The 45,450-nt window shown below is 74.4% G+C and carries 47 protein-coding genes and 1 riboswitch; of the genes, 30 read left to right on the top strand and 17 right to left on the bottom strand.

From position 1 onward, the window contains the following. Positions 1-116: 116 nt before the first annotated feature. Entirely contained in the window at positions 117-833 is a 717-nt protein-coding gene (locus VM95_RS27050; protein ID WP_045701350.1) for a response regulator transcription factor, read from the bottom strand. 217 nt (positions 834-1,050) lie between these two features. Here VM95_RS27050 and VM95_RS27045 point away from each other — a divergent pair, with 217 nt between their 5' ends. From VM95_RS27045 to VM95_RS27035, 3 genes are read left to right on the top strand one after another with little or no spacing between them, the layout of a single operon-like run. Further along, the gene (locus VM95_RS27045) at positions 1,051-2,415 is read left to right on the top strand and encodes a ferredoxin reductase family protein (protein ID WP_052707611.1); all 1,365 of its coding nucleotides are present in this window, start codon (positions 1,051-1,053) and stop codon (positions 2,413-2,415) included. Between the two features lie 45 nt (positions 2,416-2,460). Continuing rightward, positions 2,461-2,961 carry an FMN-binding protein gene (locus tag VM95_RS27040; protein ID WP_045701347.1) on the top strand — a complete coding sequence of 167 codons (501 nt, stop codon included), beginning with the start codon at positions 2,461-2,463 and terminating at the stop codon, positions 2,959-2,961. Positions 2,962-2,996: 35 nt separating this feature from the next. Beyond that, positions 2,997-3,707, top strand: coding sequence for an FAD:protein FMN transferase (locus VM95_RS27035; RefSeq protein WP_045701366.1), 711 nt, complete (start codon positions 2,997-2,999; stop codon positions 3,705-3,707). Positions 3,708-3,768: 61 nt separating this feature from the next. Here VM95_RS27035 and VM95_RS39170 read toward each other — a convergent pair whose 3' ends face one another. The 4 genes from VM95_RS39170 to VM95_RS27015 form a co-directional block, all read right to left on the bottom strand. Beyond that, positions 3,769-4,512 (bottom strand): hypothetical protein, encoded by a 744-nt coding sequence (locus VM95_RS39170; RefSeq protein WP_052707609.1) that lies wholly within the window; start codon positions 4,510-4,512, stop codon positions 3,769-3,771. A gap of 131 nt (positions 4,513-4,643) precedes the next feature. After that, entirely contained in the window at positions 4,644-5,693 is a 1,050-nt protein-coding gene (locus VM95_RS27025) for an LLM class flavin-dependent oxidoreductase (protein ID WP_045701345.1), read from the bottom strand. Positions 5,694-5,861: 168 nt separating this feature from the next. Beyond that, positions 5,862-6,251 carry an SCO5389 family protein gene (locus tag VM95_RS27020; RefSeq protein ID WP_045701343.1) on the bottom strand — a complete coding sequence of 130 codons (390 nt, stop codon included), beginning with the start codon at positions 6,249-6,251 and terminating at the stop codon, positions 5,862-5,864. 156 nt (positions 6,252-6,407) lie between these two features. Beyond that, positions 6,408-7,937, bottom strand: coding sequence for an MFS transporter (locus VM95_RS27015; protein ID WP_045701341.1), 1,530 nt, complete (start codon positions 7,935-7,937; stop codon positions 6,408-6,410). A gap of 231 nt (positions 7,938-8,168) precedes the next feature. Here VM95_RS27015 and VM95_RS27010 point away from each other — a divergent pair, with 231 nt between their 5' ends. Both VM95_RS27010 and VM95_RS39165 read left to right on the top strand, forming a co-directional pair. After that, positions 8,169-8,555, top strand: a complete 387-nt coding sequence (locus tag VM95_RS27010) for a nuclear transport factor 2 family protein (protein WP_045701339.1) — start codon at positions 8,169-8,171, stop codon at positions 8,553-8,555. Positions 8,556-8,632: 77 nt separating this feature from the next. Further along, entirely contained in the window at positions 8,633-9,214 is a 582-nt protein-coding gene (locus tag VM95_RS39165; RefSeq protein WP_244178961.1) for a hypothetical protein, read from the top strand. Between the two features lie 61 nt (positions 9,215-9,275). On the opposite strand, the gene VM95_RS27000 is transcribed toward VM95_RS39165, so the two are convergent. Beyond that, positions 9,276-9,500 (bottom strand): hypothetical protein, encoded by a 225-nt coding sequence (locus VM95_RS27000; protein ID WP_045701337.1) that lies wholly within the window; start codon positions 9,498-9,500, stop codon positions 9,276-9,278. Between the two features lie 258 nt (positions 9,501-9,758). On the opposite strand from VM95_RS27000, the gene VM95_RS26995 reads away from it, so the two are divergent. Next, entirely contained in the window at positions 9,759-10,376 is a 618-nt protein-coding gene (locus tag VM95_RS26995) for a TetR-like C-terminal domain-containing protein (protein ID WP_045701334.1), read from the top strand. Positions 10,377-10,459: 83 nt separating this feature from the next. Here the strand turns inward: VM95_RS26995 and VM95_RS26990 are convergent, their stop codons facing one another. Together VM95_RS26990 and VM95_RS26985 are read right to left on the bottom strand one after the other, a co-directional pair. Continuing rightward, on the bottom strand, positions 10,460-11,824 hold the full coding sequence (locus VM95_RS26990; protein WP_045701332.1) for an FAD-dependent oxidoreductase: 1,365 nt from the start codon (positions 11,822-11,824) through the stop codon (positions 10,460-10,462). 135 nt (positions 11,825-11,959) lie between these two features. Then, entirely contained in the window at positions 11,960-12,778 is an 819-nt protein-coding gene (locus VM95_RS26985) for a slipin family protein (RefSeq protein ID WP_078860589.1), read from the bottom strand. Between the two features lie 447 nt (positions 12,779-13,225). On the opposite strand from VM95_RS26985, the gene VM95_RS26980 reads away from it, so the two are divergent. After that, positions 13,226-14,128: a helix-turn-helix transcriptional regulator gene (locus VM95_RS26980; RefSeq protein ID WP_045701330.1), complete on the top strand. Its 903-nt coding sequence runs from the start codon at positions 13,226-13,228 to the stop codon at positions 14,126-14,128. Positions 14,129-14,182: 54 nt separating this feature from the next. On the opposite strand, the gene VM95_RS26975 is transcribed toward VM95_RS26980, so the two are convergent. Next, positions 14,183-15,043 carry an NmrA family NAD(P)-binding protein gene (locus VM95_RS26975; RefSeq protein WP_045701328.1) on the bottom strand — a complete coding sequence of 287 codons (861 nt, stop codon included), beginning with the start codon at positions 15,041-15,043 and terminating at the stop codon, positions 14,183-14,185. A gap of 319 nt (positions 15,044-15,362) precedes the next feature. Between VM95_RS26975 and VM95_RS26970 the strand changes: the two genes are divergently transcribed. The 4 genes from VM95_RS26970 to VM95_RS26955 all read left to right on the top strand — a co-directional run bounded on the left by VM95_RS26970 (position 15,363) and on the right by VM95_RS26955 (position 18,721). Continuing rightward, positions 15,363-16,013, top strand: coding sequence for a helix-turn-helix domain-containing protein (locus VM95_RS26970; protein ID WP_045701326.1), 651 nt, complete (start codon positions 15,363-15,365; stop codon positions 16,011-16,013). 37 nt (positions 16,014-16,050) lie between these two features. Further along, positions 16,051-16,578 carry a GNAT family N-acetyltransferase gene (locus VM95_RS26965; protein WP_078860585.1) on the top strand — a complete coding sequence of 176 codons (528 nt, stop codon included), beginning with the start codon at positions 16,051-16,053 and terminating at the stop codon, positions 16,576-16,578. Between the two features lie 173 nt (positions 16,579-16,751). After that, positions 16,752-17,996 (top strand): styrene monooxygenase/indole monooxygenase family protein, encoded by a 1,245-nt coding sequence (locus VM95_RS26960; RefSeq protein ID WP_045701322.1) that lies wholly within the window; start codon positions 16,752-16,754, stop codon positions 17,994-17,996. Between the two features lie 176 nt (positions 17,997-18,172). Then, positions 18,173-18,721, top strand: coding sequence for a hypothetical protein (locus tag VM95_RS26955; protein WP_045701320.1), 549 nt, complete (start codon positions 18,173-18,175; stop codon positions 18,719-18,721). A 34-nt stretch (positions 18,722-18,755) separates the two neighbouring features. On the opposite strand, the gene VM95_RS26950 is transcribed toward VM95_RS26955, so the two are convergent. The 5 genes from VM95_RS26950 to VM95_RS26930 form a co-directional block, all read right to left on the bottom strand. Continuing rightward, positions 18,756-19,499, bottom strand: a complete 744-nt coding sequence (locus VM95_RS26950; protein WP_045701317.1) for an SOS response-associated peptidase — start codon at positions 19,497-19,499, stop codon at positions 18,756-18,758. A gap of 90 nt (positions 19,500-19,589) precedes the next feature. Next, on the bottom strand, positions 19,590-20,291 hold the full coding sequence (locus tag VM95_RS26945) for an Lsr2 family DNA-binding protein (protein WP_045701315.1): 702 nt from the start codon (positions 20,289-20,291) through the stop codon (positions 19,590-19,592). A 111-nt stretch (positions 20,292-20,402) separates the two neighbouring features. Beyond that, positions 20,403-20,981 carry a hypothetical protein gene (locus tag VM95_RS44685; RefSeq protein WP_045701312.1) on the bottom strand — a complete coding sequence of 193 codons (579 nt, stop codon included), beginning with the start codon at positions 20,979-20,981 and terminating at the stop codon, positions 20,403-20,405. A 127-nt stretch (positions 20,982-21,108) separates the two neighbouring features. Beyond that, a complete protein-coding gene (locus VM95_RS26935) occupies positions 21,109-21,687 on the bottom strand; it encodes a rhodanese-like domain-containing protein (protein ID WP_045701310.1) in 579 nt (192 codons plus the stop codon). Between the two features lie 26 nt (positions 21,688-21,713). After that, positions 21,714-22,463, bottom strand: coding sequence for a sulfite exporter TauE/SafE family protein (locus VM95_RS26930; protein WP_045701308.1), 750 nt, complete (start codon positions 22,461-22,463; stop codon positions 21,714-21,716). Between the two features lie 425 nt (positions 22,464-22,888). Here VM95_RS26930 and VM95_RS26925 point away from each other — a divergent pair, with 425 nt between their 5' ends. Beyond that, positions 22,889-24,274: an MBL fold metallo-hydrolase gene (locus VM95_RS26925; protein WP_045701306.1), complete on the top strand. Its 1,386-nt coding sequence runs from the start codon at positions 22,889-22,891 to the stop codon at positions 24,272-24,274. A gap of 199 nt (positions 24,275-24,473) precedes the next feature. On the opposite strand, the gene VM95_RS26920 is transcribed toward VM95_RS26925, so the two are convergent. Together VM95_RS26920 and VM95_RS42815 are read right to left on the bottom strand one after the other, a co-directional pair. Further along, positions 24,474-24,752 carry a dsRBD fold-containing protein gene (locus tag VM95_RS26920; RefSeq protein ID WP_045701304.1) on the bottom strand — a complete coding sequence of 93 codons (279 nt, stop codon included), beginning with the start codon at positions 24,750-24,752 and terminating at the stop codon, positions 24,474-24,476. Between the two features lie 49 nt (positions 24,753-24,801). Beyond that, the gene (locus tag VM95_RS42815) at positions 24,802-24,942 is read right to left on the bottom strand and encodes a hypothetical protein (RefSeq protein WP_157882229.1); all 141 of its coding nucleotides are present in this window, start codon (positions 24,940-24,942) and stop codon (positions 24,802-24,804) included. Positions 24,943-25,233: 291 nt separating this feature from the next. Between VM95_RS42815 and VM95_RS26915 the strand changes: the two genes are divergently transcribed. The 7 genes from VM95_RS26915 to VM95_RS26895 all read left to right on the top strand — a co-directional run bounded on the left by VM95_RS26915 (position 25,234) and on the right by VM95_RS26895 (position 29,852). Continuing rightward, positions 25,234-26,220: an Acg family FMN-binding oxidoreductase gene (locus VM95_RS26915; protein ID WP_045701302.1), complete on the top strand. Its 987-nt coding sequence runs from the start codon at positions 25,234-25,236 to the stop codon at positions 26,218-26,220. Continuing rightward, positions 26,165-26,707, top strand: coding sequence for an acetate--CoA ligase family protein (locus VM95_RS45695; RefSeq protein ID WP_078860581.1), 543 nt, complete (start codon positions 26,165-26,167; stop codon positions 26,705-26,707). The genes VM95_RS26915 and VM95_RS45695 overlap by 56 nt, the downstream gene beginning before the upstream one ends. 116 nt (positions 26,708-26,823) lie before the next feature. Further along, a complete protein-coding gene (locus VM95_RS41870; RefSeq protein WP_045701300.1) occupies positions 26,824-27,030 on the top strand; it encodes a CBS domain-containing protein in 207 nt (68 codons plus the stop codon). A 9-nt stretch (positions 27,031-27,039) separates the two neighbouring features. Beyond that, positions 27,040-27,642, top strand: a complete 603-nt coding sequence (locus VM95_RS26905) for a CBS domain-containing protein (protein WP_052707606.1) — start codon at positions 27,040-27,042, stop codon at positions 27,640-27,642. Between the two features lie 277 nt (positions 27,643-27,919). After that, complete coding sequence (locus VM95_RS26900) at positions 27,920-28,597, top strand: response regulator (protein ID WP_045701297.1); 678 nt, start codon at positions 27,920-27,922, stop codon at positions 28,595-28,597. 153 nt (positions 28,598-28,750) lie between these two features. Continuing rightward, complete coding sequence (locus VM95_RS41865) at positions 28,751-28,843, top strand: SHOCT domain-containing protein (RefSeq protein WP_107073112.1); 93 nt, start codon at positions 28,751-28,753, stop codon at positions 28,841-28,843. Between the two features lie 25 nt (positions 28,844-28,868). Continuing rightward, positions 28,869-29,852, top strand: coding sequence for an Acg family FMN-binding oxidoreductase (locus tag VM95_RS26895; RefSeq protein WP_045701295.1), 984 nt, complete (start codon positions 28,869-28,871; stop codon positions 29,850-29,852). On the opposite strand, the gene VM95_RS26890 is transcribed toward VM95_RS26895, so the two are convergent. Beyond that, complete coding sequence (locus tag VM95_RS26890; protein WP_244178960.1) at positions 29,849-30,976, bottom strand: GAF domain-containing sensor histidine kinase; 1,128 nt, start codon at positions 30,974-30,976, stop codon at positions 29,849-29,851. The genes VM95_RS26895 and VM95_RS26890 overlap by 4 nt on opposite strands. A gap of 64 nt (positions 30,977-31,040) precedes the next feature. On the opposite strand from VM95_RS26890, the gene VM95_RS26885 reads away from it, so the two are divergent. The 11 genes from VM95_RS26885 to VM95_RS26835 form a co-directional block, all read left to right on the top strand. Further along, positions 31,041-32,087, top strand: coding sequence for a zinc-dependent alcohol dehydrogenase family protein (locus tag VM95_RS26885; RefSeq protein ID WP_045701293.1), 1,047 nt, complete (start codon positions 31,041-31,043; stop codon positions 32,085-32,087). A 33-nt stretch (positions 32,088-32,120) separates the two neighbouring features. Further along, complete coding sequence (locus VM95_RS39160) at positions 32,121-32,816, top strand: helix-turn-helix domain-containing protein (RefSeq protein ID WP_052707604.1); 696 nt, start codon at positions 32,121-32,123, stop codon at positions 32,814-32,816. A 203-nt stretch (positions 32,817-33,019) separates the two neighbouring features. Further along, the gene (locus VM95_RS26875) at positions 33,020-33,727 is read left to right on the top strand and encodes an alpha/beta fold hydrolase (RefSeq protein ID WP_045701290.1); all 708 of its coding nucleotides are present in this window, start codon (positions 33,020-33,022) and stop codon (positions 33,725-33,727) included. Between the two features lie 286 nt (positions 33,728-34,013). Continuing rightward, positions 34,014-36,398 (top strand): sensor histidine kinase, encoded by a 2,385-nt coding sequence (locus tag VM95_RS26870; protein ID WP_045701287.1) that lies wholly within the window; start codon positions 34,014-34,016, stop codon positions 36,396-36,398. A gap of 555 nt (positions 36,399-36,953) precedes the next feature. Next, positions 36,954-37,775, top strand: coding sequence for an SDR family NAD(P)-dependent oxidoreductase (locus VM95_RS26865; RefSeq protein ID WP_045701285.1), 822 nt, complete (start codon positions 36,954-36,956; stop codon positions 37,773-37,775). Positions 37,776-38,291: 516 nt separating this feature from the next. Continuing rightward, positions 38,292-39,821: a hypothetical protein gene (locus VM95_RS26860; protein ID WP_157882228.1), complete on the top strand. Its 1,530-nt coding sequence runs from the start codon at positions 38,292-38,294 to the stop codon at positions 39,819-39,821. Positions 39,822-39,999: 178 nt separating this feature from the next. Beyond that, positions 40,000-40,170, top strand: a riboswitch (cobalamin riboswitch). A 212-nt stretch (positions 40,171-40,382) separates the two neighbouring features. After that, positions 40,383-41,882 (top strand): CoA-acylating methylmalonate-semialdehyde dehydrogenase, encoded by a 1,500-nt coding sequence (locus VM95_RS26855; protein WP_045701281.1) that lies wholly within the window; start codon positions 40,383-40,385, stop codon positions 41,880-41,882. A 7-nt stretch (positions 41,883-41,889) separates the two neighbouring features. Beyond that, a complete protein-coding gene (locus VM95_RS26850; RefSeq protein WP_045701278.1) occupies positions 41,890-43,029 on the top strand; it encodes an acyl-CoA dehydrogenase family protein in 1,140 nt (379 codons plus the stop codon). Continuing rightward, positions 43,029-44,102, top strand: a complete 1,074-nt coding sequence (locus VM95_RS26845; RefSeq protein ID WP_045701276.1) for an enoyl-CoA hydratase/isomerase family protein — start codon at positions 43,029-43,031, stop codon at positions 44,100-44,102. The genes VM95_RS26850 and VM95_RS26845 overlap by 1 nt, the downstream gene beginning before the upstream one ends. Next, the gene (gene mmsB / locus VM95_RS26840) at positions 44,099-44,983 is read left to right on the top strand and encodes a 3-hydroxyisobutyrate dehydrogenase (protein WP_045701274.1); all 885 of its coding nucleotides are present in this window, start codon (positions 44,099-44,101) and stop codon (positions 44,981-44,983) included. Before VM95_RS26845 ends, mmsB begins: the two co-directional genes overlap by 4 nt. Next, the coding region (locus tag VM95_RS26835; RefSeq protein WP_045701272.1) for an enoyl-CoA hydratase-related protein at positions 44,980-45,450 on the top strand (471 nt) is incomplete at its 3' end. The genes mmsB and VM95_RS26835, both read left to right, overlap by 4 nt.

The raw sequence follows: 45,450 nt of genomic DNA, 5'->3' as shown, positions 1-45,450 counted from the left end.
CCGGGGGGGGGGGGGCCCCCAAAGCGGGGGGGCGGGTCGGGGGGGTTGGGGCCAGCAGCGCCGGCCCCTACCCCAAGTGGGGGGCCGGCTTTCCCACCCGGGCCGCCCGGGCCCCCTCACGGCGCGGCCTTGATCAGGTACCCGGCGCCGCGCACGGTGTGGATCATCGGCGCCCGCCCGGCGTCGAGCTTTCGCCGCAGGTAGCTGATGTACAGCTCCACCACGTGCGCCCGGCCGCCGAAGTCGTACGACCAGACCGCGTCCAGGATCTGCGCCTTGCTGAGCACCTGCCGCGGGTGCCGCAGCAGGTAGTGCAGCAGCGCGTACTCGGTCGGGCTCAGCTCGACCACCTCGCCGCCCCGGGTGACCTCGCGGGCCCGCTCGTCGAGCATGAGGTCGCCGAGCACCAGCGCGCCCGGCGGGGGGCCGACCGGGGCGGCGGCGGGGGTGCGGCGCAGCAGGCTGCGCAGCCGGACCGCCACCTCGGCCAGGCTGAACGGCTTGGTGACGTAGTCGTCGCCCCCGGCGGCGAGGCCGGCGATCCGGTCCTCGACGGCGTCCCGCGCGGTGAGGAACAGCACCCGGACCTCCGGCCGGTCGAGGTGGATGCGGCGCAGCACCTCCATGCCGTCGATGTCCGGCAGCATCATGTCGAGGACCACCGCGTGCGGCCGCCACTCGGCGGCGGCCGCGACGGCGGCGAGCCCGGCGGTGGCGGCGCGGGCCTGCCAGCCCTCGTAGCGCAGGGTGCTGCAGAGCACGTCGACGAGGTCCGGCTCGTCGTCGACGACGAGGATGCGCCAGGGTTCCTGCCGGTCGGTGCTGCGGTCCATACGGCTCCGGAGGCGGTGAGAGCGGTCGTTCCGCTGCCGATTCTGGCAGGTCGCGATGAGAAAGCCGTGAGATCCGCAGCCACCGCCCGGTCCGCCGCACCCGCCCTGACCTGGGCGGACGTCCGTGCGGACGGTGAGGGCGGGCTCCGACTCAGAGGGAACTCAGAGCTTCCGGTGCCAAGGTGATCGCACACCGTTCGAACGAGGGGAGCCGCCCGTGACGACCACCGTCAGCGAGGACCGCCGCGCCGGCCGGCCCACCCGGGGCGCGGCCGGGCGCGGGCTGCCGGTGCGCCCGGTGCCCGCCGCCGTGCTCGCGCTGATCGTCCTCGGTGCGCTCGGGGTGCTGCTGCCGTGGTGGCGTGACACCGCCGGGGTGGCCGGCGCGGCCGGCTGGCTCACCGGGGCGGGCCGGATCACCGGCCTGCTGGCCGGGTACGCGGCGCCCGTGCTGCTGCTCCTGATGGCCCGGATCCCGCTGCTGGAGCGCGAGGTCGGCGCGGACCGGCTGGCCCGCTGGCACGCGTTCGGCGGCCGCTGGCTGGTCGGCCTGGTGACGGCGCACGTGCTGACGATCGTCTGGGGCTACGCGCTGACCGACGGGCGCGGGGTGGTCGGCGAGGGCGTGGAGATCGTCCTCCACTACCCGGACATGCTCAAGGCGACGGCCGGCACCCTGCTGCTGCTCGGCACCGGCGCGGTCTCCGCCCGGGCCGCCCGCCGCCGGCTGAGCTACGAGACCTGGTACTACGCCCACCTGGCCACCTACCTGGCCGTCGCGCTCGCCTTCGGCCACCAGCTGAGCACCGGGGCCGACCTCGGCGACGGCCCCGGCCTCGCGCTCTGGTACCTGCTGTACGGCGGCACGGCCCTGCTGATCGGCTGGTACCGGCTGGCGGTGCCCGCCCTGCGCGACCGGCGGCACCGGCTGCGGGTCGCCGAGGTGCGGGAGGAGGCGCCGGGCGTGGTCTCGGTGTACCTCACCGGCGAGCGGCTGGACGAACTGGGCGCGCGGGCCGGGCAGTTCTTCCGCCTCCAGTTCCAGGCGCCCGGCCTGCGCTGGGCCGCCCACCCGTACTCGCTGTCCGCGCCGCCGCACCCGCGGTTCCTCCGGTTCACCGTCAAGGCCGTGGGCGGGCACAGCGCCGCCGTCGCCCGGCTGCGGCCCGGCACCCGGGTGCGCGCCGAGGGCCCGTACGGGGCGTTCACCGGGCGGCTGCAGCGCAAGCGGAAGGTGCTGCTGCTGGCCGGCGGCGTCGGGATCACCCCGCTGCGGGCGCTGTTCGAGACGCTGCCCGGCGAGCTGACCCTGGTCCAGCGCGTCCGGCGGTCCGAGGACCTGCTGTTCGAGCGGGAGCTGGCGGCCGTGGCGGCCGGGCGGGGCGCCCGGGTGCACCGGCTGGTCGGCTCCCGGGCGCAGGTGGGCGACCTGGGGGAGGCCCTGGCCCGGCTGGTGCCGGACCTCGCGCGGCACGAGGTCTACCTGTGCGGGTCGGAGGCGATGACCGCCGAGGCCGTCCGGGCACTGCGGGCGGCAGGGGTGCCGCGCTCCCGGATCCACCACGAGTCCTTCGTGTTCTGAACCCCGCCGTCCGTCATCCCCTTCATCCGCGTCGAGGAGTACGAAGTGCGCAGAGCCGTCGTCACCGCAGCGGCCACCACGGCCGGGGTCGTGCTGTTGCTGTCGCTGAAGCCCCACACGGGCCAGGGCGGCGCCGCCACCCGGCCGATCAGTTCCGACCCGGGCGCGGCCGCCGCCGAACCTCCGTCCACGGCGAGCACCGCCGGCCCGAGCGCCGCAGCCGGCCCGAGCAGCGGAGCCGCCCCGAGCAGCGCCGCCCCGGCCACCGCCACCCGCAGCATCACCGGCGACGCGGCCGACACCCGGTACGGCCCGGTGCAGGTCAAGGTCACCCTGGCCGGCGCCCGGATCACCCGGATCGACGTGCTGCGCTACCCCAACGACAGCGGCCGGGACCGTTCGATCAGCGGCTACGCCCTCCCGCAGCTCAACCAGGAGGCGATCGCCGCCCAGAGCGCCGACATCGACGTCGTCTCCGGCGCCAGCTACACCAGCGACGGCTACACCCGCTCGCTGCAGAGCGCCCTCGACAAGGCGCACGCGTGAGCGCCGCGCAGCCGCTGCGGCACACCGAGCACGTGATGGGCACGGTGTTCTCCTTCGCCGTGCGCGACCCGGGCCCCGGCACGGCCGCCGCGCTGGAGCGGATCACCGCCCGGCTGCACCGCATCGACGCGGTCTTCTCCCCCTACCGGCCCGACAGCCAGGTCAGCCGGCTCGGCCGCGGCGAGCTCGCGCTCGACGCCTGCGACCTGGAGGTCGCCGAGGTGCTGCGCCAGTGCCGCCGGGTGGCCGAGGAGACCGGCGGCCACTTCACCGACCACCCCGCCGGCCGGCTCGACCCGAGCGGCTGGGTGAAGGGCTGGGCCGTGGAGGAGGCTTCCCGGGAGCTGCGGGCGGCGGGCTCGGTCCAGCACTGCGTCAGCGGCGGCGGGGACGTGCAGACCGTCGGCGGCCCCTGGCGGGTCGGCGTCGCGGACCCGCTGCGCCCGGGCGCCCTGGCCACCGTCCTCACCGGCCACGACCTCGCGGTCGCCACCTCCGGCACCGCCGAGCGCGGCGCCCACATCCACGACCCGCGCACCGGCCGCCCGGCCACCGGCCTGGCCTCGCTCACCCTGGTCGGCTCCCGGATCGCCGACACCGACGCCTACGCGACGGCCGCGTTCGCGATGGGTCCCGACCGCGCGCTCGCCTGGATCGCCGCCCGCCCCGGCCTGGAAGCCCTCGCCATCCTCCCCACCGGCGAGCGCCGCACCACCCCGGGCTTCCCCGGCCCGGCCGCCGCCTGAGACCGCGGGCGCGCCGACCCCGCTCGGCGGGACCGGCGCACCCGGGCGACTCCCGTACGAGTCAGGCCAGGTAGCGGTCCGCCAGGTCCCCGTACCCGCCGGCCGTCCAGACCGCCCTGCGGAACTCCGCCAGGTCGAGCGCGCCCGCGCCCTGCCCGGCCGTGGGCGGGAAGTACGCGCAGCCGCAGCGGTCGCAGTACCAGGCCTGCCGCCACAGCCGCTCGGCCGCCGGCTGCCCGGCCAGCCGCCGCCGGCGGGCCACGTGCAGCGCGACGGCGGCTGCGAGCAGCGCCACCGCGGCGACCACGAGCAGCACGGACACCCACACCGGCACGAGCCCGTCGTGCGCCTCGGCGAGGTGGACGGCCTGCGGGGCCGGGGCATCGTCGGGGCGGATCAGCTCCCCGTTCGGCCCGAACACGACGTGGCCGGTCGGGAGCCCGTTCCCGTGGGTGGCCCAGGCCGGCGGCGAGAAGTCCGTCTTCGCGACGTCGGACGAGTCGCGCTCCACCGAGCGCTCGATGAAGGTGAACGCGGCCCCCATCCCGGTCAGCACGCCCAGGACGCCGAAGGTCCGGCCGAGGACGCTGCCGCGCGGCGGCGCGGGCGCGAGCGCCCGGCCGAGGGCGGAGACGAGCTCGCGGGTCTCGGTGTGGCCGTGCTCGCCCCTGGTCCGGACGGTCACCTGCTGCCGCTCGGCGAGGTGGACGGCCGGGACGCCGCGGGCCCGGTCCGTGAGCCCGCAGCTCGGGCAGGCCTGGAGCGCGGGCCGCGGTGGTACGGGCGCCGCATCGTGGATCGCCATGTCGGTGTTGTCCCCCCGTGTGGACGGCCGGTCGGCCGTTCGTATCCGGGTGGACGCGGCCGCGTGTCGTTCGGTTGCGGCTCAACGAGGAGAGATCGTCACGGAGTCGACCCGACGTCGCAACGGACGGATCACCCCTGGCCGGCCCCGGCCGCACCGGATGCCGGCCGCCAGCCGAGCGCGGGGCCGAGCCGGGTCGCCAGGTCGGTGAGGATCTGCACGTAGTCCCGGTGCTCGAAGGTGAACGGCAGCGCGATGGCCACCTCGTCCACCTCCCGGAAGCCCGCGTGCGCCCGCAGTCGCTCCGCCAGCTCCTCCGAGCCGCCGACCAGGTCCGGTGCGAACAGCAGCCGGTTCGGGCCCTGCGGGGCGAGCGTGCGCGGGGTGCGGGAGAGCGCGTAGGCCTCGTAGCGGGCGCGCTGTTCGGGCGTGGCGCTGTCGGTGGGGATGACGACCAGGCCCTGCGAGACCCGGGCCCGCTCGCCGGCCGGGTGGTGGCGGCGGAAGGTGCGGATCAGCTCGGCCTGGAGCTCGGCGAAGTCCAGCGGCTCGCCCTCCACCGCCTTGACCACGCTGCTGGTGAGCAGGTTCAGCCCCTGCTCGCCGGCCCAGGTCGCGGAGCTCCGGCTGCCGGCGCCGTACCAGAGCCGGTCGGCGAGCCCGGGGGAGTGCGGCTGGACGCGGCGCGAGTACACCTCGATGCCCTCGGTGCCCTCGAACGACGAGGCGTCCTCGCCGCGCACCAGCGCCAGGAAGCGCTCGGCCCGGGCCCGGCCGAAGTCCTCCTGCTCGGCGCTGTCCGGGTAGAGCGCGCCGCGCACCTGCTCCCAGTGCACGGGCGGGCCGACGCTGAAGCCGGGCTCCAACCGGCCGCCGGAGAGCACGTCGACGGTGCCGAGGTCCTCGGCCAGCCGCAGCGGGTTCTCCCAGCCGAGCGGGGTGACGGCGGTGCCGAGCCGGATGCGGCTGGTGCGCTGGGAGGCGGCGGCCAGCACGGCGACCGGGGACGAGATGCCGTGCTGCAGGTGGCGGTGGCGCAGCCAGGTGCTGTCGAAGCCGAGCTGCTCGCCGAGCGTGATGAGGTCGAGGGTGGCTTCGTGGCCCCGGCGCGGGTCGGCCGCGTCGAAGGTCCCGATGGTGAGGAAGCCCAGCTGGCGCAGCGGGCGGGGGGAAGGCGGCATGGTCGGCGGCTCCGCAGGGGTGTGGCCCGGGCCCGGACGGCCCGGGCCAGGGGGTGCCCGTCGAACGTACGAGCCGTACGGCGCCGCCACAAGATCGGCGCGCGATCCGGACACCCCCGCGCAACGCGGTGCAATTCGGCGTCACGAAACCGCCGCACCGGGCCCGTTTCAGCAGCTGCGCAGCTCCGGGCTCTGGTTGCGGATCTGGTTGTGCAGCGAGGTGAACTCGCGGTACGCCGCCCCGCCCTCGGAGCCCGGCCGGAACGCGCCGACCCGGTGGCAGTTGACGAACGCGAGCTTCACGTCGAAGTGCTCCTCCAGGCTGCCCCGGATCGCGTTGCTCGCCAGCGCCCGCAGCAGCTGGCCGCGCTGCTCGTCGTCGGGCGTGGTGTTGTCGGTGGCGAACTCGGCGTCCCCGGCGTCCAGTTCGGCCTTGAGCCCGGCGACCACGCGGTAGGCGTACGGCAGCGAGGCCCGGACGGTGCCGACGAAGTCGGCGTGGTCGACCTGCCCCTCGGCGGCCTGGGCGAGGAGGGCGGGGGAGACGTCGAGCGACATGGGAGTCCTCTTTCGGGGGTGCGGGAGCGCGGTCGAGCCCCGGGGCGCACGCGGCGCCGTCCGGTTATCGAAGATGAAAACCATTGCAAGAAGGACTCTCGCGAAACCCCTGACCCCTTGTCAAGCTCCGCCCCCGAACGGGCCGCCGGGCCGGTGTCAGTCCGCCTGCTCCGGAACGCCGGCGACCTTCCTCACCTTGATCACGAAGACGGCGATCACCACCGCCAGGGCCGCGAACACCAGGCCCAGCTGGAACGCGTCGGCGATGCCGTGCACCAGGACCTGGGAGGAGTACGGGGCCGGGAGCCTGCCGCTCGCCCTGAAGTCGGCGGCCTGCTGGGGGGTGGCCTGGCGCAGGAACGCGCCGACCTGCCGGCGGGCCTCGTCGCGGCTGGCCGTGCCGTAGACCGTGACCAGGATCGACAGGCCGAGCGAACCGCCCACCTGCTGGGTGGTGTTGAGCATGCCGGTGGCCGCGCCGGTCTCGTGCGGGGCGACGTGGGAGACGGCGGTGAGCATCACCGGGACGAAGATCGAGCCCATGCCGAAGCCGAACAACAGCGTCGGGCCCAGGATGCCCCCGACGTAGCTGGTGCCGAGGTCGATCCGCGTCGCCCAGAACACCCCGCCGGCCACCAGCAGCGAACCGGCGACCAGGAACGGCTTGGCGCCCCATCGCAGTTGGTTGCGGGCGGCGAACTGGGCCGAGGCGATGATCGCGACGCTGATCGGCAGGAAGGCGAAGCCGGCCCGCAGCGGGCTGAAGCCGAGGATCTCCTGCACGAACAGGGTGATGAAGAAGAAGATGCTGAACATCGCCGCCGCCACGCACAGCATCAGCGCGTACGCGCCGGAGCGGTTGCGGTCGCGGAACAGGTGCAGCGGCGTGATCGGCTGTGCCACCCGCCGCTCGTTGGCCAGGAACGCGGCCAGCAGGACCGCCGCCAGGCTGAAGGCGAGCAGGGTGACGGAGTCCGTCCAGCCGTGCTCGGAGGCCCGGATGAAGCCGTAGACCAGCGAGACCATGCCCGCCGTCGCGGTGAACGCGCCGGTGAGGTCGAACCGGCCGGGGTGCCGCTCGGACTCGTTGATGTACAGCGGCGCCAGCAGCGCGATCGCGATGCCGATCGGTACGTTGACGAAGAACACCCACCGCCAGGACAGCCAGGACGTGAGCATGCCGCCGAGCAGCAGCCCGATGGCGCCGCCCGCGCCGGCGACGGCCGAGAACACGCCGAAGGCCCGGTTGCGCTCCGGGCCCTCCTTGAAGTTCGTCGCGATCAGCGCCAGCGCGGTCGGCGAGGCGATCGCCCCGCCCAGGCCCTGGAGGGCGCGGGCGGCCAGCAGCCAGGCCGAGGACTGCGCGACGCCGCCGAGCAGCGAGGCGAGGCTGAAGACCAGCACGCCGACGACGAACACCCGCCGCCGGCCCAGGATGTCGCCCGCCCGCCCGCCGAGCAGCAACAGCCCGCCGAAGGTCAGGGTGTAGGCGTTGATGACCCAGGACAGGTCGGTGGTGTTGAACTTCAGCGCCTGCTGGATGTGCGGCAGGGCGATGTTCACGATCGTGATGTCCAGGACGACCATCAACTGGGTGGCCGCGATCACGGTGAGGGCTATCCCCGGGTGCTGGCCGCGTCGGGCCTGCGCGGGCGGAGTCTGGGCCAGGGTTCGGGAGGTGACCATGGCGGGTTCCCCAAGGGCGTGGGAGGGAACGGAAACGTTCACTAAGAGAGACGGTAGTCCTCCGGGCATACCGAGCACAACCGGTCATCACGGACATTCGGCGACTTCCGGAAAACCGGCCGCGTCCCGCAACTCCCGCAGCCGATCGTCACGGTGGGGAGTACTCTCGTCGGCGCAGCGTCATGGCCGCGCGTCGCTCGTCCGCTCAGTCACCGAGAGGAAGCACCCACCATGTCCGACTCCCCGCAGATCGACACCGTCCGTCGCTTCTACGACGCCAAGGGCGATCTGGACGTGATCCGCTCCGTGGTCGCCCAGGAGGCCCGGTGGGACGTGGCGGAGGGCTTCCCCCGGGGCGGGGTGTACGAAGGCCTGGACCGGATCATCGCCGACTTCTTCCCGTTCCTCGCGGACTTCCGCGAGTTCCGGTGCCTCGGCGACGCGTACTTCGAGACCGGTGACGAGGTGATCGTGCTCGGCCGCTACGTCGGCGTCACGACCGGCGGCGAGCCGGTGGAGTCCCGCTTCGCGCACTTCTTCACCCTGCGCGACGGCAGGATCGTCCGGCTGCGCCAGACCTCCGACACCCTGCCGATCGCCCGCGCCCTCGGCCGCTGACGGCCGGACCGGCGGTTCCGGGCGTCTGAGTACGGATACTCATGACGCCCGGCGCGGAGCCGGGCCATGATCACGGGATGAGGACGAACCATCCCGGGCGGGGGCGCCTGACGATTCCTGCGGCGGCCCTCCTGGCCCTGCTGGCGGCGGGCTGCGGCAGCACCACGGCGGCGCCCGGCGCCCTGAAGCCGCCGAGCCGGGCCGCGACCGCGGCCGTACCGACCGTCCCGGCGGACTTCCCGTGCCCCGGTGAGACCCCCGGGCCGACCCCGAACATCACGCTCAAGGTCGAGGTCTCGGCCTCGGCAGCGCCCGGCGACCACTACGCCGAGAACCACGGCTTCAAGGTCCCGATCCCGCTGCACGGCCAGAGCCGCTGCGACGGCCTGGCGGCCGCCCAGCGGGTGAAGGGCGCGCTCGAACCGCTGCGCGCCCGCCACGACTTCACCAAGGAAGGCACCCGCGGCCTGCTCACCGGCCTCGGCTACCCGGCGGGCCGGGTGGACGTCCAGGAACTCGGCGCGGCCGGCGTCGCCTTCACCGCCGGCGACGGCCGGCTCTGCCTGAGCGGCACGGTGGGCAGCGGCGCCACCACCGTGGAGTCCTTCGCCGGCTACCCGGACGGCACCGGCTGCGAGCCGCCGCGCGGCGGCCACTGACCGGCCACTGACCGGCCACTGACCGGCCGGGGCCGGCCGGGTCGCCGGGCCGACCCGGCCGTCACTGCCCGGTGGCCGCCAGCGCCTCGCGGACGGTCAGCAGGCAGGGATCGCAGTAGCGGTCCGGCGCCGCCGGGGCCTCGCCGTCCATCGCGGGCACCACCCGCTGCGACGGCTCGAGGAGCCGCCCGCACAGCGACGCGCTCGCGTCGTCCTTCGCCATCACGTGCCACACCACGGCCGGCGGGGACACCGCCGGGTCGTGCTCGGCCCACATCTCGTACACGGCTCGACCTCCGGATCGCAGGGGCGCGGTCACCCCATGCAAACCCGTGCCGCCCCGACCGGCCACCGGACCGGGCCCGGTCGAATGGCCGCGCGCCGGCGTGCGCCCCGGCCGCCGGGCGAGTCCGCCCCGGTCCGGGCCGGACGGGCCGCGTGACTGGGGCACGACGGGTTCGTTCACTAACATCGGGAGTGCTCCGGTGCAACCGGGGCAGATGGGGGAGTGTCGAACAGGCGGGACCCGAGGAGGCGCGCAGTGATGACCGCAGAGACCGGCACCGTGCGCGGACCGGCGAGCGCCACTCCGCTGCGGCGGCGCGGCGAGGCGCTGGAGAGCGCCATCTTCGAGGCGGTCGTCCGGCAGCTCACCACCGACGGCTACGCCCGGCTGACCATGGAGGGCGTCGCCGCCGCCGCGCAGACCGGCAAGGCCGCCCTCTACCGCCGCTGGTCGAGCAAGGAGGCGCTGGTGCAGGACGCGCTGCGCGCCAGCCTGCCGCAGTCCGGCCCGGCGCCCGACACCGGCAGCCTGCGCGGCGACCTGCTGGAGGTGGTCGCCCGGCTGCGCACCGCGATGGTCAGCGAGGTGGGCGCCGCCGTGCGGGCGATCATGTCCGAACTGGACCACCAGCGGGCGCACGTCTTCCTGGCGATCGTGCTGGAGCGGGTCGTCGAGCCCACCACCGCCCTGGTCGGCGAGGTGCTGGCGCGCGGCGCCGCCCGGGGCGAGGTGCGGCCCGGCTCGGTGACCCCGCTGGTGACGGACGTCGTGCCGGCGCTGATGCTGTACCGGATCAAGATGTGCGGCGGCGACGCCGAGCGGATCGACCCGGCCGCCATCGTCGACGAGGTGCTGCTGCCCGTCGTCCGCCCCTGACCGCCGTCCCCGCGTCGGCGGCGACAGGCCGAGGGCCCGGCCCGTCCCCGGAAGGACGGGCCGGGCCCTCGGTGCGCCCCGGATCAGGCCCCGCTGTGGCGGAGCATGTCCTCGCGCTCGACGACCTTGACCCGCTCGCGCTGCTCGGCCGCGCCGAGCGCCCGCTCGTGCGCGTCGAGCTGCTTCCAGCCGTCCCAGGTGGTGTAGCGGACGCCCTGGGCGCGCAGGTGCTCCTCGACGGCGGCCGGGTCGGGCTCGACGGCGCCGGGCAGCCGGCCCGCGCCGTGGTCCTCCAGCAGGCAGGCGACGGTCTCGTTGGCGTCGCCCTTGGTGTGGCCGATCAGGCCGACCGGGCCGCGCTTGATCCAACCGGTGACGTACGTGGCGGTGCGGTGCGAGCCGTCGCCGTCCAGGACGCGGCCGGCCTCGTGCGGGACGGTGCCGGAGACCGGGTCGAAGGGCAGCTTGGGCAGCTCGTCCGAGTAGTAGCCGACCGCGCGGTACACCGACTGGACGTCCCAGTCGGTGAACCGGCCGGTGCCGCGCACGTTGCCGGTGCCGTCCAGCTCGGTGCGCTCGGTGCGCAGGCCGACGACCCGGCCGTCCTCGCCCAGGACCTCGGTCGGGGACTCGAAGAAGTGCAGGTAGACCCGGTGCGGGCGGTCGCCGACGTCGCGGATCGCCCAGTTCTCGATGGTCGAGGCGACCAGGTCGACGTGCTTGACGGCGCGGCGCTCGGCTATCGAGCCCTCGTCGTAGTCGATGTCCTCCGGGTTGACGATGACCTCGATGTTCGGCGAGTGGTCCAGCTCGCGCAGCTCCATCGGGCTGAACTTGGCCTGCGCCGGGCCCCGGCGGCCGAACACGTGCACCTCGACGGCGCGGTTCGCCTTGAGGCCGTCGTACACGTTCGGCGGGATCTCGGTGGGCAGCAGCTCGTCGGCGGTCTTGGCGAGGATGCGGGCGACGTCCAGGGCGACGTTGCCGACGCCGAGGACGGCGACCTTCTCGGCCTCCAGCGGCCAGGTGCGCGGCACGTCCGGGTGGCCGTCGTACCAGGAGACGAAGTCGGCGGCGCCGTACGAGCCGTCGAGCTCGATGCCGGGGATGCCGAGCGCGCGGTCGGCCATCGCGCCGGTGGAGAAGACCACGGCGTCGTAGAACCGGTGCAGGTCGTCCAGCGCGAGGTCGTTCGGGTAGTCGACGTTGCCGAACAGGCGGACCTGCGGCTTGTCCATCACCTGGTGCAGGGCCGTCACGATGCCCTTGATCCGCGGGTGGTCGGGCGCGACGCCGTATCTGATCAGGCCGAAGGGCGCGGGCATCCGCTCGAACAGGTCGATCGAGACCCCGGGGGTCTGGGCGGCGTCGGACTTCAGCAGGGCGTCGGCGGCGTAGACGCCGGCAGGGCCGGCTCCGACGATCGCGACCCTGATCGGGCGGTGCATGGTGGAAGGTCCTCCGGGCAGGCGCAACGGTTTCTGGACTATACCTGTGCAGCCAATCCGGCCCGCTGGCGGGGGTGTAGTCGGCGCCGGTCTATGGGGCCATAGAGCAGAGCTATGGCCCCACCGGGAATACCGTCAGGCGGTCCCGGCCGGCGGCCGGTCCTGCGTCCGGTCCTCGGCCCGGACCGGCACGACCGGCGCCGCGGCGCGGTCGGCCGCGGCCTCGAAGAAGCGCAGCAGCTCCACCGGGAACGGCAGCACCAGCGTCGAGTTCTTCTCCGCCGCCACCTCCACCACCGTCTGCAGCAGCCGCAGTTGCATCGCCGCCGGGGTCTGCTCCATCGTGGTCGCCGCCTCGGCCAGCTTGGCGGCGGCCTGGAACTCGCCGTCCGCGGTGATGATCCGGGCCCGGCGCTCCCGGTCGGCCTCCGCCTGACGGGCCATCGAGCGCTTCATCGAGTCGGGCAGGCTGACGTCCTTGATCTCGACCCGGTCGATGTGCACGCCCCAGCCGGTGGCCGGGCTCTCCAGCATCACCTCCAGGCCCTGGTGCAGGTTCTCCCGCCCGGAGAGCAGGTCGTCCAGCTCGCTCTTGCCGATGATCGAGCGCAACGAGGTCTGGGCGACCTGCAGCATCGCGAAGTGGTAGTTCTGGACGTCGACGGTGGCCCGGATCGGGTCCGCGACCCGGAAGTAGAGCACCGCGTCGACGCTCACCGAGACGTTGTCCCGGGTGATGCCCTCCTGGGCGGGCACCGGCATGGTGACGACCTGGACGTTCACCTTGCGCATCCGGTCCACGACCGGCACCAACAGGGTCACCCCCGGCTCGCGGACCTGCCCGCGCACCCGCCCGAGCCGGAACACCACGCCCCGCTCGTACTGCTGCACCACCCGGACACCGGTGGCCAGCAGGAACAGCACCAGCACGACGACGATCACGAGCGCTGCCATGGTCGTTCGGCCCCCCGTACGCGGCGCAGCCCGGCCGGGACCGGAGTGGCCCCTGTCGCGAGGGGTGCGAGCCGCGCTGGCCAGTATGCGCGCGGGTGGCCGGGACGGACAGGGCCGTGCAGCCGGTTCCTCGCCGCGGTGACCGCGCGTCAGGGCGCCCGGCCGGCCGGGGCGTACGACGGCGGCCCGCACTGCTCGGTCCGGGCCGCCGTCGTTCCCCCGTCTTCCCCCGCTGCTCTCCCCCGTCCCGTTTCCCCCGTCCCGGCGCGGCCCGCATCTCCCGTAGGGCCCCGCCGGGCGGTGCCGCCCCCTCTGGGGTGGGGGCGGTAGGACGAGGATGCCCGGGGGCGGCGCCGCGAGGGAGGTCAGACCGTGCCCTGGCAGCGCGGGCCGGATCATGGGCAGGGGCTCTGGACGACCCTCGTCCGTACGGAGACAATCGCCGCCATGGATCTCCCCGAGGCTCTCCGTGACTTCCTGGTATCCCGGCGTGCGCGGCTGCGCCCCGAGGACGTGGGGCTGCCGGTCCACGGCGTGCGAAGAGTGCGGGGCCTGCGCCGGGAGGAGGTGGCGGGGCTGGCGGCGATGAGCGTGGAGCACTACACCAGGCTGGAACGCGGCCAGGCCTCGCGGGTCTCGGACACCGTCCTGGACGCGGTCGCCGACGCCCTGCGGCTCAGCCCGGGGGAGCGGCGCTACCTGCGCAGCCTCGCCCGGCCGGCGGCCGTCGCCGACCCGCCCCTGCCCCCGCCCGAGCAGGTGGAGATCGGCCTGCAGCCGGTGCTGGATTCGATGGCCCTGACGCCCGCGTACCTGGTCGGCCCGCGCGGCGCGATCCTCGCCTGGAACCGGCTCGCCGCGGCGGTGTTCGTCGACTTCTCCCGGGTGCGCCCCGACGAGCGCACCGTCGGCCGGCTGGTCTTCGCCGACCCGGGCGCGCGGCGGCTCTACGTCGACTGGGAGGCGAAGGCGCGGGAGGCGGTGGGCCTGCTGCGCACGGAGGTCGCCAAGCGGCCCCGGGACGCCGTGCTCGCCCGGGAGATCAGCGAACTGCGCGAGCACAGCCCGGAGTTCCGCCGGCTCTGGGGCGAGCAGGTGGTGCTGGAGAAGGGCCACACGACCACGCTGCTCGACTGCCCGGGGATCGGCCGGCTGCGGCTGTCCGGTGCGGCGCTGCAGGTCGCCGACCGTCCGGACCTGGTGATCGCGGTGTACACGGCCGTGCCCGGGTCCGCGGACGAGCGGACGCTGCTCCGGCTGGCCCGAGCCGTCGCGCCCGTCGCGCCCGTCGTACCCGCAGCGCCCGTCGTGCCTGTCGCACCCGTCGCGCCGGAGCCCGCCGCCGGGTGAACGGCGGCGGGCTCCGGTGTTCGGGGGCGGAACCGGCCCTGAGCCGGCGGTGCGTCAGCCCCGGAAGGCGGCCGCGTGCTCGGCGGCGAACTCGGCGAAGGAACGCGGCGGCCGGCCGGTCAGCCCGGCCACGTCCGGGCTGACCGCCGAGGCGTGGCCGGCCGCGTACAGCCCGTAGAGCTCGACCATGCCCTCGGCCCGCCACGGCTGCCAGCCCGCCGCGAGCATCCCGGCCAGCGCCTGCTCGGGCGGCACGGCGGTGTACGTCACCGGGCGGTCCACGACGGCGGCGAGGCGCTCGGCCAACTCGCCGTGGGTGAGCGCCTCCGGGCCGGTCAGGGTGTAGACCGCGCCCTCGTGCCCGGCGCCGGCCAGCACCTCGACGGCGGCCGCCGCGACGTCCCGGGCGTCCACGTACGACACCGCGCCGGCGCCGCCCGGCACGGCCAGGGCGCCGGCCCGCACGGCCTCGGCCATCCCGAGGAAGTTCTGGTGGAAGCCGTTCGGCGCGACGACCGTCCAGGGCAGGCCGGAGGCCCGCAGGTGGTCCAGCCCGGCGACGTGCGCGCCGACGAAGCGGACGCCCTCGGGCCGCTGCTCGACGCCGGCCGCCGCGTGCAGCACGATCCGCGGGCGGCGGCCGGTGCGGACGGCGGCGTCGATCACGTTCCGCTCGTGCGCGGCCATCTCCGGGTGGACGGCGACCAGCAGGTAGACGGTGTCGGCCCCGGCGAGCGCGGCGTCCAGCGCGGCCGGGTCGGCGAAGTCGGCCTCGGCCCGTTCGACGTCGTCGCCCCACTCGGCGAGCCCCTTCGAGCCGGGCCGCACCACGGCCCGGACGGCCTCGCCGCGCTCGCGCAGCCCCTCGACGACCCTGGCGCCGACCGTACCGGTGGCTCCCGTCACGACGATCACGATTCGTTCCCTTCCCCGTGCCCGACGCGTAGTTGATGACGCGTCAGTCAGATCATCTCGTCGGTTCGGATGATCGCAGCCCGGCCGGAGTCGATCAAGAGCGGTCACGGACGGCCGGGCGGTCGGCGGGTCGGTTCGTGCCCGACCTCGACACGCCACGGCGCCCGCCCGTTGCTCGACTTGTCGCGGGCCGGGCGCTTGGATGGGGGCGGCCCGGTCACCGTCCGTACGCGACCGCGCGGGCGATCCCGCCGCGGTGTCCGTGCGAGCCCCGCGACGCGACCCGGGGCACCCCCGGCCAGCCGAGGAGCCGACACCCGTGAACGACACCACCGACCCCGCCGCCGTGGCCCGCCGCATCGCCGACCGGCGCCGCCAACTCGACCTCAGCGAGGACTCCTTGGCGCACCGGGCCGCGATGGCCCCGCGTTACCTCGCCCACCTGCTCGAAGCCGGGCCCACCTTCGACCCCGGTGGCTTCGTCCGGATCGCCGCCGTGCTCGGCCTCAGCCGTGACGAACTGCTCACCGGCCGCCAGGACGCCCCGCCCGGGCAGTCCGGCCCCGGCCCGCGCCCCCGGCTGCTCGACCTCACCGAAGCCGAGTGCTGGGACCTCGTCGGCACCCACGGCGTCGGCCGGATCGCCCTGCCGGTGCGGCCCGCGCCGGTCGTCTACCCCGTCAACTACGTGGTGGACCAAGGCAGTTTCGCCTACCGCACCGGCGAGGGCGCCGGCACCGCCCCGGCCGAGGGCGCCGCGCTGTCCTTCCAGGTCGACCACATCGACGAATACCTCGGGCGCGGCTGGAGCGTCCTCGCACTCGGCTCCGCGCACTACGTCGACGACCCGGAGGATCTGAGCCGCCTCTCCGGCCTGCCCGGCGCCGCCCCCTGGGCGGGCGGCGACCGGCCCCGCTGGGTCCGGGTCCGGCCGGACGAGATCACCGGCCGCCGGCTGGTCACCGGCTAAGGCCGCGGGCTCCCGGGGCCCGTCTAGGCTTCGCCGGGTGATCCCCGCACCGATACCCCTCGCAGCCCCCGCCCACCCGCTGACGGACGGCGTGGTGACCCTGCGCCCCCAGTGCGCCGCCGACGCGGAGGCCGTCGCGGCGGGCCGCGATCCGGAGCGACACCGGTGGCGAGAGGGCATGCCGGCCGCGTACCTACGGGAGTGGGAGGCCCGACAGGCCGGCCGCCGCGTCCCCCTGGTGGTCGCCGACGCGGCGACCGACGAACCGGTCGGACTCGTCGAACTGGCCCGGAAGCTCCACGCCTGCACCCTCCTCACCTGCCGGATCTTCCCCGAACGGCGCCGCCAGGGCCTGGCCACCCGGGCCGTCCGACTGCTGAGCGACTGGGGCCGGGGCGACGCCGACCTGCCCTGCCTCCAGCTGGAGGCGGCGGAGGCGGACACCGCGTGGCTCGGAGTCGCGGAGAAGAACGGCTTCGAGCGGCTGCACACCCGCAGGGGCCTGGTCCGCAGCAGGCCGCAGGTCCTCCTCGTCCTCGGCTGGAACGCCGAGCGCCACCGGTAGCGGGCCCCCGGCGCGGAATCCCGACCGCGCGCCGGAAGACGCGCCGCACCCGTGGACGTGGCGGGCACGGACTGGTATCCAGGCCACGGGCGGCCGGGCGGACCGCACATCCGGACCGCACATCCGGACCGCGCCGACCGCCGGAACGCACGGACAACCAGGAAGCGGGGACGATGCGCAGAGTTCTGATCGTCGGCGCCGGGCAGGCCGGCCTGCAACTGGCCCTCGGGCTCCAGGCCCACGGCTACGACGTCACGGTGATGACCGACCGCGACCCCGAAGCCGTCCGCACCGGGCGGGTGCTCTCCACCCAGTGCATGTTCGACACCGCGCTGCGCACCGAACGGGCCCTCGGCCTGGACCTCTGGGCCGAGGAGGCGCCCCGGATCGAGGGCGTCGGCGTGGCGCTGGGCGGTCCGGAGGCGGGCACCCGGGCGCTCGACTGGACCGGGCGGCTGGATGCCTTCGCGCAGTCCGTCGACCAGCGGCTGAAGATGCCGGCCTGGCTGGAGGCCTTCGCCGAGCGCGGCGGCCGGGTCGTGGTCGGGCCGGTCGGCGCCGGGGACGTGGCGCACCTGGCCGGCGCGTACGACCTGGTGCTGGTCGCCGCGGGCCGGGGCGGCCCGGGCTCGCTGTTCGAGCGCGACGAGGAGCGCTGCCCGTACGACCGGCCGCAGCGCGCGCTGGCGGTCAGCTACGTGCACGGTCTCGCGCCGCACCCGGGGCGGGACTTCCTGGCGGTGTCCTGCAGTCTGCTGCCCGGTGTCGGGGAGCTGTTCGTGATGCCGGCGCTGACCGCGGCCGGGCCGTGCGACATCCTGTTCTGGGAGGCCCTGCCCGGCGGCCCGGCGGATGCCTTCGACGGGCTCCGCGACCCGGCCGAACACCTGCGGGTCACCCTGGAACTGATGCGGACCCACACCCCCTGGGAGTACGACCGCACCCGGGGCGGTGTCGAGCTCGTCGACGCGGGCGCCACCCTGGCCGGCCGCTTCACCCCGACCGTGCGCCGTCCGGTCGGCGAACTTCCCGGCGGGGGAGCGGTGTTGGGCGTCGCCGACGCCGTGGTCGCGAACGACCCGATCACCGGGCAGGGCGCGAACAGCGCCGCCAAGTGCGCGGACGGATACCTGGAGGCGATCCTCGCCCACGGCGACAAGCCCTTCGACCGCGACTTCATGCAGGCCGCGTTCGACCGCTTCTGGGAGACCACCGCCGGGCCCGCCACCGCGTGGAGCAACGCGATGCTCGCCCCGCCGCCCCCGCACGTCCTGGACGTGCTCGGCGCGGCCGCCCGACGCCCCGCCGTGGCGGACCGGTTCGCCAACGCCTTCGACCGGCCGGCCGACCTGGCCGAGTGGTTCCTGGACCCGGCGGGGACGGCGGCCTACCTGGCCTCCCTCGATCGGGACGAATAGGGAGAATTCCCGCGATGTCCCACGGGGCCGGCCCCGGCACCGGACGATTTCTTGTCAATGCCGGGGCCAGATGGGAGCATTCGGCCGCTGAAAGCACGACAGCACGCAACGACAGAACGCAACGACAGAACGCGCGGCAAACGCGCGGCAGTACGCACGACGACCGGGGGAGCACGATGGCGGCCAGCGCCGACGGCAACATGTCACAGACCGTGATAGACACGGCGGTCAAGGAGCGCGAACGGCTGCACACCGGCCGCAGCCGGACCAGCACGATGGTGGTGCTGGGGCTGCTCGCCGCGGCCGGCCTGTTCGCGGCGCTGGTGCTCGGGAAGGCGGACCCGAACACCCCGCCGGACTGCGACGGCCACACCATGACGCACACCAGCCTGTGCCAGATCATCTCCAACCGCGGCGGCGGCGGGACGTTCTCCTACTCGGAGATGATCGACCGCCGCGAGTCCTCGAAGGAGATCTGGCGGTACGTCGGGTTCGGCACCACCGGCGTGATGCTCGTCTCGATGGTGTTCGCCTTCACCAAGCTGGACCCGAACCGCCCGTGGGGCACGGCCGTCCCGGCCGCCTGCCCGCGCTGCTACCAGCCGACCCTGCGGGAGAAGCTGACCGTGCACAGCGTCACCCGGGGGCGGACCACCTACCGGTACAGCGGCATCGTCACGCTCTGCACCCCGGTCTGCGGGTTCCGGACCATCCGCCAGCGCTGACGGGCCCTCGACGGCCGGCCCGGCCGGCCGTCCGTCAGTCGGCGAGGCCCAGCGGGTCCGGTGCGTCGTCGAGGAGTTCCGGCCCGTTGTTGCGGACGCTGTTGACGGCGGTCGACACAGCCCGCACCCGCAGGTCGCCGTCCGCCGGGCGGCGCAGCAGGTGGTGCAGCTCGGCGGAGTCGGTGTGGGCCGCGGAGAGCCAGACGTCCAGGTCGTCCGGGGCGATGGTGAGCGGCATCCGGTCGTGCACCCGGCCGGCGCTGTCGGTGGCGTCCGTGGTGATGATCGTGGTGGTGGCGAGCCAGGCCAGCGGGTCGTCCTCGGGCCGGCCCGGGTCGCGCCAGAACTCGTACAGGCCGGCCATCAGCAGCACGCCGCCGGTGCTCAGGAAGTACGGCTGCTTGTACTTCCGGCGGCCGGCCTCGGCCGGCACCTCCCGCCACTCGAAGTAGCCGTCCGCGGGCAGCACGCAGCGGCGGGCGGCGAAGGCCTTGCGGAAGGCCGGCTTGGTGTCGACGGTCTCCGAGCGGGCGTTGATCATCCGGGCCGCCCCGGACGGGTCCTTCGACCAGGACGGGACGAGGCCCCAGCGCAGCGGCCGCAGCCCGCGCACCAGCTCGCCGGTCTCCCGGTCGACCCGCTCCAGCACGACCGGCACCGGGTCGGTCGGTGCCACGTTCCAGCTCGGGGCCAGGGCCTCGGCCGGGTCCCAGCGCAGCTCGCCGAGCAGCGAGACGAGGTCCTGGGGCGTGGTGGTGGAGACGAAGCGGCCGCACATGCCCCCCAGCCTGCCACCACCCGCCGACAACCGGCGCGGTCGACCCGCTGGCAGGCTCACCGGCCGACCCACTGGCCGACCTGGCGGGCGTCACCCCCGTGCGGCCTCGTAGGCCGCGCGGATGCTGGAGGGCACGCGCCCGCGGTCGTTCACGACCAGGCCGTGGGTGCGGGCCCAGTCGCGTATCAGCTCGTCCCCCGGCCGGGATTCGTCGCGGGCGAGGGGCCGCGCGGGCGCGCCGGGGCCGCGCCGGTCCCCGGTGCCGGCGCCTTCCAGCTGGTCCGCCGCGTGCTGGAGGAAGGCGGCCAACGAGGCGTGCACGCCCTCCTCGGGCAGGCTCGCGTCGGCCCACGTTCCGACCGTCCCGGTGACCGCGTCCAGGAACGTCCCGTACAGGCCGTCGCGGTCCGCGGCGATGGGCACCCACTCCGGGCGCCAGAGCGGGGCGTCGGGGTCCTCGGAGGGCTCCGACCGCTCCATGGCGAGCTGGTGGAGGTAGACCCGCTGGATGTCCCCCAGGCCGAGCAGGAGACTGCCACCGGGAAGCGGCACCGCGCACCCCCGTTCCACCAGGGACCCCGGGGCGTCCGGCCGCACGTCGGTGTCCCCGTCGTTCGCCCGGAGCCACTGGCGCAGCTCCGGCGGCAGCTCCAGGCCCATCCGCGCCTCGGCCCGGGCGATGGCGTCCGGGCTCGCCGGACCGCCGAGGGCGGCGAATGCCCCGGGGTCGTTCCGTCGGAGCCACGCGGCGACCCGGGCCCACGCCTCCCCCACGTTCCCTGCCTGCTTCATCGGAGCTCCCCCCGGTCGCGACGACGGTCGATCACGCACGGGACGACCGTAGCCGAGACGACTGACGACGGCGCCCGGTCCGCGACGGCCCCCGGACGCTCCGCTCATGCCTCAGCCGGTGCGGACCCAGGCGGCGAAGTCGGCGGCGAGTCCGGGCGGGTTGGCCGCCTCGGTCCGACGGGCGATTCCCTCGTAGTACTCCAGTTCGTGGAGGACCACGGGCACCGGCCTGCCGAGGGTGCTCTCGATGGTGCCGTCGTCGTGGAGGTCGAGCGCGAGCCGGACGCAGGCCTGGTTGAAGGTGGCCTCGATCAGTGCGGCGGTCGGCCCGACGACGGTCACCCAGTCCTCGGGGTCGGGGGGCTCGTCGTACCAGAGTCCGAGTTCGGAGATCCAGCGGTGACGCGCCGCGGCGCCGTCCGGGTCGCGGGTGAGGTCGCCGATGACGGTGAGCTCGTTCTGGAGCCAGAAGGCGTAGTTCCAGCGGGCTTCCGCCTCGTCGGAGGCGTTCGCGACGCTGCGTCGGAACTGGGCTTCGGTGTTGTAGCCGATGGTCAGGGTGGGCTGTCGCGGGTCGTCCCTCTCGTCGTCGATGAAGAACGAGATGACGTAGACGTCCGCCGCCTCGGCGGCCGTGATCGAGCTGATCGCTCGCGTGGCGAGCGTGCGGAGGTGGTCCTGGAAGGCCAAGGGCCGGGGCCTTTCGTGTGCGGTCGCTGACGTCGGGGCGCGGGTCCGTCCCCAGCTCCTCGACCACGACGGCGGGCGCCGTGATCGAGGAGCTTACGTCGGTGCCGACGGGCCCGGGCCGCGGGGGTCAGCGCGCCGGTGGGGTGGCCAGGGCGGTGAGGGCGTCGTCGAGGGTCGGGGTGCCGGGGCGGGGGCGGTTGAAGGGGAGCCTGCCGAGGGCCCGGCCCATCGCGCAGGTGTCGGTGACGGCCGAGAGGACCAGCCCGGCGCCGATCGCGGCGGCGAACCAGCGGGCGCCGGGCAGGGCGAGGCCGGCGAACAGGCCGACCAGGACCAGGGAGCCCGCCGCGAAGCGGACCTGGCGGTCCATCGCCCACACCGCGCGGGCGCCCGCCGGGCGGTTCAGCGGGTGCCCGTCCGCCGCCCAGGCGTTGGTGCCGCCGGTCAGGACGAGGGCGGCGATCCCGGCGTCCGCGAGCTGCCGGCAGGCGGTGGCGGCGCGCTGTCCGGAGGCGCAGACGACGGCGAGGTCGCCCCGGTCGGCGGCCCGGCGCAGGGCGGGCAGGGCGCGGTCGAGCTGGTCGAGCGGGACGTTCAGCGCGCCGGGGATGTGGCCGGCGGCGTACTCGCCGGGGGAGCGGACGTCCACGAGGGCGAGCTGCCCGAGCCGGGGGCGGAGCTGTTCGACGGTCAGCGGCGTGGTCATGGGGAAGAGCCTTTCGGTACGGGTGTTCAGACGAGTGCGGTGACGAGCATCAGCGCGGCGACGGCGAGCAGCGCGAGCGCGAAGGCCCGTTGCAGGGTGCGTCCGCTGAGCCGGTCGGCGAGCCGTTTGCCGTCCCAGGCGCCGAGGACGGCGGCGCCGGCGAAGGGGGCGGCGACGGCCCAGTCGACGGCCCCGGCGGAGCCGAGGCGGGGGAGCAGGGCGGCGAGCGAGTTGGCGGTGATCACCAGCAGGCTGGTGCCGACCGCCTCGGCCATGGTGAAGGCGAGGACGGAGACGAGCGCGGGGACGGCGAGGAAGCCGCCGCCGACGCCGAGCAGCCCGGTGACGGCGCCGAGCCCGGTGCCCGCCGCCGCGGCCGGGCCGGTCCCGGCGGCGGAACGTTCCGGCGGCTGCGCGCTCGGTGGCCGCAGCATCCGCCACGCCGCCAGCGCCGCCAGGACGGCGAACGCGCCGGTCAGCAGCGCGCCCGGCAGGTGGACGGACAGCGCCCCGGTGGCCGCGGCGGCGGGCAGCCCGGCGGCGGCGAACAGCGCGCCGGTGCGCCAGCGGACCCGGCCGGCCCGGGCGTGCGCGAGCAGGGCGGTGAGCGAGGTCGCCGCGACGATCAGCAGGCTCGCGGTGGTGGCCAGTGCGGGGCTGAAGCCGAGCAGGTAGACCAGGGCCGGGACGGCCAGCATGCTGCCGCCGCCGCCGAGCCCGCCGAGCGCGAGGCCGACCACGGCCCCGGCGGCCAGTGCCAGCAGCAGCGCGGTCATCCCACGCCCCCGGCGGTGTCGGCGAGGAGCAGGCGGTGGGCGTGGCCGGGGGTGGTCTGCCCGGGGGCAGGCGGGAGCTGGGGCATGGCTTCTCCGGTGGTGCGGGGTGGCGGGGTGGGCCGGGCGGCGATGGCGCGTCGGGGTCGGCGCGTGGCGGCTCGGTGGAGCGGCGGCCTGCTGGCTCGGCGGCTCGGCGGCGCACGCGGGTGTCTGTTCGGCTCCGCCCGTACCCGTTTCGGTCGGCGGCCGCCGGTTCCCCCCTCGACGGCCACCATAGTACCCCCGGGGGTATTATCGGAATCGCTCGAGATACCCCGCCCCGTATTCGACCTCGGTGCCCTATGCTGGCGAACATACCGGGGGGGGTATCGGTTCGAGTCTCAGGACAGCATCGCGGCGCCCGGCGCCGACCAGGAGGATTCCCCGTGTACTTCGCCCAGTTCTACCTCGACTGCCTCTCCCAGGCCTCCTACCTGATCGCCGACGAGCGCACCGGCCGGGCCGTCGTGGTCGACCCCCGCCGGGACGTCGACGAGTACGTGGCCGACGCCGCGGCGCGCGGTCTGACCGTCGTCGGCGTCATCAACACCCACTTCCACGCCGACTTCCTGGCCGGTCACCTCGAACTGGCCGACCGCACCGGCGCCTGGATCGGCTACGGCCGCCGCGCGGAGACCGAGTACCCGATCCGCAAGCTCGCCGACGGCGAGCGGATCGAACTCGGCGACGTCACCCTGCAGATCATGGAGACCCCCGGGCACACCCCCGAGTCCATCAGCGTCCTGGTCTTCGAACAGCCCGACGACACCGTCCCCTACGGCGTCCTCACCGGCGACGCCCTGTTCATCGGCGACGTCGGCCGCCCCGACCTGCTCGCCTCCACCGGCGTCACCGCCGACGAACTCGGCGCCATGCTCTACGACAGCGTCCACCACAAGCTGATGGCCCTGCCCGACGAGACCCTCGTTTTCCCCGCCCACGGCGCCGGCTCCGCCTGCGGCAAGAACCTCTCCACCGAGAAGCGCTCCACCATCGGCGCCCAGCGCCGCACCAACTACGCCTGCCGGCCCATGGACCAGGACACCTTCGTCCGCATCGTCACCGCCGGCCAGTCCACCGCCCCCGCCTACTTCGGCCACGACGCCGCCCTCAACCGCCAGGACCATCCCCTGCTCGACCCCACGAACGCCGCCTCCCCCCTGTGCCCCGAAGGCTTCAAGGAGGCCCGCGCCGTGGGCGCCGTCGTCCTCGACACCCGCAGCCCCCAGGACTTCGGCGCCGGACACCTGCGCGGCGCCGTCAACGTCCCCCTCGACGGCCGCTTCGCCGAACAGGCCGGCACCGTCCTCACCCCCCACCGCACCATCGCCGTCATCGCCCCGCAGGACCGCGAGAACGAGGTCATCACCCGCCTCGCCCGCATCGGCTTCGACCACATCGCCGGCTACCTGCGCAACCCCGCCACCGCCCTCCCCGCCCTCGCCGACCACCTCACCCCCCCCACCCGCCTCACCCCCGACCAGCTCCGCACCGCCCTCACCGACGAGCAGCCCGCCACCGTCCTGGACGTGCGCACCTGCGGCGAACGCGAAACCGGCGCCATCGACGGCTCCCTGCACATCCCCCTCGCCGAACTCCCCACCCGCCTCGACGAGATCCCCACCGACCGCCCTCTGGTCGTCCACTGCGCCAGCGGCCACCGCTCCTCCATCGCCGCCAGCCTGCTGCGCCACCACGGCCACCCCGACGTCTCCGACCTCCTCGGCGGCTACACCGCCTGGCACACCCTCACCCACCCCACCCGGCCCTGAACCCAGTCGTGGCGGTGAGCCGAGGCGGCCAGGACCCGGTGACCGCAGGGGCCCTCCCGTGGCTGCGATCGGTCCTGAGCGTTCTTCTCCGTGCGGTGGTTGACCGGAGGCCGGAGGCCGGCATCAGCGCGTCGGACGGTTCTGCCCCCGTCGCCCTACGGGGGCAGAACCCGAAGACATCGGCGTCGACAAGGCGTTCTCAGCCGTCGACGAAGTGGTCGTTCTCAGCCGAGTCCGAGAGGCCGGCCCGCAGGAGCTGGTGGCCGAGGTCGATCAGGGCGCGGGCGGCTGCGTACTCGTCACCGATCTCGGGCACCGGTGGGTCGTGGGGGTTGCGATGGGCGGTGGTGCGTGCCTCCAGGGTGTTGTCGCCGGTGTCGAGGACGGCGTGGACCTTGGTGGTGTCGCCCTCCTCGAAGAGGTCGAGGCGCAGGGTCCACTGCTTGGTGCGTCTTGGTGCCGTTGTGCTCGCATTCATCTCCGGTCCTTTCGGGGCCGGGCGGGCGAGGGGTGCCCGGCCGGTCGGGTCAATCGCCCCGGGTGATCTCGATCGTGCGTGCGGGCTTCCTGGTCTCGCCGATCGGTGCGCGGACGGTCAGGGCGATCGTCCGCCCGCCGGCGATGCGCATCAGCTGCTGGGTGGTCCTGCGGGAGTCGTCGGTCGGCACGGCCGCGCCTCCGGTGTTCAGGGCCCCGCACGGTGAACCGGGCCTCTGACCTCCAGCAGGCCGCCGCCGGGCGCGCGGCGGCAGGGCCGTTCGGCCCGCCAGTGGGCCCCCATGGCAGGGCCGGTCGGGGTGTGCCCGGAGCTGCCGGCCCCGCCCACTCGGTGAGGAGCACGCCCGCAGCATTCGGTGCTGCCTGCCCCGCGGCTCAGGGCCGTTGGACCCTCGCCCGGCACCGCTGATTCGGCGGATCCTGGAATCACCGGCGCCCCCGCCTGCAGGGAGTGAACCACCATGACCACCGGAACCGCCCTCACCACCGCCGACCTGCACCTGCTGGCCGAAGCCGGCGGCGCGGCGCCCTCGCTGCACAACAGCCAGCCCTGGCGCTTCCGCCCCACCCCCGACCTGCTCGGCCTGGAGGTCCACGCGGACCTCGACCGGGCCGTCCCCGTCGCCGACCCCGATGGCAGGGCCCTGCACATCTCGATCGGCGCCGCGGTGTTCAACCTGCGGGTGGCCGCCGCCCACCTCGGCCGCGAGGCCGCCGTCCGACTGCTGCCGGCCGGCGCCGACGCGCAGCCGCGAGCCGTCCTCGACCTCTCCGCCCCGGCCCGTTCGGCGCAGCCCTTCGGCGCGGACCTCTACCCCGCCATCGCGGGACGCCACTCCAGTCGGCAGCCGTTCACCAACCGGGACGTCCCCGAGGCACTGGTCGCCGACCTCATCACGGCTGCCCGGGACGAGGGCGTCATGCTCACCCTCCTGGAAGAACACGGCGTACGCCGCGTGCTCACCCTCACCTCCGAGGCCGAGGCCCGCATCGCCGCCGACGTCAGCCGTGAGGCTGAGACCCGCCGCTGGCTGCGCCTGGAACCCTCCTACGACGGCATCCCACTCGCTGCCCTCGGCTCGCACGACCGCGACGCCCACGTCCCGATGCGAGGCTTCGCCGGCCACCCACCGCGCCACACCACCCCAGCCGAACGCTTCGAGGCTCTGCCCCAACTCGCCACCCTCACCACCCACCTCGACACCCCGGCCGACTGGCTGCACACCGGACAGGCGATGGAGCGCGTGTGGCTGCTCGCCACCGCTCGTGGCCTGCGTGCCTCCGTGCTGCACCAGGCCGTCGAGATCCCCGACACCCGCTGGCGCCTGCGCGACCCCGCCGAGGGGCCCGGGCACGTCCAGCTCGTGCTGCGTCTCGGCTACGGCCCGCCCGGTGCCGTCAGCCCGCGGCGCACGGTGGAGGACATCCTCGACGAGGCGAACGGATGACCGGTACGGGCGGAGCAACCGCGGACCCGCCGGTCGGTCGGGCCACCGGTCGGTCCGGCTCGCCCCGCTGAGCGAGCGCGACCTGACCGCCATGGTCATCGAACTCCGCAGCGCACCAATGCTGTTGGGCACAGGCGGGGCGCCGCCCGTGGACCTCGCGACGGTCCGCTCCGTCCTCGCTCGGCTGTCCCGGCTCGCCGAGGACTTCCCGGAGTTCGTCGAGGCCGACCTCAACCCGGTGATCGTCCGCCCGGACGGCGCGCTGTGCGTGGACGCCCGCGTCCGGCTCGAACGCCGACCGGACGCACCCGAACCCGCAGCGACGCCGCGGCGCTCTGCCTCCAGATCGCTCGCATCGAGGGGCTGTCCGGCCTCGCCGACCACCTCGTCTGGGATCTCGACGACAGCGGGCAGCCGGCCGGCCGCTGATCTCACCCCGACTCACGGCCGCAGTCGATCATCGGGCGGGCGTGGCCGGTCTCGATGAGGAACTTGCTGCCGGTGACGGTGCCCACGCCGCCGAGGAGGGACCGTCCGGCCCTGTCCACCGGCTTCGGACGGACTGACAGTGGAGGCGTGACCACCCGAGGAGGAGTGAGGACGATGCAGCACCGCAGCGTCAACGACGTGATGACCCGAGAGGTCGTCACCGCCCGGCCCGACACACCGTTCAAGGAGGTCGCGGGGCTGTTCCACCGCAACGACATCACCGCGATCCCGGTGGTCGCCGTCCACCACACCCTCGACTGGATCGAGGACGACACCGAGCAGCACCTGGAACACCCCCGCGCCTACCGTGCGGCCACCTAGGAGGCCACCGTGACCAGCACACCGAGCACCGTCGCCGACGTGATGACCCATGCCGTGGTCGCGGTCGGCCGCGACGCGGACTTCCGAGAGGTCGCCGAGACCCTGCAACGCTGGCAGGTCAGCGCGGTCCCCGTGCTGGCCGGCGACGGCCGGGTGATCGGAGTGGTCTCGGAGGCTGACCTGCTCATCGCCCGGGAAGGCGACGGCGAGCGCGCCGACGCCCTGACGGCCGGCCGGATGATGTCCGTCCCGGCGGTCACCGTGCACCCCGACAGCCCCCTCAACGAGGCAGCGCGGGCCATGGCCCGCGGCCACCTCAAACGGCTCCCGGTCGTCGACGGGGAGGACTACCTGGTCGGCATCGTCAGCCGGGGCGACCTGCTCAAGGTCTACCTCGGCGACGACCGCGAACTCGCCGACCGGGTCCGCTTCGAACTGACCGCCACCCTCGGCCCGGAGGCCGGACTGGGTACCGACGTGCGCTCCGAGAACGGCCGGATCACCCTGACCGGCGGCCTGCCGGACACCGTCTCGGCCGCCGTCCTGGAACGCCTGGTGCGTACCGTGCCGGGCGTCGTAGGCGTCGAACTCCGGCTCACCACGCCGGCCTGACCGGTGCATCACGCGTGTCCGGGTGCGTGCTCGCTGCCGACGCCGCCCGCGGCCCCTGCCCGGTGGTCCCGGTCCGGCGGTCCCGGAGGGGTCCGGCGCGCCCGGGCCGCCGACGTGCTGGTGGCGGGCACCGCCTCGGCCCAGTCACCCCGGCGGTGGTCCACCGCGCCTGGTGCCCGGTCGCCGTCGTACCGCGCGGCTGATCACGGTGCGTGGGAAGGCCCTGGCGCGCAGAATCGGTGGTGTCACCGCCAGCGTGCACCCAGGGAGCCAGGCCATGGACACACCCCAACCCGTCCGGGTGTTCCTCCTGGACGACCACGAAGTGGTCCGGCGCGGTGTCCGTGACCTGCTGGAGGCCGAACCGGACATCGAGGTCGTCGGCGAGGCCGGCTCCTGCGCCCAGGCCCTCGCCCGGGTGCCCGCGCTGCGCCCCGACGTCGCCGTGCTCGACGTACGCCTCCCGGACGGCGACGGCGTCACCGTCTGCCGGGAGCTTCGCGACCGGATCCCCGACCTGGTCTGCCTGATGCTGACGTCCTTCGACGACGACGACGCCCTGCTCGACGCGATCATGGCCGGTGCGGCCGGCTACGTGCTGAAGCAGGTCAGGGGCGCCGACCTGGTGAGCGCGGTGCGAACGGTGGCCTCGGGCCAGTCGATGCTCGACCCGGCGACCACGCACAAGCTGATGGAGAGCCTGCGCCACCACGAGGAGAGCGGGATCGACGCCGCACTCGCCGGCCTCACGCCGCGCGAACGGGAGATCCTCGCCCTCGTCGGCGAGGGCAAGACCAACCGGCAGATCGGTCAGGAGCTCTACCTCGCCGAGAAGACCGTGAAGAACCACGTCTCGCGCCTGCTCGCCAAGCTCGGCGTCGAACGCCGCCTCCAGGCCGCCGTCCTCGCCGCCCACGCCGAGGAGCCCGGGCAGCGTCACCAGCGCCCGCAGTGAGCGCCGCGAGCACGGCCGTCGGACCCCGACGATCGGACCGATCGGCCCAAGCGCGGCTGCGGTCCCAGGCCGCACGGTGGTGGTGAAGCGGAGCCTCACCACCCGGCGGCTCCGCCGACCACCGGCGCGTCCGAACGGCCCACCCCCGAGCGGCTGCTCGCAGAGCGCCTGGCCCGCGGCGAGATCGACCCCGACGAGTACCGCCAGCGCCTGGACGTCCTTCGCGGCGGGCCCGACTCCGCCTGACCACGCCCCATCCCCGGAGACGGCCATGACCACCCACACCCTCGACGCCGCCGCACTGGAGAAGCTCGTCTCAGCAGCGGTCGCCGCCCCCTCGATCCACAACAGCCAGCCCTGGCGCTTCAGGCTCCGGCCGGAGACCTCGACGCTGGAAGTCCGCGCCGCCCGCGAGCGAGCCGTCCCGGCCGCCGACCCCCGAGGCCGGGCGATGCACATCTCCGTCGGCGCGGCCGTCCTCAACCTGCGCGTCGCCGCCCGTCACCTCGGCTGGGCACCGGACGTGCGGCTGCTGCCGGACCCGGCCGAGCCGGACCTGTTCGCCGCCATCGGCCTCGACACCCCGGCCACGGCGTCGCCGCCCGGCACCGAAGAGCTCTACGAGGCGATCTGGCACCGCCACTGCGTCCGTACACCCTTCACCGACGAACCCGTTCCACCGGTCGTACTCGGCCACCTCGTGTCGGCCGCCCGAGCGGAGGACACCACCCTCCACCTGCCCGACCACGAGGAGACGGCCCGGCTGCTCCACCTCACTGCCGAGGCCGAGCGCCGCAACACCACCGACGCGGTCCAGCGCACCGAGAGCCGCACCTGGATCCGCAGCGCGAACGTGCCGCCCTACGGCATCCCGACCAGCGCACTCGGCCCTCAGGACCGTACGGGCCACCTGCCCATGCGGGACTTCGCCGCCATCCGCCCCGCCGAGCACCAGGCGCCCGCTGCCTTCGAACACGATCCGCGCCTCGCCGTGCTCACGACGGACCATGACACCCCGACGGACTGGCTGCGCGCCGGGATCGCCCTGGAACACGTCCTGCTCGAAGCCACCGTCCACGGCGTCCGCGCCTCCCTGCTGCACCAGGCGATGGAATGGCCTGAACTGCGCTGGGTCGCCCGCGATCCGCACCAGCGTCCCGGCCACGTGCAGATGCTGATCCGCCTCGGCTACGGTCCCGAGGGCGCCCCCACGCCCCGCCTGGCCGCCAGGGACGTCCTGGACGGGGAGGCCTAGGGTTTCGGCAGCGGCACCCGCCACTCCAACGCGGTGCCGCCCTCGGGGCGGGTGCGGGCGGTGAAAGTGCCGTCCAGCGCGGCGGCACGGTCGGCCAGGTTGGCGAGTCCGCTGTGTCGGCCTCCTTCGGGGAGGCCGACGCCGTTGTCGGCCACGGTGAGGATCAGGTCCGTACGGGCGGCGACCGAGACCTCGACCGCGCTGGCCTGCGCGTGGCGGGCGGCGTTGGACAGCGCCTCCTCCAGGACGGCGACGGCCGCGTCCGCGATCTCGGCGGGCACGGTGGCGTCGAGCAGGCCGCTCATCCGCAGGGCCGGGGTGAAGCCGAGGGCGTGGGCGGCGCGTTCGACGACCTCGACGAGCCGGGCACGCAGGCCGGCCGCTGCCGGGCCGGACTCGCGCAGGCGTAGGCCGAAGATGGTGGCACGGATGGTCCTGGCGGTCTCGTCCAGGTCGTCGATCGCCCGCAGGACGCGGTCGGTGGCCTCGGGGTGGTCGATGAACCGGGTGGCGCCCTGGAGGGTCATGCCGGTGGCGAAGAGGCGCTGGACGGCCAGGTCGTCCAGGTCGCGGGCGATCCGGTCGCGTTCGCGCAGCAGCGCGATCTGCTCGGAGTCGCGGCGGCGCTCGGCGAGTTCCATCGCGACCGCCGCCTGCCCGGCGAAACCCAGCAGCGGCCCCGACTCGCCCTCGTCGAACAGCGGTGCGCCGGCCGCGCGGGCCAGCATCAGCACACCGCGGATCCCGCGCTCGGAGGTGCCGGTGGGCACCGCGACCGCCGGGCCCAGGCCCTCCCAACGCGGTGGACCGGCGGTGATCCTCGGGTCCTTCTGGACGTCGGGGCTCACCACCAGCCCGCCGGTGCGAACGGCCGCGCCGACGAACGAGCCCTCCACCGGGAGCACCAAGCCACTGTGCTGCCGAGCGCCGAGGCCGACGGCGATCCGCACCTCCAGATCTCCGGTGTTCGGCAGCGGCAGGGCGACGACGGCAAGTTCCGCACCGGCGATCTCGGTGGCCCGGGCGAGCCAGCCTAGGCGCGCAACCGGTGCCGCGCCGGGCGTAAAGGGGGCCCATCGGCCCAGCGGGACGACCCCACCGGCCCCGGCGGCAGGCCCGGCCACGCGCAAACCTGGAAGGGCGAGCGGAACCGCTCCGGCTCCGCCGTCCGAGAGGAGCGACCGGCACATGAAAGCGCTCACCTACCACGGCCCCGGCCGCCGTACCTGGGGGGGCGACGTCCCCGACCCGGTCGTCCGCGACCCGGAGGACGCCGTCGTCCGGGTGGACGCGGTCACCATCTGCGGCACCGACCTGCACATCCTCAGGGGCGACGTCCCCGAGGTCACGCAGGGCCGCATCCTCGGGCACGAGGCGGTCGGCACCGTCACCGAGACCGGGCCGGGGGTGCGCACCGTCGCGGTCGGTGATCGCGTGCTGATCTCCTGCATCTCCGCCTGCGGCCGGTGCGCCTACTGCCGCGCCGGGACGTACGGGCAGTGCACCGGCGGAGGCGGCTGGATCCTCGGCCACCTGATCGACGGCTGCCAGGCCGAGTACGTCCGCACGCCCTTCGCGGACAGTTCCCTGCACAAGCTGCCCGAGGGCGTCACGGACGAGGACGCGCTGCTGCTCGCCGACATCCTGCCCACCTCCTACGAGGTCGGCGTCCGCAACGGCCGGGTCGGCCCGGGCGACACCGTCGCGATCGTCGGCGCCGGCCCGATCGGGCTCGCCGCGATCATCACCGCCCATCTCTACAGCCCCTCGCGCATCATCGCCGTCGACCTCGCCCGGAGCCGCCTCGACGCGGCCGAGCGCTTCGGCGCCGACACCGTGCTCACCACGGCCGAGGCCACCCCGGAGGCCGTCCGCGAACTGAGCCGGGACGGGCTCGGCGCGGACGTCGCGATCGAGGCGGTCGGCGTGCCCGAGACCTTCGAACTCTGCGCCCGCCTGGTCCGCCCCGGCGGCCGGGTCGCCAACGTCGGCGTGCACGGCAAACCGGCGGTGCTCCACCTGGAAGACCTCTGGATCCGCGACGTCACCATCACCACCGGCCTGGTCGACACCCACAGCACCCCGCTGCTGCTCGACATGCTCGCAGTCGGCCGCCTGGACGTCTCCGGGCTGGTCACCCACCGCTTCGGCCTGGACGAGATGCAGGACGCCTACGACGTCTTCGCCGACGCCGGGGACACCGGCGCCCTCAAGGTCGCACTCTTCCGGACCTGACCCGGGGGCACCGGCACACCGAGGAGACCCACTGTGAAGCACATTCCCGACCTCGAAGCCGTCCAACGAGCCGACCCTGCCGCCGTGGCCCGCCGGATCGTCGAGCGACGCGACCAACTCGGCCTGACCGATCCGGTGTTGGCCTACCAGGCCGCGATGGCGCCGCAGTACCTGCGCCACCTGCTGGAGGCCGGGCCGGTATTCGATCCGGCGGCCTTCGTCCGGATCGCCGCCGCCCTCGGCACCACCTGGGCGGCCCTGTTGGAAGGGCGCCCCGACGCCCCTCCAGGCCAGTCGGACCCCGGTCCGCGCCTGCTGCTGTTCCACCTCGCCACACTCCCGATCGGCGTCGGCGTGGCCCTTTCCCCCGCCCTCCACCACGCGGTCCCACTGCGCGGCGTGCTCGCCGCCGGCGTCCTGGGGTGCGCGTTCTCCCTCAGCCTGGCCGGACCGGCCGTCGCCGTCTCGGCCGCGGTACGGCACAAAGCCCAGGTCGTCGGAGCCACCATCGCACTGGGAGCCGTGGGGTTCGCCGTCAACTTCATCGCCCTGGCCTGGCAGCCGGCCAACCCGCTGCGCTACCTGAGCCCGTTCCACTACTACACCCCGGGAGACGCGCTCGCCCAAGGCGGCTTCGCCCGGGGCTCACTCGCCGTGCTCGTGACCGTCGGACTCGCCGGTCTCGGCGCCGCCGTCCCGCTGCTGCTGCGCCGGGACCTCGCGCCCTGACGGCCTGCGGCCGCGAGGGGTGAGACGGAGATCGAGTCGATCCCGGCGTCGACCGGGAATCGGGTGAAGTCCCGCTCGTTGCGCCGTACCGGCCGGGCGGCGTCCTCGTGTCGTCGCGCCTTCAGCGGGCATACAGCCCGGTGTACGTTCGGTTCCCGGCATGCTCCTTCGGGCGCGCGGGGGAGGGGGAAGGTGTCAGCCTCATGATCGGCCCGACCGTCCCGCGGCCGCGGTGGCTCGCTCGCCCTGGTGCGATTCTGCGCGGGGAGGAGGTCGGCGCCGGACCGACCTGTCTCCTGCTTCATGCCGGTGGCGAACGCCGTCAGGTGTGGGCTCCGGTCAGCGACGTCCTCGTCGGTGCCGGGTTCCGCTGCGTGGCCTTCGACCAGCGAGGTCATGGTGACAGCGACGGCCTCGCCCGGGCGCTGTCCCCGTGCGCGGAGGACGTCGCCGCGATGCTGCGCACCGAGCCGCCGGGGTGCGTGGTCGTGGGTGCCTCACTGGGCGGGCTCGCTGCCATCGCCGCCCTCACCGATCCGGCCGCGCGGGCAAGGGCGGCAGGGCTGGTGCTGGTCGACGTCGTGCCCTGCCTCGTGCCCTCCCGAGTCCGCCGTTTCCTCGCCGCCGGCGGTCTGGCCGGTGCCTACACCGAGCTCGTCGAGGACATCCTCGCCCAAGTTCCCCGGCTGCGGCAGGTCACCGCGGAGCTCGACCTGCCCCTGCTGCTCGTCCACGGAGACACCGGTTCATCGGTCACCGCCGAGGACTTCGACCAGCTGTTGCGCCTGGCTCCGCGTACCACGGTCCGGTCCATCCAAGGTGCCGGACACCTCATCGCCCGGGAGCAGCCTGTGTCGTTGGCTCGGACCATCGTCGCCGTCACCACCGCCTGGCGCAGTCCGCAGCGATGACGCCTTGACACCGCGATTGCGCAGGTGGGAACGGTTGCCGCCGGAGCAGTGGGCCTTGTCGCCGGCGGTGCTCCACGACCGCTACCGGGTGCGAGGGCGGCCCGGTCGGCCACTTCCCGCGGTTCTTCCTGTTCGGGCAGGGCGAGGTCGCCCCGGTCACCCGGGAGGTGCTGCGCGAGGCGGAGCCGGACCCCTCCCGGCGCCCGCGCGTCCACGTCGGGTGGGGCCCCTGGTCAGGAAAGGCGCAGCATGGACCTGGAAGCGGAGAAAGGCGGTCGGGACGGCGGTGGCCGGGAAGCTGCGGGTGTTCCTGGGGGCTGCGCCGGGGGTGGGGAAGACGTACGCCATGCTCCGGGAGGGCCGGCGGCTGCGCGGCGAGGGGCTGGACGTGGTGGTCGGCCTGGTGGAGACGTACGGGCGGCGCGGGACGCAGGAGCAGTTGGGGGACCTGCCGGTGCTGCCCAGGCGGCTGGTCCGGTACCGGGGGACGGATCTGACCGAGTTGGACGTGGACGCCCTGCTGGCGCGCCGCGCGTCGCTCGCGCTGGTGGACGAGCTCGCGCACACCGACGTGCCCGGCGGGCGGAACGCGAAGCGCTGGCAGGACGTGCGGGAGCTGCTGGACGCCGGGATCGACGTGGCGACGACGCTCAACATCCAGCACCTGGAGAGCCTCAACGACGTCGTCGAGCAGATCACCGGCGTCGCGCAGCGCGAGACGATCCCCGACGAGGTGGTCCGGGCCGCCGACCGGATCGAGCTGGTCGACCTGAGCCCGGATGCGCTGCGCACCCGGATGGCGCAGGGGGAGGTCTACCCGCCGGACCGGGTCGACGTGGCGCTGGACCACTACTTCCGGGCCGGCAACCTCGGCGCCCTGCGCGAGCTGGCGCTGCTCTGGCTGGCGGACCGGGTGGAGGAGGAGCTGGCCGACTACCGGGCCCGGCACGGCATCCGGGCGCCCTGGGAGACGAAGGAGCGGATCGTGGTCGCGCTGAACGGCGCGGCGCAGGGCGAGCACCTGATCCGCCGGGGAGCCCGGACGGCGACCCGGGTGCACGGGGACCTGATCGGCGTGCACGTCCGACTGGACGACGGCACGGCGGAGCGCGAGCCGCCCGCCCTGGCGGCGCAGCGGGACCTGCTGCGGGAGCTGCACGGCAGCTTCGTCGAGGTGAGCGGCGGCGACGTGGCCCGGGCGCTGGTGGACTTCGCCCGGACGGAGAGCGCCACACAGATCCTGCTGGGGCCGACCAGCCGCAGCCGGCTGCGCGAGCTGGCCACCGGCTCGGTGATCAACCGGGTGATCCGGCTGGCCGGGCCGATCGACGTGCGGGTGCTGCCGCCGCCCGAGCCGGGGCTGCTGACCGTGCCGCCCGCGCCCCGGCGCCGGCGCCCGGCGCTGGTCCCGGTCCGGCGGCGCCGCCTGGCGTGGCTGCTCGGGCCGGCCGGGGTGGTCACGCTGGCCTGGGCGCTGTCGCCGCTGCGCGGCTCGCTGGGCCTGTCCGGCGCGCTGCTGTGCCTGCTGCTGGCGGTGGCGGGGACAGCCCGGCTGGGCGGCCTGCTGCCGGCGGCGGGCGCCACCGCGGCCGGGGCGCTGGCGGCGGACTACTTCTTCACCACGCCGTGGCACAGCCTGACGGTCGGTCGGGGCGCGGACCTCGCGGCCCTGGTGCTGTTCCTCGCGGTGGCCGGGGTGATCGCCCACCTGATCGACGGTCTGACCCGGCGCTCGCAGCAGGCGGGCCGGGCGCGCGCGGAGGCGGCCGTACTCACCAGGCTGGCGGGGGAGACGGTGGAGTCCGGGCCGCGGGTGCTGCCCGATCTGGTGGCGGAGCTGCGGCAGGTGTTCGGGCTGGACGGCGCCGCCGTGCTGGTGCGGACGGGCGCGCTGTGGCTGCCGGCCGCCTCGGCAGGGGCTGCGGTGCCGCTGCGGCCGGAGGAGGCGTCCTTCTCCGTCGACCTGGGCGACGGCGCGGTGCTGGTCCTGCGCGGCACCCCGCTCACCGAGGAGGACACCCGGCTGCTCGGGCCGTACGTGACCCAGCTGAAGCTGGCCCGTGAGCGCGAGCGGCTGGCCGCGCAGGCGTCGGCGGCGGAGGTGCTCGCGCACACCGACGCGCTGCACACCGCGCTGCTGGAGGCGCTCGGGCGGGACCTGCGGGCACCGCTGGCGGCAGTGCGCCAGGAGGCCGAGCGGATGCCGGGCCCGGACGGGCGGCGGGTCGGCGCCCAGGTGGAGCGGATGGAGCGGCTGGTCGCCAACCTGCTGGACCTGAGCCGGCTGCGGGCCGGGGTGATGCCGGTGGTGCTGCGGCCGACCGTGGTGGCGGAGGTGGTGCGGGCCGCTGCCGAAGGCGTGCCGGGCGTGCGGATCGATCTGGGCGCGGGGCTGCCGCGGGTGATCGCCGATCCCGGGCTCCTGGAGCGGGCGTTCACTGACGTCCTGGCGGCGGCGGGAGCGGGGCCCGTGGTGGTCGACGCCGGTGTGGTGGCCGGGCGGGTGGACGTCCGGGTGACCGTTCCCGGCGGCGAGGCCGCTGTCCAGGAGGGGGCGGGGCAGCCGGTGGTACGCGGCTTCGTGGAGGCGATGAACGGCGAACTGGCCGTCGAGGAGGCGCCCGGTGGCGGCACCGCCTACGTGATCAGCCTGGCCCGTGCGGTGGCCTGATGCGGTGGCACCGGACCGGTCGGCGATCCGGCGCGTCGAGATCGCGTCGTGCTTTCGGGCGGTGGCGTCAGGATTCGGTCGAGACGGGCTGGCTGGCGTGTGACAACCTTGGCGGGTGCCGGGAGCGCGACAGGGGTTGGAGCAGGAGTGTCAACGAAGCGTTGGCGGCACGTCAGGGGTTCGTCAGGGAGGGCGAACGGGCTTGCCCCGCGCACCCGGCAGGGCTTTGATGGGGGACATGCACCGCTCGACACGCCACCACGACCGCCCGCCGCATAGCCGGCCGCGGATCGTCGCTGTCGCGGTCGCCACCGCCGTCCGGTAGGACCCGGCTCCTTCCCGCCGGCCGCCGGCCGCGCGCACGGGCACGGTTCCTCTGCCGTCGTCCGTGCGGATCACCGCCGCCCGTCCTCTGTCCCGCGAGGCTCCGAGGGCCGGAGGACGGGCGAGCGCTCTCCACGCATCACACCCTTTTCGCATCGGCGGCCCGGGGGCGTGCAGCTTCGTGCTGCCCGTCGTCGCACCCCGCCGACGCCTTCCACCCTTGGATGGGTCATGTCCGACGCTGTTCTGTCCGCCCGCACCGCCCTCGTCACCGGTGCCTCCTCCGGCATCGGCTGGGAGACCGCCCGGCTACTCGCCGCGCACGGCGCGACCGTGCTCGTGCACGCCCGAACCACCGCCGAGGCGGAGGACGCCGTCGAGCGCCTGGTCAGCGCTGGCGCGCGGCGGGACCAACTCGTCGAGCTGGCCGCCGACTTCACCCGCCTCACCGAGGTCGCCGTGCTGGCCGGCACGGTCGTCAAGCACTACCCGGCGCTCGACCTGCTGGTGAACAACGCCGCCGTGATGGCGCCCGAGCGCTGCACCCTGACCGACGACGGCAACGAGGTCTCGCTGCAGGTCAACTTCCTCGCCGCGCACCTGCTGGCCAAGCTGCTGCGCGCCCCGCTGTCGGCGGCCGGCGACGCCCGGATCGTCAACGTCTCCTCCTCGCTGCACCGCACCGCCTCGATGAACTGGTCGGACCCGCACCGGGTGAAGAAGTACTCCCGGGTCGCCGCCTACGCGCAGTCGCAGCTCGCCCTCACCATGGCGACGGCCGACATGGCCCCGGCCGGCTCCGGCATCACCGCCGTCAGCCTCAACCCGGGCCTGTGCGACACCGCGCTGCTGCCGCTGTACGGGCGGGTCGGCGCGCCGGCCGCCGAGGGCGCGGCGGCCGTCGTCCGGCTCTGCCTGCCCGAGACGGTCGTGGCCAACGGCGCCTACTTCGACGGCGGCGTCATCGCGCCGACCGCGCAGGCGGCCCAGGAGGAGCGCTCGCTGAAGCGGCTGGCCAAGCTCGCCGACCAGCTCGTCGGCCGCGCCGCCTGAAGAACACCCACCCGACGAACGAGAGAGGGGCCACCGTGTCCAAGCGCGCCCGCAAGAAGAAGGCCCGCCGCAAGAAGAAGGCGAACCACGGCCGCAAGCCCGCATAGACCCACCCGGTGCCGCGTGCCACCGGCACCGGGTGCACCTCGGCCCCTGCGGCCTGCCGTCCGCACGGCCGGACGGCAGGCCGCAGGGCCGTGGCATGTGATCGCGCTCTTGTCGCCGACACCGGGCGGGCGCTGCTGCGCGCCGAGCAGCGGTTGGGGGCGGACCGGTCGGGCGGCTCTTGCTCCGGCCCGTCGCGCCAAAGGTGCGTCAAGACGGTCGTCGAAGGCGTCAAGGACGCATCAGGAGCGACGGACGGACGTTCGACAGACCCTACGTTGAGCTGCGAGGAAACGTTTCGCCGCCCGGGCGTGGGGCCCGGCTGCGAACCGTTGCCGGACACCGCCCCGGCGGGTTCCTCCGGGGAAGGTTCGGCGGCCAGTGAAAAACAGGGTGAGGGGGCGCGCGGCGATGCCAAAGGGTACGTCGGGCGGTACGGCGGTCGCGCGGAACGCGGCCGCGTCGGAGACGGCGCGGCAGGAGGCAGCCGCACCACCTGCCGGGTCGCGCGCCTCCGGTCGCTGGTTCGGCAGCTCCTGGCACAACCGGGTGTGGTGGAACACCCCGCGTCTCGTGCGGGGGCTGACCGGCCTGTGCCTGGTGGCGCTGCTCGCCGCCGGGACCGCGGCCGCCACCGTGCTGGGCGGAGCCCGGGACGGCACGGACGCGATCGGCCACCAGGCCGCCCCGCAGGTGGTGCGCTCGGCCGACCTGTACTTCGCGCTCAACGACATGGACGCCCAGGCCGCCAACCTGCTGCTGTTCGGCGCCGACCCGGACTACGCGGCGCTGCGCAAGGCGACCCTGGACACCTACGAGCAGCGGCGCGCCCAGGCCGACAGCGATCTGCAGCGTGTCACGGAGGCGGTCGCCGGCGACGCGGCCGGGCAACGGGCGGTGCAGACCGTCATCGGTGACCTCGGCCAGTACGAGGCGCTGGTGGCCCGCGCCCAGCTGCTGGAGGACCAGGCCCACGCTCAGGCCGGTCGCCCCTCGGCGGACGCCCTCGCCTCCTACCGGCAGGCCACCGACCTGCTGCGCCAGCGGTTGCTGCGGGCCGTCGACGCGGTGACCGACGTCAACGCGGCCGTCGTGGAACAGAACTACACCGATCAGCGGGACGCCCTGGCAGGCGGCTGGTGGATGATCCTGGCCACCGGGCTGCTCGCCCTGGCCGCCCTCGCCCTGCTGCAGCGACTGCTCGCGGTGCGCTTCCGGCGGCTGCTGAACGTGCCGCTGGCCGCCACCACCCTGCTCGCCCTGGCCGGGCTGGTCACCGCGCTGACGCTGACCTCCCGGGCGGACCACCAGCTGGTGGTCGCGAAGAGCAACTCCTTCGACTCGGTGATCGCCCTCAGCCGGGCGCGCGCGGTGGCGTACGACCTCAACGCCGACGAGAGCCGCTACCTGACCGACCCCGCCCGGGCGGCCGCGTACGAGCAGAGCTTCCTCGACAAGACGCAGTCCTTCGCCCGGATCGACGGCGCGACCCTGGCCACGTACGACGACGAGCTCGCCGCGCTGGCCGGCCGGCACCGGGCCGACCACGGCCAGGTCGGGTTCGGAGGGTACCTCGGTGACGAACTGCGCAACATCACCTTCCCCGGTGAACAGGACGCGGCGGAACGGGTGTTGAGCGCGTTCCAGCAGTACCAGCGGGACGACCGGAGGATCCGCGAGCTGAACGCCCAGGGCAAGCTCAAGGAGGCCGTCACCTTCGACACCGGCACCACCCCGGGCCAGTCCAACGCCGACTTCGACGCGCTCGGCGCCGCCCTGGACGACAACCGGGCGATCAACCAGCGGGCCTTCGACGCCGCGGTCGCCACCACCGACCACGACCTCGACGCCACCACGGCCGGAGTAGGGGCGGCGGCCCTGGCCGTCGCGCTCGTCCTGACCGCTCTGGGGGTACGGCCCCGCCTGCGCGAGTTCGCGTGAGCAGAAGCGCCGGTGCGGCCCGGGAAGCCTGACGACCTCTCGGGGGCGCGCTGCGCCCGTCCTGGCAGTGATGGGCCTCGCCGTCATGCCGGCAGGAGCGGCCCCGGATCGGTGTCCAGGGCCGTAGGGCCGGAGCTCGGGGCGGTGCTCTGGACTTATTAGGACGTCCAACTATATGGTCGAGAACAAGGCCCGCAGTGCAGGGAAGCCGGTGTGAGTCCGGCACGGTCCCGCCACTGTGACCGGGGAGCGCGTCACCGCAGTACCAGCCACTGGCAGCCAGCCGGGAAGGCCGGGTGGCGCGCGCTGATCCGGGAGTCAGGATACCGACTGCGGGTGTTCCGTGTTGTCCACGAGGATGGAGCAAACACGCATGGCACCGGTCTGTTCTCCTCCTGGCCCAGGTGATCCTGCGACGGCTGCGGCACACCCGTCACCCTGACGGCTCGTCGCGCCCGGCAGCACCCCGCGTCCCGCACACGCATCGCGTGCCGGACGGCTCCGCTGCCGTGCCCCAGTTCCCTCGGATCCCCCTGACATCCTGACGAGAGCAGGCTTGTGATGATCCGTGAGCTCACCCATTTCATCGGCGGAAAGAACGTCCCCGGCACGTCCGGGGTCTTCGGCGACGTGTACGACCCCAACACCGGCAGGGTCCAGGCCCGCGTGCCGATCGCGAGCCGGCTGGAGACCGAGGCGGCGATCGCCGACGCCGAAAAGGCCCAGGTCGAGTGGGCCGCCTGGAACCCCCAGCGGCGGGCCCGGGTGCTGCTGCGCTTCCTGCAGTTGGTCGAGGCCGAGCGCGAGCCGCTGGCCAGGCTGCTCTCGGCCGAGCACGGCAAGACCGTCGCCGATGCCCACGGCGACCTCCAACGCGGCCTGGAGGTGGTCGAGTTCGCGGCGGGCGTGCCGCACCTGCTGAAGGGCGAGTTCACCGACAGCGCCGGCACCGGCATCGACGTGTACTCGCTGCGTCAGCCGCTCGGCGTGGTCGCCGGCATCACCCCGTTCAACTTCCCCGCCATGATCCCGCTCTGGAAGGCCGCGCCCGCCATCGCCTGTGGCAACGCCTTCGTCCTCAAGCCGTCCGAGCGGGACCCGTCCGTGCCGCTGCGACTGGCCGAGCTGTTCGTCGAGGCAGGCCTGCCGCCCGGTGTGCTGAACGTGGTCAACGGCGGCAAGGAAGCCGTCGACACCCTGCTCGAAGACGCCCGGGTCCAGGCCCTCGGGTTCGTCGGGTCGACACCGATCGCCCAGTACGTGTACGCCACGGCGGCGGCCGCCGGCAAGCGGGCGCAGTGCTTCGGCGGCGCCAAGAACCACATGATCGTCATGCCGGACGCCGACCTCGACCAGGCCGCCGATGCGCTGATCGGTGCCGGGTACGGCTCTGCCGGCGAGCGGTGCATGGCCATCTCCGTCGCCGTTCCCGTGGGGCAGGAGACCGCCGACGCCCTGGTGGCCAAGCTCACCGAGCGGATCGCCGCCCTCAAGGTCGGCGCGTCCCACGATCCGCAGGCCGACTTCGGGCCGCTCGTCAGCCGGGACGCCCTGGAGCGGGTGCGCGGCTTCCTGGACCTCGGTGTGCGGGAAGGGGCCGAACTGGTCGTCGACGGGCGCGATCTGACCGTACCCGGGTACGAGGACGGCTACTTCCTCGGCGCCACGCTCTTCGACCGCGTCACCACCGGCATGCGGATCTACCAGGAGGAGATCTTCGGCCCGGTCCTGTGCGTGGTCCGCGCGGCCGACTACGAGGAGGCGCTGCGCCTGCCGAGCGAGCACGAGTACGGCAACGGCGTGGCCGTCTTCACCCGCGACGGCGACACCGCCCGGGACTTCGCCCGCCGTGTCAACACCGGCATGATCGGTGTCAACGTGCCGATCCCGGTGCCGGTGGCCTACCACACCTTCGGCGGCTGGAAGCGCTCCGGGTTCGGCGACCTCAACCAGCACGGGCCGGACGCGATCCGCTTCTACACCCGGACCAAGACCGTCACCTCGCGTTGGCCCTCAGGGGTCAAGGAAGGCGCGAGCTTCACCATGCCGACGATGGGCTGAGGTCGCCGTGGACACCCTGACGGATGACCAGCTGGACATCGCCGAGACCACCAGGGACTTCGCCCGCGAGCACCTCGCCCCGAACGCCGTGGAGTGGGACCGGGACAAGCACTTCCCGCTGGACGTGCTGCGCAAGGCCGCCGGCCTCGGGCTCGGGGGCGTGTACGTCCGCGAGGACGCGGGCGGCTCGGGGCTGACCAGGCAGGACGGGGTGCTGGTGTTCGAGGCGCTCGCCACCGGCTGCCCGTCCATCGCCGCCTACCTGTCGATCCACAACATGGTCGCCTGGATGGTCGACCGCTACGGCACCCCGGCGCAGCGCTCCCGCTGGCTCCCCGACCTCTGCTCGATGGAGAGCCCGGGCAGCTACTGCCTCACCGAGCCCGGGGCCGGCTCGGACGCCGCCGCCCTGGCCACCCGCGCCGTGCGGGACGGCGACGGCTGGGTGCTGGACGGCGTGAAGCAGTTCATCTCCGGCGCCGGGACCTCCCACCTGTACGTGGTGATGGCCCGCACCGGCGGGCCGGGACCGGGCGGGATCTCCGCGTTCCTCGTCGAACGGGAGGACCCGGGGCTGTCCTTCGGGCCGAACGAGCGGAAGATGGGCTGGAACGCCCAGCCCACCCGGCAGGTCGTCCTGGACGGCGTCCGGCTGCCCGCCGACCGGCTCCTCGGGGAGGAGGGCGGCGGCTTCCGGATCGCGATGAACGGGCTCAACGGCGGTCGGCTGGGAATCGCCGCCTGCTCGCTCGGCGGCGCGCAGGACGCCCTGGAACGGGCCACCGAGTACCTGGCGGAGCGCGAGGCGTTCGGCGCCAAGCTCCTGCACGCCCAGGCCTTGCAGTTCCGACTCGCCGACATGGCAACGGAGTTGGAAGCGGCCCGGTCACTGCTCTGGCGGGCCGCCGCCGCGCTGGACCGGGGCGACCCCCGGGCGCCGGGGCTGTGCGCGATGGCCAAGCGCTACGCGACCGACACCGGCTTCGACGTCGCCAACGCCGCACTCCAACTCCACGGCGGCTACGGCTACCTGGCCGAGTACGGCATCGAGAAGATCGTCCGCGACCTGCGGGTGCACCAGATCCTGGAAGGAACCAACGAGATCATGCGCGTCATCGTCGCCCGCGGCCTGACCGGAGCCGCGTGATGGCCGAGAACGACATCGACGAGGTCCTCGTCCACCGGGAGGGCAGGGCGGGTCTCATCGTCCTCAACCGGCCCGCCGCCCTGAACGCCCTCACCCACCGCATGGTGCGGCTGATCGACGCCGCACTGGACGCGTGGGAGCGCGACGACCGGGTGGAGACCGTCGTGATCACCGGCGCCGGCGAGCGGGCCTTCTGCGCCGGCGGCGACATCGTCGCCATCCACCGCGCCGCCACTGGCGGCGATCCGAGCACGGTCGAGGAGTTCTGGCGGGACGAGTACCGGCTCAACGCCCGCATCGCCCGGTACTCCAAGCCCTACGTCGCCGTGATGGGCGGCATCGTGATGGGCGGCGGGGTCGGCGTCTCCGCCCACGGCAGCGTCCGGATCGTCACCGAGACCACCCGGGTGGCCATGCCGGAGGCGGGCATCGGCTTCGTGCCCGACGTCGGTGGTACCTACCTGCTCTCCCTCGCCCCCGGCGAACTGGGCACCCACCTGGCCCTGACCGCGGGTTCCGCCGGCCCCGGTGACGCCATGCTCTGCGGCCTCGCGGACCACTTCGTGCCCGCCGCACGCGTGCCCGCCCTGCTCGACGACCTCGCCGAGCGCACCGTCCACGACGCGCTCGCCCGACACGTCGCGCCGCCGCCGCCCGCCCCGCTGGCCGAGCAGCGGGAGTGGATCGACGCCTGCTACGCGGCCGGCACCGTCGAGGAGATCCTCGACCGGCTCGGCGACAGTGGTGAGCCCGAAGCCAAGAAGGCCGCCGATCGGATCGGCGCCAACTCGCCGACCGCCGTGAAGGCGACGCTGGCAGCCCTGCGCCGGGCGCGGGCCCTCGGTCCGCTGGAGGCCGTGCTGGACCAGGAGTACCGCACGTCCTGCGCGGCCCTCGCCACGCCGGACCTCGCCGAGGGCATCCGCGCCCAGGTGATCGACAAGGACCGCGCACCGCGCTGGAACCCGCCCACGCTGGACGGAGTCTCGCCCGGCGCGGTGGCGCGCTTCTTCCGCCCCCTCGGCGAGCGGGAACTCGGCCTCGCCACCACCCCACCCCTGGAGCGCTGGTGACCCACCGCATCGGATTCGTCGGACTCGGCAACATGGGCGGCCCCATGGCCGCCAACCTCGTCAAGGCCGGGCACCGGGTGACCGGATACGACCTCGCGGAGGCGGCCCGCACCCGGGCGGCCGACCACGGGGTGGCGGTGGCGGCCTCGGCGGCCGAAGCGGTCACCGGAGCCGACCTGGTGATCACCATGCTGCCCACCGGACGGCACGTCCTGGACGCCTACCAGGAGCTCACCGTCGCCGCCCGGGGCGCGCTGTTCGTGGACTGCTCCACCATCGCGGTCGGGGACGCCCGGGTGGCCGCCGACCTCGCCCGGGTCGCCGGGCACCGGGCCGTCGACGCGCCGGTCTCCGGCGGCGTGGCCGGCGCTGAGGCGGCGAGCCTGACCTTCATGGTGGGCGCCGACGACCCCGACTTCGCCGAGGCCGAGCCGGTGCTGGCCGCGATGGGCCGCCGGGTCGTCCACTGCGGGGCGTCCGGAGCCGGGCAGGCCGCCAAGGTCTGCAACAACATGATCCTCGGCATCTCCATGATCGCGGTCAGCGAGGCCTTCGTCCTCGGCGAGAGCCTCGGCCTGAGCCACCAGGCCCTGTTCGACGTGGCCTCGACGGCCTCCGGGCAGTGCTGGGCGCTCACCTCCAACTGCCCGGTGCCCGGCCCGGTGCCGGGCAGCCCGGCCAACCGCGACTACGCGGCCGGGTTCGCCGCCGCCCTGATGGCCAAGGACCTCGGCCTCGCCGCCGACGCCGCCACCGCCCTCGCCGTGCCGGCCGAACTGGGCCGACAGGCCGCCGAGTTGTACGCCGCCTTCGCGGCGGGCGAGGGCGGCGCACTGGACTTCTCCGCCATCATCACCACCCTTCGGGAGGACGCCGCATGACGTACGAGACGATCCTGGCCGAGCGCAGGGGCCGGGTGGGCCTGATCACCCTCGACCGGCCCAAGGCACTGAACGCGCTGAACACCCGGCTGATGAACGAAGTGGTCGCCGCCGCGCAGGAGTTCGACCGGGATCCGGAGATCGGCTGTCTGGTGGTCACCGGCTCGGAGAAGGCCTTCGCGGCCGGCGCCGACATCAAGGAGATGCAGTCCCTCGACTTCGTCGACGCCTACCTCGGCGACTGGTTCGCCGCCTGGGACCGCTTCGCCGCCGTGCGCAAGCCCGTCGTCGCCGCGGTCGCGGGCTACGCCCTCGGCGGCGGCTGCGAGTTGGCGATGATGTGCGACGTGCTGCTCGCGGCCGACACCGCGAAGTTCGGGCAGCCGGAGATCAAGCTCGGCGTGATCCCGGGCATCGGCGGCTCGCAGCGGCTGACCCGGGCGATCGGCAAGGCCAAGTCGATGGAA

Source organism: Streptomyces rubellomurinus, assembly GCF_000961885.1.
Lineage (GTDB): Bacteria > Actinomycetota > Actinomycetes > Streptomycetales > Streptomycetaceae > Kitasatospora > Kitasatospora rubellomurina.
Note: the sequence above shows the minus strand (reverse complement) of the source record. Positions and strands in the feature narration are given on the sequence as shown.

Excerpts from the sequence above, each read along its gene's own strand:
- VM95_RS27015 (WP_045701341.1), bottom strand. The coding sequence starts at position 7,937 with ATGGTCACCTCCCGAACCCTGGCCCAGACTCCGCCCGCGCAGGCCCGA.
- VM95_RS39165 (WP_244178961.1), top strand. The coding sequence starts at position 8,633 with ATGAGGACGAACCATCCCGGGCGGGGGCGCCTGACGATTCCTGCGGCG.
- VM95_RS26960 (WP_045701322.1), top strand. The coding sequence starts at position 16,752 with ATGCGCAGAGTTCTGATCGTCGGCGCCGGGCAGGCCGGCCTGCAACTG.
- VM95_RS41870 (WP_045701300.1), top strand. The coding sequence starts at position 26,824 with ATGCAGCACCGCAGCGTCAACGACGTGATGACCCGAGAGGTCGTCACC.
- VM95_RS27020 (WP_045701343.1), bottom strand. The coding sequence starts at position 6,251 with ATGTCGCTCGACGTCTCCCCCGCCCTCCTCGCCCAGGCCGCCGAGGGG.
- VM95_RS26900 (WP_045701297.1), top strand. The coding sequence starts at position 27,920 with ATGGACACACCCCAACCCGTCCGGGTGTTCCTCCTGGACGACCACGAA.
- VM95_RS26885 (WP_045701293.1), top strand. The coding sequence starts at position 31,041 with ATGAAAGCGCTCACCTACCACGGCCCCGGCCGCCGTACCTGGGGGGGC.
- VM95_RS26845 (WP_045701276.1), top strand. The coding sequence starts at position 43,029 with ATGGCCGAGAACGACATCGACGAGGTCCTCGTCCACCGGGAGGGCAGG.
- VM95_RS39170 (WP_052707609.1), bottom strand. The coding sequence starts at position 4,512 with ATGGCGATCCACGATGCGGCGCCCGTACCACCGCGGCCCGCGCTCCAG.
- VM95_RS26915 (WP_045701302.1), top strand. The coding sequence starts at position 25,234 with ATGACCACCGGAACCGCCCTCACCACCGCCGACCTGCACCTGCTGGCC.
- VM95_RS26980 (WP_045701330.1), top strand. The coding sequence starts at position 13,226 with ATGGATCTCCCCGAGGCTCTCCGTGACTTCCTGGTATCCCGGCGTGCG.
- VM95_RS26860 (WP_157882228.1), top strand. The coding sequence starts at position 38,292 with ATGCCAAAGGGTACGTCGGGCGGTACGGCGGTCGCGCGGAACGCGGCC.
- VM95_RS26990 (WP_045701332.1), bottom strand. The coding sequence starts at position 11,824 with ATGCACCGCCCGATCAGGGTCGCGATCGTCGGAGCCGGCCCTGCCGGC.
- VM95_RS26855 (WP_045701281.1), top strand. The coding sequence starts at position 40,383 with ATGATCCGTGAGCTCACCCATTTCATCGGCGGAAAGAACGTCCCCGGC.
- VM95_RS26945 (WP_045701315.1), bottom strand. The coding sequence starts at position 20,291 with ATGAAGCAGGCAGGGAACGTGGGGGAGGCGTGGGCCCGGGTCGCCGCG.
- VM95_RS26865 (WP_045701285.1), top strand. The coding sequence starts at position 36,954 with ATGTCCGACGCTGTTCTGTCCGCCCGCACCGCCCTCGTCACCGGTGCC.
- VM95_RS27035 (WP_045701366.1), top strand. The coding sequence starts at position 2,997 with ATGGGCACGGTGTTCTCCTTCGCCGTGCGCGACCCGGGCCCCGGCACG.
- VM95_RS27050 (WP_045701350.1), bottom strand. The coding sequence starts at position 833 with ATGGACCGCAGCACCGACCGGCAGGAACCCTGGCGCATCCTCGTCGTC.
- VM95_RS26895 (WP_045701295.1), top strand. The coding sequence starts at position 28,869 with ATGACCACCCACACCCTCGACGCCGCCGCACTGGAGAAGCTCGTCTCA.
- VM95_RS26950 (WP_045701317.1), bottom strand. The coding sequence starts at position 19,499 with ATGTGCGGCCGCTTCGTCTCCACCACCACGCCCCAGGACCTCGTCTCG.
- VM95_RS27010 (WP_045701339.1), top strand. The coding sequence starts at position 8,169 with ATGTCCGACTCCCCGCAGATCGACACCGTCCGTCGCTTCTACGACGCC.
- VM95_RS26935 (WP_045701310.1), bottom strand. The coding sequence starts at position 21,687 with ATGACCACGCCGCTGACCGTCGAACAGCTCCGCCCCCGGCTCGGGCAG.
- VM95_RS26995 (WP_045701334.1), top strand. The coding sequence starts at position 9,759 with ATGACCGCAGAGACCGGCACCGTGCGCGGACCGGCGAGCGCCACTCCG.
- VM95_RS26920 (WP_045701304.1), bottom strand. The coding sequence starts at position 24,752 with ATGAATGCGAGCACAACGGCACCAAGACGCACCAAGCAGTGGACCCTG.
- VM95_RS27025 (WP_045701345.1), bottom strand. The coding sequence starts at position 5,693 with ATGCCGCCTTCCCCCCGCCCGCTGCGCCAGCTGGGCTTCCTCACCATC.
- VM95_RS26930 (WP_045701308.1), bottom strand. The coding sequence starts at position 22,463 with ATGACCGCGCTGCTGCTGGCACTGGCCGCCGGGGCCGTGGTCGGCCTC.
- VM95_RS26955 (WP_045701320.1), top strand. The coding sequence starts at position 18,173 with ATGGCGGCCAGCGCCGACGGCAACATGTCACAGACCGTGATAGACACG.
- VM95_RS26985 (WP_078860589.1), bottom strand. The coding sequence starts at position 12,778 with ATGGCAGCGCTCGTGATCGTCGTCGTGCTGGTGCTGTTCCTGCTGGCC.
- VM95_RS26875 (WP_045701290.1), top strand. The coding sequence starts at position 33,020 with ATGATCGGCCCGACCGTCCCGCGGCCGCGGTGGCTCGCTCGCCCTGGT.